This window comes from uncultured Anaerobiospirillum sp., from assembly GCF_902485895.1.
In the GTDB taxonomy this organism is placed as follows: Bacteria; Pseudomonadota; Gammaproteobacteria; order Enterobacterales; family Succinivibrionaceae; genus Anaerobiospirillum; species Anaerobiospirillum succiniciproducens.
The window spans coordinates 1-41,920 of the sequence record NZ_CABTML010000042.1 but is presented as its reverse complement, the minus strand read 5'-3'; the positions used below and the strand labels follow the sequence as shown (position 1 = coordinate 41,920).

Here is a 41,920-nt window from a genome sequence, read left to right as displayed (position 1 = left end):
CCCTTGCTACTGACTCTACAATAGACAACTGTATTTCTATGCTCAGCTTTAACGCCCATCACTGCGCGCAAGTCTGAATCATCAAAATACCTATGTCCAGAAGGCAGGCGTTTACTAGCTATTTTACCTTCAGCCTCCCAACGTCGGATCGTAGCCGGGGTACGGCGTACCAATTTAGCAAATTGTCCAATCTTATATGTGCTCATAATAAATGTATATTAACACATTCATCTATATTTTTCAAAACTGTTAATTGCTCCAAGGGTATCGACGATAACAACTAATCTCGTTCTAAAGCTAGCACGCAAGAGTAAGCATCAAAATGCTTTCATCGTGCAGCATAGTTTATAGAACCTAAAAAAGAAAGGGCAGCGCTTAGCACTGCCCTTTCTTTTTAGAAGCTGCTTAATTAGAGCGTTATTGACCAAGGAGCTGCAGCGCGATAGTAGGACGCTGATTAGCCTGAGTCAGAATAGTCTGAGATGCCTGCTGAATAATCTGATTAGAGGTTAAAGCGGCAGTCTCAGATGCAAAATCTGTATCACGAATACGGCTGCGTGCATCAGACTCATTCTCAGAAATTGAGCTCTGATTGCGAATGGTACTTTCCATTCTGTTCTGTATTGCGCCTAGGGCCGCACGCTTAGAATCAACGAGTTCAATGAACTTATCTACGTAATTTAAAGTCTTTTGAGCGATCTCTGGAGTGTCAACAGCCCACACCAACTGACCGTTACTTTCAACTAATCCAGCTTTAGTAAGCTTGTCATCAATCTTTTGATTGTCGCTCATTGCGTTGAGATTGTGGATGCCAGCTGCAGTGGCAATACCTTTCATGGTAAATGCACCGCATTGTAAAGTAATTTCGTCCTTGGCATTAGCGCCCACTTGGAAGAAATACTCATAGTTATCTGTCTGGCCAATCTTTCTCATGAGGCCATTAGTAACGTTTTTGCCGCCATCAAGAATCTGTGCGCCTGCAAAGGTGCTCTTTTGGGCAATACGAGTGATCTCGTGAGAAAGTGCACTCACTTCCTCTTGCAGCGCCTTACGATCTTTTGCGGTATTGGTACCGTTAGCAGACTGTACAGCTAGGGTACGGATACGCTGCAGCATGTTGGTGGTTTCGTCTAAGGCACCTTCAATGGTCTGAGCTAAGGCAATACCGTCGTTGGAGTTACGATTTCCCTGATTTAAGCCATTTATCTGGGCTGTTAAGCGGTCAGAGATCTGCAGGCCTGCTGCGTCATCCTTGGAGCTGTTGATACGAAGACCTGATGACAATCTCTGATAAGAGGTGTTCAGGGCTAAGGTTGAATTAGCGAGCTTACGTTGAGCATTAATAGAGCTAACGTTAGTGTTTACATATAGTGCCATAGTGAATCTCTCATACGTCAGCCATGGGCTATTCGTCACTCATGGCAAAATATTTCTTATCCAAGCACTTTGCAAATCTCGATCCAACAAACAAAGCATCCTTCAATTTTGCTAGAGTCCATAAGCAACGATTGTTGTTTGAGTTTGGCTAGTAGCAAAAGAAAAGGCAGCCAATGGCTGCCTTATAGATTTGATAATGGATAGGTACTACTGACCAAGGAGCTGCAGCGCGATGGTAGGACGCTGATTAGCTTGGGTCAGGATGGTCTGAGATGCCTGCTGAATAATCTGATTAGAGGTTAAAGCGGCAGTCTCAGAGGCAAAGTCGGTATCACGAATACGGCTGCGTGCATCAGACTCGTTCTCAGAAATTGAGCTCTGATTACGAATGGTACTTTCCATTCTGTTCTGTATTGCGCCTAGGGCCGCACGCTTAGAATCAACGAATTCGATGAACTTATCGATGGAGTACAGGGTACGTTGAGCCATACTTGGCTTGTCTACAACCCAGCGCATTTCGCCTTGGCCATTCTTTGACATGCCAGCTTTAGTTGGGTCATTACCAATATCAACGCCTTCGACATTTTTGGCTTTACTTAATTCCACTTGAGAATAGATGGCTTTCATGGTGAATGCGCCACACTCTAAGGTAATTTCGTCCTTGGAGTTTGCGCCCACCTGGAAGAAGTACTCATACTTTTTAGCGTTACCAGCACCACCAGCTTGGCCGGCTACTTCACGCATCAGGGTATTGGTGCCGCCGCCGTCTAAGATTTGAGCGCCAGCAAAGGTTGATTTGCGGGCGATTCGGCTGATTTCCTCAGAGAGGGAGTTTACTTCCTCTTGAAGAGCCTTACGATCCTTTTCGGTGTTGGTACCGTTGGCTGCCTGAACTGCGAGGGTACGGATACGCTGCAGCATTGCGGTGGTTTCGTCAAGGGCACCTTCAATGGTTTGGCAGAGCGCAATACCGTCATTGGAGTTACGATTTCCCTGATTTAAGCCATTTATTTGGGCAGTTAAGCGGTCAGAGATCTGCAGGCCAGCAGCGTCATCTTTGGAGCTGTTGATACGAAGACCTGATGATAATCTCTGATAAGAGGTGTTCAGGGCTAAGGTTGAATTAGCGAGCTTACGTTGAGCATTAATAGAGCTGACATTCGTGTTGACGTATAGGGCCATAGCGTTTTCTCTTCTAAATAGCCATGAGCTCTAATGACACAATCTCATGGGCTGCTAGAGCCTGGTTGAGCATGAAATGTGCCTATTGATCAAAGCGCATATAATAGCGGTTTATGTGGTTGGTAGTGATTAATTGACACATGAGAAGTGCAGACAAAGACCAAAATTATGCTTTGTTCTGAAAGGTGTTTTGATGGGCAGATTGTTAAGAGGGGCTAAAAATACAAAAGCCAAGCAAATGCTTGGCTTGTAGTGTGGGGCTTTCGCATGTTTAAGCATTTTAGGTCAGCATGGAGTGGTGGAAAGCCATGCCTGGGCGATCGCGACGTGGGCGCTTGATGTAGTCGGTCTCAGCGTCGGTGTCAGAGTAGGTATTGCCGTACTCGTCGTCGGTGTTTTCGTCGTGTTCGTTCTCGCCTAATGGGCCTTTCTTAAAGAAGCGGGAGAGCGCCAGATGCTTTTCTGGATCGAACATTTTGAATAGACGCTCAATAAATACAAGGCTTAAAACCTGATTTTGCTGCATCATGGCAGCCTCATCGGCTACATGCGCTGCGGCATTAGATGGGCCGGCATTAGCAGCTAGAGATGCTTGCTTGCGCTTGTTCATTTCTAGAAGTTGATACAAGCGAGAGAGCATGCCAATTGAAATCATGACAGATGGTTGCAGCGCAGCAGCTTGGGTGGTGCTAATCGTTTTAGACATGTTCATTACTTGCTGCATCAGTACGTTTTGCTGATTGAGAAGCTTAAAGTCCTGCAGATTAGTGCCAGGGGCTAAGTTACCTTGGGCGTTAAACATGGACGGAGCAGAGCCAGGTCCCTTTGCAGAGGCCGCACCTTGCAATGTGTTCTGGCCAGTTGTTTGGCCAGGTGTAGTGCTGCTACCAGAGGATGGCTTGGAGAGATTATCGCCCTGAGTGCCATTGCCATTGCCAGGCACTTGCCCGTCAGCACCAGGAAGCTGAGTTGAGCCATTGGGTGCTGGAGTTGGTTTGGTTACAGCTTGCTGCATTTGCAGAGCCTTATTAAAGGCATTGGAGTTCTCATGAGTAATAGTCTGAGCGCTTTGACCCTGTAGAGACTGAAGCAGCTGTGCAGAATTACCGGGATTGCCGATATGCATGAAAACCTCCTTTAACAGCGAGTTTCAGTGCCTATCTCAAGTGATGCTACGTTGTGCAGCGCATAGTTGATTATTCTTGAGATGTGTTGGCAAAAGATTGCTGTTAGTTAAGTGTAACTTAGCCGATTATAACGCAAGTAATATACCAAACCGCATACAATCGCCATTTGCCTAGCCGATGAGGTATTTAAGCCCTTTTGGCTTTGGATATGGTGTGGTTTAGTCGCTGTTGATGGGCATCGCTTTGCCATCGCTGACGCATCTTGCCAATATTGATGGGGCATGATGTTTTTCGTATTCGTGGGGGTATGCGGCTTTGGCTTTGAGTTTGATTTGGCTATTCTTGCTAATGTCTGATGTGCTCTTTTGATGTAAATGCTGGTGATGCGTAAATTGCACTTGTTTGGTGCGAGTTGTTGGTGCTAATGATGTGCTTTATTGGTTTTGGTGCGGTTTGATGGGATTTTATGAAACGCCTGATCTTGATGCATGAGTGCCCAACTTACGGGCGCTAGGCTGTGCAAGGGGCTTTAGCTTGACAAATTTTGTGCAAAACACTGACAATACCTATACCTTGTGTAGCCCCGAATTGGGGCGCATAGCAAAGCTTAAAAATTAAAAGTAGGTCATCATATAAGCAAGCCGTCATTGCTCTTGAGTGATTTTAAAGAGGGTGCGGCTTTTGTTTTTAATAAAGTCTTACTTTTATTTAGCTAAGAAGGCTCTTGATGCACTAAATGATTGGTATGTAAACAGTGCATTAAGAGGCTAAACAAGGTAATTAAGGTTTGGCGATTTACCTGCAGTTGCAGGTGTCTAAGGAATAAGGCAGGGCGTAGATTACTACTATTTGCTATAAGTAGGTCTATTAGCTCTGATTTGGTATAGGAGAACTCAAATGCGAGTCTTAAAATTTGGTGGAACCTCTGTCGCTAATGCGCAACGCTTTGTCTCTGTTTCAGATATTGCGATTAACACATCCATGCAAATTCAGACTGCGCTGGTGTTATCCGCCCCTGCTGGCGTGACTAACATCTTAGTCTCCATGGTTAAGAGTGCGTTGGCCGGTAGTGATTGTAAAAACGAATTCGACGCCTTAGACCAAATCATTCGCCCTTTAATTACAGACCTTACAGCTCAGTACAAGACCTTTGACGGCGAGGCCGTGCTCTCTTTTTATGATGAGACCGTCTCTGAGTTAAAGCGTCGCGTAAGTGGTATTGCGCTGCTTGGCTCTTGCCCTGATAGCGTTGCAGCTTTCATTCACTGCCGTGGTGAGGCCTTATCCATCCGCATGATGGCAGAGCTCTTACGTGCACGTCAAAAGCAGGTTCAAATTATCGATCCAGTTGATATCTTAGTTTGCGATGGCAAGTACTTAGAGTCATCTGTAGATATCGAAGCTTCTATCGAGCGCTACAAGCGTATTGCTATAAATCCTGATGCAATCGTGCTCATGTCTGGCTTCTGTGGTGCTAATCGACGCGGTGAGTTAGTCTTATTAGGCCGTAACGGATCTGACTACTCCGCTGCTTGCTTAGCAGCAGTTTCTGGCGCTCAGTGCTGTGAAATCTGGACTGACGTAGATGGCGTTTACAGCTGTGATCCTCGCGCTGTACCTGATGCCGTATTATTACGTCGTATGTCCTACAAAGAGGCAATGGAGTTATCTTACTTCGGTGCCAAGGTTCTGCATCCACGTACTATTAGTCCGATTGCTCAGTACCGTATTCCATGTCTCATTAAGAGCACCTTAAATCCTCAAGGTGAGGGTACTTTAATCTCTGAAGAGACCGATCACTCCATGCCAACTAAGGGTATTTCTGACCTAAAGAATATCTCCATGGTCAACGTATCCGGCCCAGGCATGAAAGGTATGGTAGGTATGGCAGGTCGTTTGTTTACCTGTATCTCCCGTGCCAATGTTTCTATCGTGCTCATTACCCAATCATCCTCTGAGTACTCCATTACTTTCTGTGTGCACTCTGAAGACGCTTTTGCAGCACGTACAGCTATTGAAGAAGAGTTTGCTCTCGAGCTTAATGCTCACCTCTTAGATCCAATTGAGATTCAGGACAAGCGAGCCATTATCTCTGTAGTGGGCGAGGGTATGAGAACTTCTAAGGGTGTATCCTCCAAGTTCTTCCGTGCTTTAGCTCAGGCCAATATCAACGTTAATGCCATTGCTCAAGGAAGCTCTGAGCGCTCTATTTCTGCTGTTATCGATAGCTCTAAGGTATCTGAGGCTGTCTTTAGCTGTCACACCGCATTCTTTAGCGGTCGTCAGATCATTGACCTCATTATGGTTGGTGTTGGCGGCGTTGGTGGTGCTCTGTTACACCAAATCCAAAAGCAGCGTGATGAGCTTAAAAAGCGTGCAGGTATTGAGATTCGCGTAGTTTGCGTAGCTAATAGCCATACCTTTGTTAAGGATCCAATGGGCTTAAAGCTTGAGCAGATTCCTGAGTTACTTGAGAATTGCCAAAACCCAGCCTTCTCTATTGAAGAGGCTAAGCGTTTAGTAGATGATTCTCACCTCGTAAACCCAGTATTTGTTGACTGTACCTCATCAGATGAGATTGCTCATTCATACATTGAGCTGATGAAGGCTGGTTACCACGTTGTAACTCCAAACAAGAAAGCCAACACCTCAACCTACGAGTTCTACAAGGGCATTCGTCAGATTGCTGCCGCTTGCCGCAGAAAGTTCTACTACGAGGCAACAGTGGGTGCTGGTCTGCCAGTTATTAACACCCTGCAAAACCTGCTTGCCGCTGGTGACCGCTTAATTGAATTCAACGGCATTATGTCCGGCACTCTTTCTTACATCTTCGGTTTAGTAGATGAGGGCAAGAGCTTATCCGAGGCTACCCGTGATGCTTATGAGCGTGGCTTTAGCGAGCCAAATCCTCGTGATGATCTTGAGGGTACTGATGTAGCTAGAAAGCTGTTAATCTTAGCTCGTGAGTGCGGCTACAAGCTTGAGCTTGAGGATATCGAGGTTGAGTATCCAGTGGATAAGAAGTACCTTGCTGGCAATAATGCTCAAGATGTATTAGAAAACCTCAAGGGTGCTGACGAAGAGTTTGCTAAGCGTGCTAAGGCTGCTCACGATGAGGGTAAGGTACTGCGCTTTGTGGCAACCATTAAAGATGGAGGCAAGTGCAGCTGCGGTATTAAGGCAGTCGGCCCTGAAGACCCATTATTCAAGGTAGTCGGTGGCGAAAACGCTCTGTCCTTCACCTCAGCTTACTATCAGCCAATCCCACTGGTAATTCGTGGTTATGGTGCAGGTACTGAAGTTACTGCAGCAGGTGTGCTTTCAGACATTCTGCGTCTGCAAAACTGGACTCGTGAGGCCTAATTAAAGGCATCATCACATCTAACTCTACGGCTACTGAGATTACAAATGCTAAAGCGCTGCTATCTTTATCTAGCAGTGCTTGTAAGTAGCTCTAGGAGTAGGTTTAGGATCTCAGGTAGGGCGAGGTTAACTCGTCTTAAAACTCCATTTGAGAGGCTTGAAGCTTAGGAATACATCATGGCAAAGATTTATCGTGCATATGCACCAGCATCATCAGCAAATCTGTCCGTAGGTTTTGATCTGCTAGGTATTGCAGTACGCCCAATCTCAGGCGAGAGTTTAGGTGACTTTGTTACCGCACGTGAGCTTGATGATAATGAGCGCGGCAATGCTGGTGATGGCTTATTGCTCAAGACCGAAGGTCGTTTTGTATCCAAGCTACCTGAAGATCCAAGACAGAATATCGTATATGACGCTTATCAGCTCTACACTGACCGCCTCAATGCAAAGGGTCTGAAGATTAAGCGTTTAGAGTTAACCTTAGAAAAGAACTTACCAGTGTGCTCAGGTCTTGGTTCCTCAGCTGCATCAGTTGTAGCTGCAGTAATGGCCTTAGACGCCGCACATGACAATTTCTTTGGTACCAGAGGCAGCTTAGAGCTCATGGGTATCTTAGAGGGTAAGATCTCAGGCTCTATTCACTATGACAATGTAGCGCCATGCTATTGTGGTGGAATGCAGTTTATTACCGGCGAGGGTGACGACGTTTCTGAGAGCGTTCCATACTTCGAGAATTGGTATTGGGTACTGTGCTATCCAGGCCTTAAGGTCTCAACAGCTGAGGCTCGCTCCATCCTTCCTGCCCAATATCTGCGTCAGGATGTAATTACCTTTGGTCGTCGCATCGGTGCTTTCATGCACGCAGCACACATGAGAAATGAGGCTTTAGCCGTAGCCTGCCTCAAGGACGTTATTGCTGAGCCATATCGTGCTTCTCTCATTCCAGGCTTTGCTGAGGCTCGTGTCTTTGGTAGCGCATTAGGCTCATTAGCTACTGGTATCTCAGGCTCTGGCTCAACCATCTTCTCAGTATTTACTGATGAACAAAAGGCCAAACAGATGCAAGAGTATCTGCAGCGCCAATTCATCGCTAATGAAGACGGCTTCTGTCATATTTGCAAGGTTGATCCTGTGGGTGCTTATGTAGAGACCATTGAGCGTTAAGCAACACAAACAAATTTTTCACGACAATGACTAAAGTAAGGGCCTAACAAAGATAACTTTAGTAAAAAACTACATATCTCTATCATGTATGGCCGCTGTGCCACTAGTGCTAAAGTAGCTAGAGCATTGCTACTTTACGGCATTGTTGAGTCAAAATCTAAGTGCCTTATCGTCATTGTCATTAGAATATGAGCTCCGAAGCTCAAGGATTATTAATGAGCGCGTGAGCGCAAGGAAAGATTCGTGGAACTAGTTAATTTAAAAGACAACTCTGAGCGCGTTTCATTTGCTCAGGCAGTAAAGCAGGGTATCGGTAAAGAGCAAGGCTTATTCTTTGTTGAGAAGATTGAGTCTTTTTCTGACAGTGAGATTGATGAGTTACTTTCCTTAGATTTAGTAACCCGTTCTCAAAAGGTATTACGTCACTTAATTGGTAGTGATGAGATTCCTACTTTAGAGAACATCATTGCGGATGCTTTTAATTTCAAGGCCCCATTAGTTAAGGCTGATGACAACACTTACTGCTTAGAGTTATTCCACGGCCCAACCTTAGCATTCAAGGACTTTGGTGCTCGTTTTATGGCCCGTGTCCTCTCATCTATCATTGGTTCAGATAAGTGCACCATCTTAACTGCTACCTCTGGCGATACCGGTGCTGCAGTTGCTGATGCTTTCTATCACCAAGATAAGATCAATGTGGTAGTGCTCTATCCAAAGGGCATGGTCTCTCCTCTGCAAGAAAGCCTCATTGCTACTTTAGGCGATAACATTAAGGCTGTGGAGGTAAACGCTCCTTTTGATAACTGCCAGGACATGGTTAAGACTGCTTTTGATGATCTTCAGTTTAAGCAGTCTGTAGGCCTTAACAGTGCCAACTCAATTAATGTAAGCCGTCTGCTTGCCCAGGTTTGCTACTACTTTGAGGCTGTATCACAGCTGAGCAAGGCCGACCGTGATAAGGTTGTATTCTCTGTTCCTTGCGGTAACTTCGGTAACATCACCGCTGGTTTAATTGCTAAGGCTTTAGGTCTCAAGTGCCGCTTTGTAATTGCTTGCAATGCTAACGATACCGTACCTCGCTACTTAAGCACTGGTAATTGGGAACCACATAAGACCATTGCTACTATCTCTAATGCAATGGATATCAGCCGTCCAAACAATTGGCCACGTGTTGAGGCCTTATGCAAGATTATGGGCTGGTCATTATCTGACTTTGACTTTGGCTCTGTAACTGATGAGACCACTAAGCAAAATATGAAGGCTCTTTACGAGAAGACTGGTTACATCTTAGAGCCTCATGCATCTGTAGCTCACAAGGTCTTATCTGACAACTTAAAGGATGGTGAGATTGGCATCTTCTTAGGCACTGCACATCCAGCTAAGTTCAAAGAAGAGGTTGATGCTACCTTAGGTATCGATCTGCCACTGCCTAAGCCACTTGCTGATCGCATGAACCTTGAGAAGCAAAAGAAGCTCATGGATGCTGACTTTGCTACCTTAAAGTCTTACATGCTCGATGAGCTCAAGCTTGGTGACTAATACCCAAAAAAGCTTGGTGACTAAAACAACCGAAGCTAGAGCCACCAGATCTTTTGCTTGATGGCAAATAAAGACTATGTAATCAGCTAAGAGCCGTGAGGTCTTTTAGCATACGGCCCTAAACTGCAAGCAGTTTGGGGCTTTGTTGTATTTGTTACATTGAGAAGTTCCTGTAATACGAAGCTTTATTTATCAAGCTCATACAAAGCATCGTCTAAAGAATAGCTTTTGAAATTTCCTGTGCGAATCATCTCATCGGACTCTTCAATTGCTTGAATAGTTGCCTGATTAGGAACGTTTAAACTAGGTTGAAAAGGGAGTTGACGTTCACGTAGGCACTGGCGCACAAACATGTTGACTGCAGTCGACATATCCATACCTAAAGATGCATATAGCTCATCAGCTTGCGCTTTAACTTTAGGGTCCATTCGAAAGGTTACATTAACACTCGAGCTGGTCATTTTTTAGCCTCACTTTTTTTTGATTGTACATGAACTATCATACATCGTAAGTTCATTAGACTACGTTTCTTGGTAACCTTTTTTAGACAGTTTTATAAAACATAATAAGTATAATTGCTTTGAGTGGACTTTATAATAAGTAGCTACTGATACACATAATGAGTTAAGGGCTAATTTGAGCGGCTCATGCTACAATAGGCCACTTAATGGCTAAAAGACGGCAGATGATGCTAAGTCATTTGATCTTTTAGGCTGTTCTATCGTCAATGCTGATTCTTGTTAAGGGCGCACCATGATTAAGGTTCTGTTTGTTTGTCACGGAAACATTTGTCGTTCACCAATGGCAGAGTTCTTATTTAAAAAGATGGTTGCTGACAAGGGTCGCGCTAAGGACTTTGAGATCGCCTCTGCTGCCACCTCTCGTGAGGAGATTGGCAATGGCGTATATCCACCTGCATTCAAGCTCTTACAGAAGTTAGGTATTGATGCTAGTGGCAAGACTGCTCGTCAGGTGGTCAAAAAAGATCTTGATTACTATGATTTTGTCATCGTAATGGACAATAACAATCTGCGTAATATGGATCTTATGTTCCAAGGCTATGGTGAAGAGAAGATCCACAAGTGCCTCGACTTTTCTAGCCGCATGGGCTGCGACATTGCAGATCCTTGGTACACCGGTGACTTTGAGGCCACATACAATGACCTCATGGAAGGTTTAAGCGCCTTTTACGATACCTTAGTCGAAAACGGCATGGTCAAAGCCTAATTAAGGCCAGAGACCACATAATCCCCTCAAACAATGCTGCAGCGCCACTGTGCCCATTACAGCTCATAAGCGCTAAGTACTACTCTAATTAAAGCTCATAACCGCTGAGCACGACTCTATACACGCGAATGTATGCCTTCATTTGCGCATAGATGTGAGCAACAAGCTTACATATAGCATCCATGCTAATTATGCCTAGAAGCATGGCACATACAATGTTGCCATGCCATAGATTCTTTCTTTGAAGCTGCACTATGGCATCAAAGTTCCAAAGGATCTTGAGATTTAAAGTTGAGACTGTTGTTGCCTAGCTTGTGGTTAAGAATGTTAAGCAAGTTAGCAACTAGCTCAGTTTTTCCATGTTCCTGAGCGTATTCAATACACCATTTCACCATCTGAGCAGTGCCATTGCGTTTTGACTTAAGGAGCGCAAGCAAGGCCTCTTCAAACTTAGTTAAGTCTTCAATTTCGAGATTAAGGCTCATTTCCTTTCGGCAAAGACAATTAATATGATATTCAACAAAATCATGTTTTACCCAGTGAGCAACGGTGACATTATCAAAGATCTTTTTGGCAAGATCTGGTTTGCCATATACATCGCTAAAGCCAACATACTTATTTAGAGTTAGCTCATGACCTCGAGACTGCATAAGTTTGCTTAACTTAATAGTGCGCTCAGCGCCTTTACATATGTCGGACTTAAACATCGAGCCAATATCATATCTTAAGCCTATATCCTTAGCCCGATAGAAGAAATAATCCAAGTCCACAGCATCAAAGAGTCTGTCTGCAAGATCATCTAGCTCAAACATAAAAGCATAGAACCAAAGTCTGCCAGATGTTTCTTTGTAAAACGTATTATGGTTTACCAATGCCTCAAGGCATTTGAATAACTCTCTTTTAGGCAAAGGCTGTAGGTTACGTAGTTCACCATTTTCAACAACGTAGTAATAGTTCGAGAGAGTCTGGAAGCAGTTATGAAAAATAGGCCAGTATGATCTACATCTGTAGAACCTCTTAGCGATACACTCATCATGGCCATGACTTGTAGTTGTGAACTTCTCATGTTCTAAAAGATATGTGAGCTTTTCTACTCCACCATAGCGACAGGCAACGCATATCGCATCAACGCCACCATTACACCGCAACCAAAACTTATCGTCATTTTCATCAAAGTAATGGCCATAGAGGTCAAAATCAAAGGACAGTGCTCTTTTGACATCATCTAAGGTGCCATACAAAACAGCATCTATAAGCTGTATGCAGGCATGAGTATCGCTCTTTGGTTCATCTATTAAGACAGTTTTGTCATTCCAAAGCTTATGGTAGTAGCTTATGGCACGAGATAAACCCGAGTACTCTGAATTTATGTAAGCTTGAGACTCAACAACTTTCAATAGTATCTTGGCTCGTTCTGCTTGGTCATGGTTATACCATTCAGGCTTGTATATATAGCCAAGCGCTGCTTGACATTGGATTAGGCTATCACGCGAAACTAACTCCATATCGGGAGCGACAATCACAAATGTGATAAAGCGCATGCGATAGGCGTATGCACGCTCTACATCGCAACTCTTGGCATGTGGCGCGTGAATAATGAGAAGATTTTTATAGTCAGAGTGATTTGCGCCGAGATTATGTGCTTTAGATATAAGCTCTCGAGTTAAAAACTCTTCATCAAGCTCAACTACAATAGGCGGTCCAGGCAAATCTCTTAGTTCTCGATCGCGCTGTAAGTACTCCTTATATGAACAATCCAAACGAGCAGGGAGCTCTTTGGCTTTAGGTATGTCAAGAATAAAGTTCGGTACTTTGCTTTTGTCAAAGAGCCATGTACATGAAAAGTACAAAAGCCCATCTACACTATGATAGATCACATTGGCATCAGCAACCTCATAGCTTTCAAGATATGGAAGCTCAAGACATAGAGGCGTAAACAGTATTTGCCAATCTGGTACAGTGACATATACATCGCTATCGTACTTTTCTATATAGAGATCATCGGCATCTTTAGGTTGATGAGCTACATATGCATCTTCACAACCATCTACGTACTTATGACCAAGCAAGGTGCTAGGCAGTTTAAGCTTAGTGATCTTTAGCTTAGGATCAAAAACGCCATCTCGTGCTACAAAAATCACGCCCTCAGGTATAGCAACACATCCGCCCTGGCCATGATAGGCAATCAGTTCACCGTCGGCGGTGATCTCAAAGTCTTTGCTTGAGTTCATAGACTCACTCCATATAGTTATTAAGCATATCCTATCAAGTGATGAATAGCTAAGACTTAGAGCGTAGATAGGTTAAGCGACGGGATCAAAGCTGCAGCTAAAGTGCAGCTTGGCGCTGCGGCGAGGGGGCAGCAATGCACTACGCAATGGATGCTGCAGCTAGGGTTACGCAGCTTGGCACTGCACATCGGAACTGCAGTGGGAATGCAGTATGGTGCTACACCATAAATGTTGAAGTGAGAGTGACGCAGCTTGGCGCTGCAGCGATAGAGGCGCACTAAAAGGCTTTGGGTTATCCTTTGATGCGCCTTGAAGAGGCGTCGGGTATGACGTATTTTGAAGGTGCCTGCTTGGTGATCGGGCGCTTTTGAAATTGCCAGATCGGCGGGATGGCACTTTAGATGGCTTAGTGAGTGTAAGGGTTGTTTGCCTTTTCTTCACCAATGGTGGTCTCGCCCATGTGACCGCAGCAAACTTCGGTATTGTCAGGCAGAGTGTAGAGCTTGGTCTTAATGGACTCGATCAGATCAGCGTAGTTACCTCCTTCAAAGTCGGTTCTGCCGATGGAGCCTGGGAAGAGGGTATCGCCTACGATAACAAAGCACTCTTCTTGGCAGTAGAAGCATACGCCACCAGGGGTGTGACCAGGGGTATGCAGTACTTTAAATGAGGCATCAGGGAAGAGGTTTAAGACCTGGCCATCCTCAAGATACTCATCAGGGGTAAACTCACCTGAATAGTGAACACCAAAGTAACCTGACTGATGCTTAAGGTTTGCAATTAACTCTTGCTCATTGCGATGTGGGCCATAGACCTTAACGCCAGGAAATTCTTGCAGCAGAGCCGCTACGCCACCAACGTGATCAATATGTCCGTGGGTAAGTAAGATACCAATAAGCTTGGCACCAGCGCTTTCAATAGCACCGACGATATAAGGCACATCACCACCTGGATCTACCACGATGGCATCTCTAGTCTCTTGATGCACGAGCAAACGGCAGTCCTGTCTAAAAGGTGTAACTGGAATAGTATAGAAATCTAGCATTTGCCTATCCTTAAAGTCTAAAGTTCACCTAGCAGCATAGCTGCCTAAGCTAATCACGGCGCTAATCATAGTCTCAAGCACGTAAGCATTATCCCTGTGCACGTCTGTATTAGCCTCAAGTACGTAAGTATTAGCATTGAGTACATACTCAATTGTAGGACGGTCACATAGTAACCGCTGTGCTAATTACATACTTAAGCATGGGCTGATTAGGCGCAAGCGCAACTAAAGCTATATCAACTTTCGCTATTGTACAGATTGACTAGCTTTCATACCAATATGCACTAAGCAATGCGCAAAATTGTCTCCTTACGGAGCATGGATTGGAGTGTTGCTTAAAGTATGTATCAGCAATAGACAGGATGCTGCGCATTTCTTTGTATGCAGTACTTAGCCATTTCTTTTGTCATGCATGTTCATGATAATGTTTATCAAATTTTAATGAGTAAGATGAGCAAATGAGTGGTCGGTGTTGGCGGTCTTTGTTATTAGCTCTTTACAGTGCGTGTTATGAGCCCTCAAAAGCTTGCGGATTTTTTAAGAATAGTTTGTGTAGATAAATGGCTTATATAAGAGTGTGATCTAGGTAATAGTATTAAAACAGACTAATATAGTTGTATTGTGATCATTATATAGTTCTGATATGATAATTAACAAGGCTGAAAAACTGCTTATTTAAGCTGTGCTTTCAGTAAATGGTGTTAGTTTTACTTTTAGGACGTGTAAGAAGTTCCGCGTCTTTAAGCAAAACTTTGTCAACGCAGCTCCCCGGATTTCTCAGTGTCCTCTTTCCTGACACTCACTTTCTTTTGAAAATCCGGTATCTATAGACATATGTCATAGCGGCATATCGGCACAATGATCTTCACCGATACTTTCTTACGCCGCTGCGGGCCGTGTCTGCGCCTCTGTGCACTGTGTCAGACAATCATAGTGATTGTCAGGTCGGCTTAGGCTTCATGCCGCACCCGTATAAAAGGCACTTTGTACAGCTTTTGAAAAAAGTCTGAACTCAACCTTAGCTGGCAAGCTCAACTACTAGATCCCACGATCTCGTACACGGCTATGCCTGTTTAAGTACGAGCAAAGCGCTCCTACCTCATAAAAATCAAGCATTAACAAGCGATGAGCTATCTTACGTACTCACGAGGCTACTCGTGCGCCTATAGAAAGATGTGCGCAGGCAAAGCAGAGCGCAAGGCATTGTTACAGTAGCTGTCTAGAGAAACGTTGGTCGTGATTATTTTCCCTACATTTATGCCACTGTGCGTAGATGTGCTATGCGTGCAAGTGAGTTTGGGTACTGATGGCGCATAGCATTCGTTGAGGCTTAACAGTAAGCACAATTGAGCTCTAAGTTTGTGTAGGCGATGACTTTAGTATCCAGTGATGAAACTCATCATGCTGTTCATGTCTTGCTGTTTTCTTGCGACTACGGCTGATCTAGGTATTTATTTCCCTGAGTATGTGTAGCCGCATGCACACAGCTTGTGCTTTGGGATTTGGCTTAAGCATTTGTTATTGGTCTTAGCATTTTGCCTAATGGCTTGGTTTTGATGGGATAGGTAAATATGGTTGGTTGTTGAACTGTTGCTGTTGAACAACTGTTTACTTAAACAGGTATAACACTCAAGGATTACATCCTTTTGTGTCTGTCATGAGATTGAATAAAGAATGCCTCACATTAGTGGGGGCGATTGCGATGACTTGAGATCTAGCGTAGAGCAACAGTTAATGACTGTTCATGCTCAAAGAGCATCAGTAACACTGTTGATTCTAAAGAGGCTTGCTTGCTAACCAACTTGCATCAAACAAGGAGGTTAAGTATGAGCAAGATTGTATTAAGTAAGGCTGACAAAGATTTTTCTTGTTCAGCAGACGCAACTATTAGTGTTTCCAAAGAAGAGGGCGCATCCTGCCGCATCTTTAGCTATGACGATGCTACTCGTGCAATGCGCACTATCTCACCTGTGCATAACTCGCCGGGTGCGGGCGGTTTAATTGCAGCTAACTCTGTTAAGGCCACTAGTGCCTCTAACAAGGCTCAAGATCGGACACGTGAGGCAGTTAAGGCATCTTTAGCTAAGAGCAATGAAGGAACCTTTGCAGATTTAGTAGAGCTCAATGGCGATCCATGCATGGCTGCATTAGCTGATGGTGCGATTGATCATGAGGCAGTTGTTGTTGCAGCAAAGACTAACTTAGCTAGCAATATCCTCAAGAGTAATGATGCTAAGAGCATGCACTCACACATGGTAAAGACTAAGAGTGACATAGCCATTACTGCTGAGGCTGTTGCATGCGTTAATGCTGTCACTGCAGACGCGCTGTCTAATAGCAATATTCTTGAGGCAAGTACTGAGGGTATAAAAGCTACAGATAAGCCAAAGAAGATTGAGGCGGTGGCTCAAAGAGCAGCTAAAGCTATCGGCATTAAAGGAAAAGAAAAGGGCGATGTACAGTTTGTGGCTAATACTTTGCCGCAGCGTACATTCTTGCAGCAAATCGCTCACACCTTATCCTTATTTTTACCACTGTTCATGGGTCAGCTTGCTGCTACTTCCATGGGTGTAGCCGATACCTTGATGGCAGGTGCTGCAGGTACCTTAGAGCTATCTGGCGTGGCTATTGGTAGCTCGGTATTCTGGCCTTCTGAACTGTTTGTAGTGGGTATGGCGCTAGCGATTCACCCTTTAATTTCAAACTTAGTCGGCTCTGGTGAGCTTGATAAAGTTGCCTTGCGTATGCAGGTAGCTGCAGTTTGTACCTTATGCTGTGCAGTAATTGTTGGTTTCATCATCATGTTAGTACCTCAGGTATATCTGATGTTCCCTGAAACTGATCAGCGCATGGTGGCTATTGGTCAAGGCTACTTAATTGCAACTGGTCTTGCTATGCCTGGCTTTGCTCTGTTTAACGTGTTACGTGCCTACTGGGAAGGTCTTGGTAAGACTCTGCCAACTCTCTTCTTTGGTTGTATGGCGCTTACTTTAAATGTACCGCTTAACTATATCTTCATCTTTGGTCACTTAGGCATGCCTCAGCTTGGTGGTGTTGGTTGTGGTGTAGCTACTGCTCTTACCATTTACATCACTTCATTTTGCATGCTGATCTATGTACGTAAGTCTAAGCATTTTGCTCATGTACGTATCTTTAAGAAGTGGCTCAAAGTTGAAAAGGGTATGTACAAAGCTTTCTTAAAGCTCTCCTTACCTTTAGGCGTGGCAGGTATGATTGAAACTTTATGCTTCTCCTTAGTAGCAATCTTACTCTCCCCATTCGGTCCGGTGATTGTTGCTTCTCATACCATTGCTATGAACGTCTCGGGTATGCTCGCAATTGTTCCAATTGCTCTTAGCTCTACTGCTTCAATTGAAGTTGGTGAGGCAATGGGTGCAAGCAGCTGGAAGCAGGCTAGAAGACGTGCTTTAAGTTCAGTGTTAATTGCCCTAACCTTCTACTGTGTTGGCGCTACTTTTCTGTTTACATCAGGTGACTTAGTAGCTTCATGGTACTCAGATGACTCAGAAGTTTTACTCTTAGCTCCAATTTTAATGCTTTACTGCTGCGTATTCTTCTTCCCAGAGACGCTGCAGGTTATGGCAACTGGTGTTTTAAGAGGCTTTAAGGACTCACGTTCTATCTTCATCGTAACCATCGTTGCTTATTGGTTAATCGGCATGCCAATTGGCTATGCCTTAGGCTATGGTCACGTTGATATTGGTTTAGATGGTGCTGAGGGCTTCTGGCTTGGCTTTATTATCTCCTTATCTGCCGCTGCCATTATGCTCTGTATGCGTCTTCTCTATATCTTCAAGAAAAGAATTGTCCCAAGCGCTAGCAACTTCAGCCAGGGTTTCTAATCCACGTCGCATGCATGTGAGCCACATCTGTCACATGCATGTTCTTAATTAACAATTGCCCACCAACATTGGCTGCAACCCCAAGGCTCAAGGCCGTGACGTCCTTGAGCATTTTGAATAGAGATTTCTCGTTTCAGGCTATGAGGCCTTGAGACTTTCATTTCAAACAAACCACGCGTTCAAAATGTATGTAAACCCAAAGCATGTATGTGAGTTCACACTCACATGCGTGCTTTTTTAGTTTCACTGCATGTTGTTGCTGTCTAAAGGTTAAACAATCTTGCTATGCACATAGTGCATATCATTCCTTCTAAGATGCATGTCTTAGTGGGAATGCATCTTATCTTTGCAAATTGTTATGCACAGTATCTTTAAGTTATTTATAGCTGCAGCTAAGCAAGGTGTATATCAAGCAGCTATGTTTGTTTATAAGTTGAGTTTAGTGAGTATTTGCTTGGCTGTGGCTTCGATGGCGGGCACCGCAACGCTATTGCCAAAGAGGCGATAGGCCGCATGGTTGCATACGCCAATAATGAAGTTCTCTGGATAGCCTTGCAGTCGAGCCCATTCACGTGGGGTCATGCTGCGAATATACTCGCTATTGATTTCGTACTTGTAGCGGCTGAGCTTATTCATAGAAACAAGGCGCTTATCAACAAGCAGATTACGCTCGCGTCCCATACCTCCCACCACAATAGCATTAGCTACAGCATCATCATCTAAGACCTCATAACCAAAGCCATTGCCTTTAGTTGAGTGTCGTTCTTTATGTGCAATTAAGGTATTGAGGTACTTTTGAGAAAGGTAGTACTTACTATCAACCGCTTCTTGTTCTTTGATATCCGCAATTGTCTTGCTACAGTCAGTTGGGCTTGGATAATCAAAAGACGAAATGCCTATATCAGATCTAAAGCCTACGATGTAAATACGCTCACGGTGCTGAGCAAGACCAAAGTCACGGGCATTGACTAGCTGCACATCAGGTACATAGTAGCCAAGATCTTCTCTTAGCATTTTTAAGATTGTCTTAAGCGTCTTGCCTTTATCATGATTAGTAAGGCCTTTTACATTCTCAAGGAAAAAAGCTTTAGGCTGTTTTAGTTTGATGATCTTTGCAACATCAAAAAAGAGCGTGCCACGAGTCTCCTCAAAGCCACGTCTTTTACCGGCAAGCGAAAACGCTTGGCAAGGAAAGCCAGCACAGAGGATATCAAAGTTGTCAGGAATGAAAGCTTTAACCGTATCTTGAGTGATATCCCCAAAAGGCATTTCGCCATAGTTCATCAAATAGGTTGCTCGTGCATGATAGTCCCACTCAGAGGAAAAGACACATCTACCACCAAGATTTTGCAAGGCTAGTCTAAATCCGCCAATGCCTGCAAACAGGTCAACAAAGGTAAAGGTGGGATTTGTAGTCGGGGCAAAAGGTACCGCATAGATGTCTTTAAACATCTCGTGCACATCAAGAGCGGCCTTGTTAAAGGAAGACTTTTTAAAGCGCTTATCGCGATGCGCTTCAACATAGTCTTTACAGCCTTCAATTAAGGCTAATGCTGCAGCCTCATACGGCTTTACAAAGGTAGTGCCCTCATGATGCAAATAATGAGTGATGATGGCCAATTGCTCAGCAAAGTCTGGTCTATATTGGCTCATCATATAACGACCATTATGATCATTACATTCGCTGCAGGCAGCGTCATCACAACTACTATGCCTCTCTAGTACATTGCTCGCATTAGCATCAACTAGAGTAGCAAGGGGACTTACTTTTAGCGCATGGCTCAAAGACTCGCTATAAAAGTCGAGCTTTGATTTGTTGCCTTTGCTCAGCAATTTGATGCTAAAAGGTATTAGTCCCATGCTGTGATTCACTGTCAAAAATATCGATGTGCCAAAAACCGCGTTACACCGCGATTATTGCATACGCCTTTTCCGACCAAGATAGCTATCTTAATAAGCGCTTCCCAAGGACATTATCATATGCATCGCCATCAGAGTATCAATAACTAAAGGCAAGCGAGCGACCAAGACTAAGCCCAAGGCTAATAGTTGCAAGGCAGCTTGGAGGGTAGATGCTTGCAGCAAGGTAGCTTACGATGGCGCACACTTGCGGCAAGGTAGCTTATCGGGGCACATAATGGCAGCAAGCTTTGGGGGCGGCTGATAAGCTATGCCTATATAGCTTCGTCTTATGATGTGCGTGTGGCTATTGCAATTGATTTAGCTAGTTGGTGTGGCTTGGTATGCAGCCAAAGCCTAACGCCATTCGTTAGGCTTTGGTGCATTGGATGGTACCTGGTGGAGGCTAGTTAATCAGGATCTCAAAGCCCTTGAGGTAGAAAGTCTCTGGGCATGGTAAAGAGACAACGTGGTCAATGTCTTGGCGTAATGTGGTGACTAACTGTGCCTCAACATTTGCTTCTAAAGCGGCATCAGCGATGATCTTTTGGAAGAGATCTTCGGTCATGAGGCCTGAGCAAGAGAAGGTTAAGAGTCGACCACCACTTCTGACTAATTGCATACCCAGACGGTTAATGTCCTGATAGCCACGGCAGGCTGAGACTAAGTTTGATTTGTTCTCAGCAAACTTTGGTGGGTCAAGAATCACGATATCAAACTTGGTGCCTTTCTTAACCTCTTGGCGTAAGTATTCAAAGACATCCTTGTTGATAAATTTGCAGCGGCCTGGATCAAGGTGGTTGTGCACTACGCCTTGACGAGCTGCATTGAGGGCATTGTCTGATACATCCACATTAAATACAGCCTTAGCACCGCCTTTAAGCGCATGTAGACTAAAGCCACCTGTGTAGGAGAAGCAATTGAGCACGGTAGGACCGGTTTTGCCATCTTCTGAGAGAGCCTTAAAGGTCTTGCATAGCTCGTAAGTATGGTAGCGTGATTGTCTTTGGTCTAGATAACCGCCAGTCTTATGGCCATGCTTAACGTCAATTGGGATCTCAACTAAGCCACGCTCAAGCACAAAGAGAGTATCTGGAATAGCCTCATCTAAGGAAATGCGTTCGCTAAGGTTTTCTGAGGTCATAGCAGCGCCATCAGCTGCGCTTTGTGATGCGCTATCTGCATCAGTGACGATACGCTTAACTGAGGTAATTTGCTTAGAGTCTTTAAGGCCATTGCCCGCTTTGTCTTTGAGGTTATAAGCTGGGCTTAAATCCTCAGGGTCGACAAGGCCAGCTCTAAGTGGGAGGTTTTCTTTGCTGCGAGACTTGGCATCAGAGCGCTCATAAAGATAGCAATCAGGGTTTAGCTCATGGAGTGCACGGAAGATGTGGTTATAGCAAGATTCCATGCCTGATGAAGAAATGGCAACGCTGATGACATTGTTGAAGCGATCAACAATCAAACCTGGCATGTAATCGCCTTCAGCTGACACAAGACGAATGCCATGATCGCCACGGATCTTTAAGGCACCGCGACGTGCCATAGCGCTGGCAATACGACCTTTAATAAAGTCGTAATCAATGCGATCTTCTTGTCTAAAGGAGATAGCACGCAGCATGATTTGTGAGTATGGAGAGAAGTGGGCATAGCAAAGGAACTTAAGCTCACTTGAGAGCACCTGACAGAGAGTGCCTGACTTAATCTCTTTTTTGTCTATGACAGGAGCATCAGCCCTGGCGTCAGTTAAAACCTTATCCACTGCCTTTGAAAAGATCCATGGATGATGACGCAAGAGTGACTTTTCACGTCCAGCATGTAAAACAAAAGAGATCATTGCCTTCTCCTCAGCACTAAAAACCAACGGCTAATTATAGCGGATTAGGCATGGAGCTGTACAAATCTAAGCTTCCTCTTATAGCGGATTAGGCATGGAGCTGTACAAATCTAAGCATCCTCATTTTCGCCTATCTTAATAGTTGTACACTAGCGTTCACCATCGGCTAAACACATATTTGAGTGCAAGCATGGACATTTGCTTGCTTTGTGTTTAGGCATGAACAGAGTCTTTAACGTATGCTTAGGCATGAGCAGAGTATTTAGCTTATGCTTGCGTGTGCACGACATGGCTTGTACTCATGCGGCATTTTCAGGAGCACTCTTTGGCTTAAGAGGCATTTTTATGTGCTCACCATATTTTGAATGATGTGGGCACCATGCTTTTGATGATGGTTAAAGTATTATTTGTTTTAGCAGTGCTTTTGGTGATACGTGCTTATTATTAGGAAAACAAACATGAGACGAGATAAGGCAATTAAGTATGCCATCATTGGTACGGTAGCCCTTGCGCTTAGTGCTTATGCACTGTATCGTTTCATGCGCACAGAACCGCTAAACTACATGACCTCGTCAGCTCAGGTCAGAGATATTCGTCAGCAGGTATTTGCTAGCGGCAAGATTAGTGGCAAGACTCAAGTTGAAGTGGGTGCCCAGGTCTCAGGTCAGATTAAGAAAATCTATGTAGCCACTGGTGATAAGGTCAAAGCAGGTGACTTACTTGCGGAAATTGATCCTGAGATTCAGCAAAACGATCTGCGCCGTGCTCAAGCCCAAGAAATGCAGATTAAGGCTCAGATTCGTTCTAAGAAAGCACAAATTACCCTCTACAAGGCCGAAAACACTCGCCAACAGAATCTGTTAAAGACTGAGGCTACTTCCAAGCAATCTGCACAAAAGGCAGCAGCCGATTATGAAATGGCGCTTGCTGATCTCGACTCGCTCAATGCTCAGTATGAGCAAGCTGTAGTATCTGTTGCTGATGCTACTACTAATCTTGGTTATACCAAGATCGTGGCTCCAATGGATGGAACCGTCTATGCCATTCCTGTAGAAGAGGGCCAAACCGTTAATGCCAATCAGTCGACCCCAACAATTTTAAAGATGGCCGATCTTGAGACCATGACGGTAGAGGCTGAGCTCTCTGAGGCTGATGTGGTTAAGGTAAAGCCTCCAATGCAGGCCCGCTTTACCATTCTAGGTTTGCCAGGTCGTTACTTTGATGCCCAGCTTTTATCTGTAGATCCAGCACCTGCATCTGCTGCAACTACCAACAATAATGTTGCAACTTCAACAGATACCGCCGTTTACTACAACGCTCAGCTTGATGTTGATAACAAAGAGGGCTTATTGCGTATTGATATGACAGCTGAGGTGGAGATTACGGTAGCTGAAGCCAAGCAAGCAGTAGTGGTACCGCTTGCAGCCGTGCAAAATGAAGGGTCTGATGGAAGTGCAACCATTTATCAGCTCAAAGATGGCGCTGAGGTAGTAGCCCAAAGCGTCAAATTAGGCATACGTGACGATCAGTACGTGCAGATTTTATCTAAAGATTTTGATACCTCCACTCCTATCATTATTGGCGAGGATGTGGCCTCTGCAGCCGGCAAGGCAAGTAAGGCACGTACACGTGGCCCACGCATGTACTAAGGCAAACTCAGCTAAATGAGTTTTGGATATATAAGCAAAATCAAGTTTTATGCTTTGGTTAAGCAGTGTAGTGTTTTTGCAAACTAAACAATCTTTAGAGCATGGAGATAGAGCATGGGCTTCTCAACTAAGATAGCTTCATCTGATAAAAGCGCGGAGTCATTAGATCAGCGCTTAGCATGCTCTGAAGTGCTGCTTGAGCTTAAAAATGTACGCCGTGCATATATGTCAGGAGATGCCGAGGTAGAGGTACTGCACGGCATTAATCTTAGTGTACGTAAGGGGGAAATGCTGGCCATTATTGGCCCATCAGGCTCAGGCAAATCTACCCTCATGAATATCATTGGCTGTTTGGATACACCAAGCTCAGGCAATTACTTTGTTATGGGTAAAGATACCCACAATATGTTGCATGATGAGCTCACTTCCTTACGCCGTGACTTCTTTGGCTTTATCTTCCAGCGCTACCACTTACTTGGTCATTTATGTGCACGAGAGAATGTACAAGTTCCATCGGTTTATGCAGGTGTTCCTAAGAAAAAGCGTGATGAGCGGGCGCTTAAGCTCCTTGAGGATTTAGGTCTTTCACATCGCTCTGAGTATCGTCCAGCGCAGCTCTCAGGCGGTCAGCAACAGCGTGTCTCGATTGCAAGAGCACTGATGAATGGTGGCCGTATTATTTTGGCCGATGAGCCTACAGGTGCGCTTGATTCAAAGTCAGGCCGTGATGTGATGAACACCTTGCAAGAGCTCAACTCACAAGGCCATACCGTCATCATAGTTACTCACGATCCACGCATCGCCGCTTGTGCCAAGCGAGTAATCTCCATTGAAGATGGCAATATCACATCCGATGTCATCAATGAACATCCTGCCAAGTTTGAGCTGCATATGGATGGCTCCAATGAAGACACACAAGCAAGCGAGCAAGTCTCAAGTCATGACGAGTCAAGCGCCAATGCACAAGGCGGCAAAGTAACAAGCACCCATGAACCGCAAACCCATGCTCCTGTCATGCATGAGGCAAGTATTGCTCCTAGCATGCATGCGTCAAGTCATGATCCTAGCAAGCATGCGTCCAGTCATGATCGTAGCATGCATGCGTCAAGTCATGACGAGCACGATGAGCAATACACCAGGGTAGCAACCAACACCGCTGCAGCCACAACAAGCACGAGTACTCAAGAGACTGCAGATACTCTATTTGCTTATGGATCTAAAGGTAATCCATGGCTCTTTAAGTTGCATGCCTATACAGACAGATTCAAAGAAGCCTTTGTGATGGCCTATAGAGCCATGCTATCTAATCGTATGCGTACCTTGCTGACCATGCTTGGTATTATCATTGGCATTATGGCTGTGGTGACTGTGGTGGCGCTAGCACGTGGTGCATCAGAGCAGATTATTTCCAACATTGCAGCTATGGGCACTAACACCATTACTGTCTATCCTGGACAAGGAATGGGTGATGTTAGAAGGGGACGCATACAGACGCTGACGCCGCGTGACTTAAATGCACTGCAAGGGCAGCCATTTGTCGATTCAGTATCGGCTACAGTGCAAACCAATGCCTTGCTTAGACGTGGACAAAAAGAGGCCAATGCCACGATTCAAGGTGTCTCAAGTGAGATGTTTAGGGTCTATGGTTTAGAGCTCAAAAAAGGACGCTTGTTTAACGAGATAGAGCTTAAGAGTAACGCTCAAGTTGGTGTGATTGACGATAACACTGCCAAGCTCTTCTTTGCTACTGAAGACCCACTTGGGAAGACCATCATTATTGGCAAGGTGGTAATTAGAGTTATTGGAGTGCTAGCAAAGAGTGACTCTTGGGTAATTCGTGGCACTAATCCAACAGTGTTCATACCATATACATCGGTAATGACGCGCTTAGTAAACCAAAACTATTTGTCGTCTATCGTGCTTAGAATTAACGATGGCTTTGCAGCACCAGTGGCAGAGAATGCCATCAAGTCTATCTTGGTGACACGTCATGGTAGAGAAGACTTCTTTATGCAATCATCAGATACCATTATGAAGTCAATTGAAAATGCTACCCGTACCTTCACCTTAATGATCTCGGCTATTGCTGTTATTTCTTTAGTGGTGGGCGGCATTGGTGTTATGAACATCATGCTCGTATCAGTAACTGAGCGTACTAAAGAAATTGGTATTCGTATGGCTGTGGGTGCAGGACGTGGAGACATCCTCTCGCAATTTTTAATTGAGGCGGTGATGGTATGTCTCATTGGTGGCCTCTTAGGCGTAGTCCTGTCATATATTGCAGGTCACCTCATCATGCACTTTGCGCCAAACATAGTATTGTCATACTCACTAACCTCAGTTATAGCTGCAGTAATGACTTCATCAGTAATTGGTATTGTCTTTGGCTTTATGCCAGCACGCTCTGCATCAAGACTCAATCCAATTGATGCCTTAGCCCGCGAGTAACACTAACTCAAGATCAAGCAAGAATGATCTAATCAGACTACTAATATGCCTATAGAGACGGCTCTGCATTCTGACTAGCTACTCCGCTCATAAAGAAGGATCTCAATGAGCGTAGTATGCACTGAGTATGCTCTAGACCTGAGATTGATATGACCTTGCTATGAGCTTGGTATGATTTTGTTTTGAGTTTGGTCTGAGCTAGGTCTGATTTCGGCCAAGCTGGGGCCTCGGGGCTTAAGAGGTTAAGTTAAGACTTTGAGGTACCCTCTGTAACAGAAAGTGTCACTGCTAAAAGCTACAGTTTCTCATTGAGTGTGGCTTTTTCGTGTCTGTAATGGCTATAAAAAATCACAACAAAGATCTTTTGGGCTCAATCGATTAGAATAATAGGATGCTCTCAATCTTGCACATGCTCTGACTGACGTGTTGCAGTCTTGGCAGATGAATATTTTCAAAGGTTAACTAGGCTTGGGCAAGCTAGAAGGCTTACATTAAGTAAACTTTGATGCAATAAGATGCTGATACGCTTAGGTGTTTATCATTAATTTTGGCTAACAGGAAGGAAGCAAATGCAAAAGGGTGATGTTAAAGCTCTGGAGTTGAAGGTTCAGGAAGATGATTTACTCAAGCAGTTTGTAGGACTGTTAGACTACGACACCCGTGCTGACTTTACTAGCCAAGACAAGCCATCAAGTGCTGGTCAGCTGCGTTTAGGCGCTCACTTATTAAGCCGTCTTTCTAAGCTAAAGTTAAAGCCTATTCAGACTAAAGAGGGTGTGATCATCACCCGTATTCCAGCTACCAATGGCTACGAGAATAAAGAGAAGCTCTGTTTACTTGCTCACTTAGATACCGCTCCTGATGCTTCATCAGATGGTGTAAAGCCTTCTTTAGTTACTGCTTATAAAGGCGAGGGTATTGAGCTTGATAGCGGTGCTATTATCGATCACAACATTTCACCAGAGCTTGCTAACCACTTAGGCGAAGACATTGTTGTAACCGATGGCACTACTTTATTAGGCGGTGACGATAAGGCAGGTATTGCTGTGCTCATGCACTTAGCTGAGCGTCTTGCCGATGATCGTATTGTTCACGGCCCAATCACCATTATCTTCTCAGTTGATGAGGAGATTGGCAGATCTACTAAGTACCTGGATATTGAGACTATTGACTGTGACTTTGCTGTAACCATCGACGGTTGCGAGCGTGGCGAGTTAGACATTGCTACTTTCAATGCTGAAGGTGCCAAGATCATTTTCCATGGCAAGGTAGTACATACTGCAGTTGCTTACGGCAAGATGAAGAACGCCATCAAAATGATGACTGACTTTATCGACCTTATGCCTCACGAGGAGTCTCCTGAGACTACTAAAGATGAGCAAGGCTTCTACCACGTGCATGATGCCATGGGTAATGTAGAACAAGCTGAACTCATGATGATTTTAAGAGACTTTGAAAAGGAAGGCTTAGAGCGTCGTCATGCCTTTGTTGAGCAGGCTGTAGATAAGATTAACGAGAAGTATGGCCAAGGTTCATGTGAGGCAATCTTTGTTAAGCAGTACGAGAACATGGAGACTGTACTTAAAGAGTCACCTGCCATCGTAAACTACTGCCGTGCTGCATTTGACCGTGCCAATATCAAGCTTACTGAGATGAAGGTGCGTGGCGGTACCGATGGTGCTAACTTAAGCTGCCGTGGTCTGCCATGTCCAAATATCTTCGCTGGCCCTCTTAACTGCCACGGTATTTACGAGTGCCTGCCTGTGCCTTCACTGCATGCAAGCTTTGAGGTAACCAAGGCTTTAGTTGAGTTAGTGGCTTTAGGCCAAGACGGCAAATCTCAAAAGGCTGAGTAATTAATACTAAAGGTAAGGTAAACCTAAACTTTTAGTACAGACTAGCCCACTACCATGCAAAAGCGTACGAAGCTGGGCTAGGTTAAAAACACTTTCTTTTCTTGTGATGTAATCAGGCACAAGCTATTAATTAGACTAGCTTGTAATAAGTTAGTAGGCAGCGCCTGATGCCATACCCATAAGCAAAGGTGGGAACCTCATGCATGCGCTTGAGGGATCATAAGTAGTAGCTGTTCACGGATATATAAGCATGGCAACAATCTTTTTAACCGGTTCTCAAGGACAAGTTGGAACTGAGATTGAGTTTGAGCTACTCAAGAAAGGACATAAGGTTGTCTCAGCTAATCACAGTACTTTAGATATAACCAATAAAGATTTTGTGCTCAGTGCTATTGAAGAGAGCCAAGCTGATCTGATTATCAATGCAGCATCCTTTACTAACGTAGAGAAGTCTGAAGAAGAAATTGCTCAGGCTTATAACGTTAATGCCATTGGTGCAAGAAATCTCTCTATTGCAGCTCACGCCAATGACATCCCGCTTATCCATATTTCAACTGACTACGTCTTTGATGATGATAAGAACTACCCTCATAATGAAGATGACGCAGTAAACTCTGAGTGCATTTACGGCAAGAGCAAGATTGAGGGTGAGACCTATGTACAAAACTCTTTGTGCAAGTACATCATTTTAAGAAGCTCATGGATATTCGGTAGGTTTGGCAGCAACTTTGTAAAGGCCATGCTGACCATGGCACAAGAGCAAACTGAGATTGCTGTAGTGTGCGATCAATTAGGTAATCCAACTCCAGCCCAATCTTTAGCAGACTGTATTGCCAAGATTGCAGATAGACTTCTTGATGACAAAGACTTTAATGAGTGGGGCATTTACCACTACTGTGGCTTTGACGCAGTTACCTGGGATCAGTTTGCTAGAGTTATCTTCGATCATGCAATCAAGATGAATGCTATCCCTCATGAAGTCTCGGTTGTGCCAATCAGTAGTCAAGAGTTTAAGTCCAAAGCCAAGCGTCCATTTGATAGCCGCCTTAGCTGTGAAAAGATTAAAGAGGTCTTTGCTATTGAGCCTCCATTATGGGAAGCCTATTTACCTGCAGTAATTGAAAGCTATCAGCGTGAGCGTCAAGGACTGAGTCCTATTGATAACTACGACCATAAGTTCAGCACTATTGCTCCAATCTTCCATGACCAAGAGGCCCTCGAAAAACTCTGGTCAGAACAACAAAATAGCAATGAAGTAGAGCAGGTAGCACAGACAAACGAAGCTAAGTAGCCAACAAGCACTTTAAGTATTTGAAAAAAAAAAGCAATCCAAACCACCTTGCCGAGATTGCTCCATAAATGCGGTCTGACGCCTTGGTTCAGGATAATCCTGGTACCTCAGCTCAGACCGTTTTGCATTGTTATAAGACCATTCTAAGTTCTAGCTATAGAAAAACGTCCATAATGCAACTAACGCTTTTGTTTAAGGCAAAGCAAGCAGTAGCAAACAGTGGATGTATTGGTTTTCCAAAGGAGTGAACATGCTAAATAAAGGCAAGGCAACCGCTAGCAAAGCTGCATTACTCTTAAGTAGTGTTTTGCTTAGCTCATGTTCAATTATGGAAACTGAGTATCAAGAGCAACTTAAAGCGCCTGCAAGCTACGGCAGCATCAATAATGAGGTATCAGCCATTGCTAAAGGAGAGCGGGCGCTGACAGGCGAGTCCGAGCAGTCAAATCTTGAATATGACTTTTATAAAGGTTTTGGCGATGACAAGCTCACCATGATGATTGAGACGGTGCTTGCCAATAATTACGAGCTCATTACTGCATATAATAACCTTAGAAGTGCCGAGCTTGCTCTACAGCTTACGAATACCAATTATCATCCTGATGCATCAGCATCTCTAGGAGCTTCTGCAACTAAGGACTTAAGTCAGAGCTCGAAAACTATGAAAGGATCGAATAGCAGTCTTTCACTTTCATATGAGTTAGATCTCTTTGGCAGATTGAGTGCTCAGTCTCGAGCATCTTATGAAAGGTTCAAGGCTAGTGCATATGATTACCAAGCCATGCGTTTAACCATGATTGAACGTACGGCTGAGTATTACTGGAATTATGTGTATGCCATAGAGAATCTTAAGTTGGCCAAAGAGCAGCTAGCCACCTCTCAAAAGCGCTTAGAGCTCATTAGTGAGATGCTTAGGCAGGGCGCTGCAGATGGTCTTGAGTATGATCAAGCCATGGTCAATCACAAGATCAACGAACAAGCTCTTTATAACGCTGCATATTCACTTACCTCAGCACGTAATGCGCTAAATGCCTTAGCCTCGCGTTTTACAGAGGTTGACGCAGAAAAAGACATAAAAGCTGATGCCTTGTACTCAGCAGCCAAGGTAAAAGTAGCTACCGTTATTCCATCAGCTTTATTAAAGCAGAGACCAGACTTGAGGTCATACGAGTCTAAGTTGAGAGCAGCCTATGCTGATACAGATGAGGCCACTAGCAACTTTTATCCGCAGTTTAATATCTCTGCACGACTTAACAGTGCTGACTCTACTTCATTAACTAGATTCTTTACCGATCCAGTAGGAGCCCTTGGTGCTGTGATCACCTTTCCTTTCTTGAACTTCAATCAGCTCTCTATACAAAGGGAGGGAACATTTGTCAAAAAGGATCAGGCGCGACTAGACTTTGCCAATGGCTTTATTACAGCGGTAAAAGAAGTCTCTGACAGAATTAATGAGCTTAGCAATCAAGACTTGCTCTTTAGTAGCTACAAACAGGAATTAGAACTCACCGAACGTAATTACCAGCGTATAGAAGAACGCTATCGTTTGGGTGGTGCATCCTTAAGTGAGCTCTTAGATGCTGCAGACAGTCTGCGTAGTGCCAAGAACAAGAACCTTATGGCTCACAAAGATCTGTTAATTGCTACTATCAAACTCATGACTGCAGTAGGCGGCGGTACCTTTGAGAATCAACTACAGGACACCATCAACCCACAACAAACTTTAGATTCAGCCCAAAAAGTACACGACACTACATCCCAAAGATAATCAAGCGCTATAAAAAGACATACAAAGTACCAAAATGTGTATCGCTGTTAGCTAAAAATAAAGAGTTACAAAGTACCAACATGTGTGTGTCGATGTAAGCTAAAAATAAAGAGTTACAAAGTAGCTATATGTGTGTGTAGATGTAAGCTAATAATATATAGTTACAAAGTAACAACATGTGTGTGTAGATGTAAGCTAATAATATATAGTTACAAAGTAACAACATGTGTGTGTAGATGTGAGTTAAAAATAAAGAGTTTCGACATCAAAAATCGTGCACTCTTGTGCCCAAGTTGTGACAGCAATGGAACATAAATGTGCAACCAGGGAACTTTAGACAGTCAAAAGCGTTTTTATTGACATTAAAAAGGCGTTGCTGTCATGAATGATGTCAAAAATTTGCGTTGCATCACAAATTTTTATGGAACCCCACGAAACTTGATTGTATACAAGATACAAACTCGATATATAAGCCATTTGTAGCCATGATAAAAGTAATTTGCAATGTAAGATTTGGCTAAAATTTATGTTAAACCGATAGTTGTCATACAAGCATCAATGGCCATTTATGGCAATAATGTTTGTGTATATAAGCTACGCTAATGCATCAGTAAATCGCAAATATAAGCGGTTTATACATAAGTTGGTTTTGATGCCAATGGTTTCTTTTTAAGAGCGTCGTCACTCAATTGGTCATAGTGGCAAATTTTTCTTTCAATAGTGGTATAGTGTCTCACGTGAACAGAACACGTTCACACTTTCTTTTTATAAGATAATTGGGATAGATAAAAATTATGAAGAAGTCATTTTTAGCTTTAGCTGTTGCTGCTTTAGCTGCTGCTTCAATTTCAACCGCTTCTGCTGTTACTGTTTATGACAAGGACGGCACCTCTTTAGCTGTTTACGGTCGTGTTCAGGCTGTTGTTTACTCTGACAAGACTGGCAACGCTGACTTCACTGGCACCGATGGCACTCTTGATCAGAACGCTACTGCTGTTGGTTCAGGTCGTCTTGGCTTTGACATGCGTACCCAGGTTTACGGCGACATCGCTGCTTTTGCAAAGATGGAGTGGGACGCTTCTGACGGCAACGGTCACCCACAGTTCGACGCTCGTTACATGTGGCTCGGTTTTGACTTCGCTCAGGCTGGTCAGGTTAAGTTAGGTACTTTTGAGCCTGCTATTAAGTACGCTATCGGTCAGACTGATATCTTCGACGACTGGGGCTGCACCGGTTTAGCTGGTAACGACGACAAGCGTGAGGCTATGGTTCAGTACAGCTGGTCCGGCAACGGCTTTGACGTTCTGGCTTCTGTAGAGTTACCTGGCACTGGCGTTCACGTTGACGGCGCTCACGAGTTAGGCGAGATCGCCGACGTTGACTACGGTGTTGCTTTAGCTCTCGGTTACACCTCTCCAGACGTTGTATTCGGCCCAATCGCAGTTCGTGCTGGTTACGAGAAGGTTGAGTTCGCTGATTCCTTAAATAACACAGATAATACAAGCACCCCTCCTCAGGCTCCTAACGCAACCTTAATCTATGACTCATATGATCAGTATGCAGTTGGCTTATCATGGGGTTCTTTAAACTTAGGCCCTTATGTTGGTGCTGTATACCACGAGCGTGAGTTTGACGTAAATAGCCTTCAGGCTGGCACCGATGGCTACAAGGTATCCGTAACTGGTTACGAGTTTGTAGTTGGCTACTCATTTGCTAACGGCATTTCTGCACGTACTGGCTTCTTAGCTCAGGAATACAAGCAGGATGCTGCTAAGGTTAAGGCTAAGACCGTTCCTGTATATGTAAACTGGCAGCTCAACCCACAGGTTAACGTATGGGCTGAGGCAAGTTTCGATGCTGGCACCGATGACTCTAAGGATGCAAGTGGCAAGGACTTCGCTTCTTTAGCTGGCGGCAACTACGCTGAGAACGTATTCTCTGCTGGTGTTCGTTACCAGTTCTAATAACAGGTCGGTTTAAGCCGATTTGTTAAAACGGTCTGTGTTACAGATTGTACTTAAGGTTTATCAACGAAAACCTATGGAGCAGCAGACTATACCCCTGCTGCTCATTAAGAAACGATTAATACAGGGTGAGCTACTTAGCATTGCTCAATGCTTGCCGCGACTAGATCGCATTCTCTATCCCAACAAGCAGGGTGACGACTCGTGCCAGGGATGGAATTGAGCGTAAATGCTATGTCATTGCCATCCATGGCGCAATAGCACTGCTAGGCAGTGCAAACCCTGTATTTTAGTGGTCTAGATGATGTCCTTAAAAAATAAAACAGACTTCGGTCTGTTTTATTTTGCCTATATAGTTAGCCATGGCTAACTATATGCAAGCACTAATACCCCTCAAAAAGCAGATACCTCTGCACTTTACTCATCCCACTCTTAACTCAATCCAAGTCTTATCTGTCTGTACACAATCCTCTGCAGTTCTCTCATGCCAATAAGATATGAAGTAACAAGTCACAGCAGTATTTAATTGCTCTAATACTAATAGCTATATCAGCAAGCTTGGCAAGTTCTGCCGTGTTAGTTATTACTTCGATAGGCAAGCGTGTTTTAACACGATGGCTGTGTTAGATATGTTTTATGTTTGTCGTGGCAGACGATCTGATTTTAAACCATGAAATTCTCTTCAATTGTCATGGAATGATGCAACATATAGGCAGTATATAGCTATTTAATAGCCGTATGCTTAGCTACTTGTAAAAATGTGTCAATAAGAATTGATGTATTGCATATGTTGTCACAAGATTTGCATGTTAAACTATATAAGCTGAGAACTTCGATTTGTGCTTCAAACTCCATTGTCATTTTATTGATGGGTATAACTGATCTTTTTGATTAGTGGTTTGATCATTTCCTTACTAGACTGTTGGTATGTATTACTCCGACAGCATTTACTCCAAATACAGCTCTACCTCTATCCCAAATAGAAGATATCTTCAATTTGTAGACTTGTTTGGTAGATTGCGCTTGATCCGATAAGCAACATCGAATCACAAGGCTAATCACGCTGCCTGATATTAAAGAGATGTTATTCTCCTAAAATACAAGCCTGGCAAGGCAAATCGAAGTTCTGTGCGCTTTCCTCCTTATAGAGTGCATCAATGCTTACCTCCTCTAGATCCCCTTTCAAGATTTTGACACCGCGTAAATGCAGCAAATCTCTCCTTAACGCCAAGTTTTACCAACATCGACCATTTATACGTTCTAAGACTGTCTCTAATATAAAGATTGCAACTAACATTGCCACCAAAGCCTCTGCAGTCACAGAAAGTCATTCATCAAGCTCAAGTAGAAGCACAAGCTCTAGCCATAACCATAAGCTCAAAAGCGCACCTTCTAAGCGCTTAAGGTCAACAATTGGCAAGGTCTTTTTAGTCTTGGCAGGAGTTATCTTCGTGGCAAGCCTAGCCATGAATGCTGCGCTTAGTTATTTTCAGCTGTACTTTAATGTGTCCGAGTCATTGCCTTACGGTCTGTATAAAATTACCTATATCCATAAGCCAGGACTCAACCCATTTGCCTTTAGTGATAACCGCGATGCTATGCAGGATGGTAGTGCAGTGGCGGCTACAGATAGTAGTGACACGGCTGCTTTATCTGATACAACTGGCAGGTTTGATGGTGCGGTTGCAGAGCGCGATGCTAAGAGAGGTAGTGACTATAGCCTAGAGCGTGGCATGCTCGTATTAGCGTGCCTACCAGATGAGGTAGCTAAGCTTGCCTATGAGCGCAATTACATCGCCAGTGGCAAGTGCAAGGGCGGCTATGCACCTGTGGGAAAGTATATTCAGGCGATTTCTGGTGATGAGGTTAGATTTACCTCAGAAGGCATTTTCGTCAATGGTATCTTGCTTGAGAACAGCAAGCCATATGCAATCGATGGAGAGGGCCGTGCAATGCCTGTGATGCTGCAGGACATGGTGTTGCCTAAATATGAGCTTCTACTCCTAAACAACTATGCAGGCAGCTTTGATAGCCGCTATTACGGCCCAATCCCAAGCAGATACGTAGTAGGAACTCTAAAGCCAATTTGGACGTTCTGAGTATTAACACGCCTTTCATAGAGTCAAAACATGTAAAGGCGTGTTAGATATGTGTAATGGCTTTGTTGCTACCTTCAATCATTCTAGTTTATATGCAATAGCATTAGTAGATGATAGAACTGTCCAATCTTTGAATTGATAGCTAATCCTTGTATTAAGATCTATAGCTACCTTCTTGCTTGGCCATGCTGCATCAAAAGTTCTTTCAGCTAGACTATATTTTAGTTCTGGTGCAGGCCAACCTGGAACCATGAAATGCTGCAGGCATACGCGTAGTGTTTGAGGGGCTTTAGCTAGTTTTCGCTCCCATTCACGTTTAGAAAAAGTAAGACCTTGTTTGGCCCTTAAGCTTTCTATTTTTTCTTGATCTTTAGGATCTATGTAGATACGCTCATGGCTAGGCTGTTCTTTATGGCATAAAGAGCACAAAGCTATTAAGTTGCTCGGCCTTGTGTCATTTTTGTTGCCGTTGATATGATGGGTATGTAATAGGTTCTTGTGCTCACTTAGATTTACACCGCAACCTTGACAGCACCAACCAGATTTAGTTCTGACATTTTCAGAAATACTGGCCCAATCTTTTGGATATACAGCCATATCCTTAGCTACATTTGATCTACTAGGAAGATTCTTAAACTTTGTAGAGTAAGTCTCAAAGAACTCATTGAGATCAAAGGATTCATAGATTGAAGTTTTGCGTGCACCAGCGTATTTGTATCCCTGGTAATCAAGTTTATTTAGGCAAAGCTTACATACGCATAGTCTTTTAGTGATTTCGACTTGCCGGCTAGGATCATTATTTAAAAAACCAGCAATCTTAAACTCACCGGAAGTGTTTGTAGTAGCTATATAGCGCTCAAACCTTTTCCTCGACCTCATCTCATCAAGCTTGTCGCAGTCAGCGACGTGAAACTTATTGCCCGTAGATGTGCCGTTGATTACGCCCTCGATATACCTACCGTGATCAGGGATGTATAACAGGACGTGTTGACCCTTGTAAGTTAGCAAGCCATCAATTGTTTCGATATCTTTGAGTTCAATGTTCTTGCCAGCTTTTAGCTCAGCAGCTATGCGCTCATACTCAGTATCTTCCCAAGTCGACTCAATAGTTAAGTTAAAGTCAGTAGTTTTCTCTGTAATGCGCCTTACAGCTTTCCATAAGGCGTCAAACTTATTGTTAAGTTTCATTGCTTTCACTCAACATGCGCTGTAGCTGCTTATCGGCATTAGTCAGAACTCTGAAGGTAACTCTTCGTGAAGCATCAGCATTTTCATTGCCTTCAGTGTCTGTAACAATATGGCTTGAGGAAAATCCTATTGCCGCTATGTGCTTTTTCATCCAAGTCTTTTGTTCTGATAGTTCAGGCATGGTTTGAACATGGAATAGTACAGATCTGGTTCTCTCTTGCGACAGGATCATATTGTTTGCATAAGCCTCATCTTCAGAGGCTTTAGAGCTCCAGTAGGAGCTAGCGTGACCCTCAATACGGATCTCTTGAATGCTGTCGCGATACTCCTCTAGTCTTCTCATATATCTTGGGAAGAAGTCATTGAGAATCTCCTCAAATTCAGGCTTTAACTTAGCTGAGCCAAATTCAAAGAGAATAGATATATCAGTGAACTCAACCGAAAGTGTTTCGCGATTAATCTTGGCACTCCACTTAGGCAGGTCATCTCGAAACTCATCCATCAATGAGTAATAGATGGCATATTGTGTATTTTCATATGCCACAGCAATGTTACGCATCTGATTGCGTTGCTCATATGCGTGTCTCATGAGGGCAATACTTACAAAGAGAAACACCATCATGAGTCCTGACATTAGATCTGATGAGCTAACCCAATGTTCAACATCGTCTTTTTCAGTGGTGCTATTGCTTAGCCCCTTTCTCAAGAATAACTTACTCAAAATCTGGAGCCCTCTTTGGTTGCATGTTCATAGCGATCTGCAATTGTGTTAGCAATGGTTGCCAATGCAGAGCCTAATGAGTTCAGCGCACTGTTGAGTTCACGAGTCATTGCATCATCAAAATGTGTTATCTCTTTCTTTATCTCATCATGAACGTGAAGTGCAATTTGGTCAACAGCATCGTTAACTTTAGACATATTAGTTTTTATAGTTGACTCTGCAGTGGTTAAAGCATCGGAGGCCATCTTCTCGGCAGTTTTGCTAAATGTATTGTATGTAGACTCAATAGTTGAAGAAGCTGACTGTCCTGTCTCCACCAGACGCTGCTGTAATTGCTTAATTGCGGCTATTGTGTTGTCGATAGCAGCCTTGGTCTCGGTGTTGAAGTTATTCATGTTTACGCCGAGATTCTTAGAGTTGTTCAGAATTTCCTCAGATGTTGAAGCTAAGGCATCTGATGTTGCCTTGGCATGACTACTAAAGTCATTAGCTGCTGATTTCATACCGTTTGCAGCCTCATCAACCGTTGTAACGATCTTATCTGATGCTGTCTGTACAGATGTTTTCAAGTTGTCTGATAAAGAGCCAACTGATGTAACTAGGCCAGCGGTAACAGTTGTGACAGATGACTTTAGATCATCGGACAGTGAACTTACAGAAGTCTTGAGACCCTCAGAAGCAGAGCCGACAGAGGCCTTGAGATCATCGGACAGTGAGTTTACAGAAGTCTTGAGACTCTCAGAAACAGTGCCGACAGATGCCTTGAGATCATCGGATAGTGAGCTTACAGAAGTCTTGAATCCATCGGAAGCCTTGCCGACATTAGAAACAAGATCTTGGGATAATTGATCTACTGAGCTCTTGAGGCTTTCTGACGTAGATTTGGTCTGCTCGCTAAAGTTCTTTACTGCAGAGTCAATGTCTTCAGAGACGGTGTTGATAGATGACTTGAGCTCTTCAGTCATGGTAGTAACGCACTTTTGAATCTCAGGAACTGCTTGAACAGCCTTTTCGCGAGTCTGTGCCATAGTCTCCATGTGATGATCCATATCATCAATTTGGACTTGTTGAGCGGTAAGAAGCTTATCAAGGTTATCCATGGTCTTAGGTATGGCTTGGGTAGTGTCAGCAATGGTTACCATGGCATCTTTGCTTTGTTCTAGAAGCTCTACTGCAGCCTTATATCTGTTCTCAAGCTCAATGAGATGCTCACGATACTCTTTTTGCCACTCTACCAGCTTACCAACTGCTTCGTTCAGCTGTTTAAAGTTCTCACCAAACTGTTCAGTAAGCTTATTATTGAAGTCGGTTATTACGTTCTTTAAGGCCTCAATAATTTGATCAGATGCAGCATGTGACATCTTCTCGATAAATAGCTCGAGCTGCTCGCTGAGCTCTTTTCTAAAATCTTTAAACTCTAAGAGGCTAGATTTGGACTGGTCAGACAGGTCAGAGCGTAAGAGTCGAGTTTGTGAAAGCAAAGAGTTATCACCATCACTACCAATTGCAAGAATCAGCTTTTCAAACTTGTCAGACTGATCTTTCATGGTCTTTAAGATCTCAGGAGCGAGATCCTCATCCTCTGGGATCTCCTCAACCTTGTCTTTACGCACTTTAAATGAAGTTAAGAGCTTAAATAGGATAGTGCCGCCCATACCTACAATACTGGTATTAAAGGCAGTCTTTAGGCCATTGAGTAATGATGGGATACTATCGTCGATATTCTCAGGATCAAAGTCTTTGAGACCATAAACAATGCCGATAAAGGTACCAAGGATACCCAGAGCCGTCATGAAAGCTGGGATGTACTCTTTGAAGCGTTGCTGTATGTTAAGAGCATGGCATACCATGCCGACGAAGAAAGCGATGAAGATAAGGATAGTGATTGTCTGAGAGACATGATCCTCAAACAAACCGCCAAAGAAAGAATAGATACTGCTCATGTTTGATTGATAGCCACTATGGGTGAAAAGTGAGCAAATAATATCAAGAAAGAGCAGATATGTCATAAATTTATGGGATATATTTCATATGTATCTTGATGGTTTAACTGGATTCATGTCAAAACCGCCAAAATCAAGTAAAAATCAGATATTTTGGTTTGTATAGATACAAAGATTTAACATAATTATATGCTTAAGCGTATGTTTTAAGAAACTGTTTCTTGCTTAAGCATAGTTATACTTATGTAGGGCTATTAGTTTTGCCAATTGAAAATATGCTGGTTATAGACGGTGTGAAAGGTTTGTTGATAATTGGGCAGGATGTGGTGGCAGGAGAGTTTTGAAATGAAAAAGCCCGTATCGTAGGATACGGGCCTTTTAGATAGGGACGATGCCCTTAATGAAAAGTTAGACTTAAGTTTGCGTCTAGCTAGACATTAGTCAACGAGGCTTAAAGCGTCGTCGTCAGCAACGATGATTACGTCGTGGTGTAACTGGAGCACAGAAGCTGGGCACTCTGGGGTGATTGGGCCCTGGATGGTGTTCTTAATAGCCTCAGCCTTGTCCTTGCCAGAAGCGATGAGTAATACGGTCTTAGCCATCATGATGGAACCGATACCCATGGTGTAAGCCTGACGTGGTACATCATCAGCAGAAGCAAAGAAGCGCTTGTTAGCTTCGATAGTGCTCTCGGTTAGGTCTACGCAGTGGGTGTTGCGCTCGAAAGATGGAGCTGGCTCGTTGAAGCCGATGTGACCATTGCGGCCGATACCTAAGAGCTGAATGTCTACACCGCCCATGGACTCGATAACGCCGTCATAACGCTTGCACTCGGCAACTGCGTCTGGGTTCTTACCATTTGGCAGGTTGATGTTCTCTGGCTTGATGTTGATGTGGTCAAAGAGGTTGTGGTGCATGAAGTAAACGTAGGACTGATCGCTCTCCTTGCCAAGACCACGGTACTCGTCGAGGTTTACGGTCTTAACCTGAGAGAAGTCCAGATCGCCCTTCTTGTACCACTCGATCAGCTGCTTGTAGGTGCCAATAGGGCTGGAGCCAGTAGCTAAACCTAAAACGCAATCAGGCTTGAGGATAACCTGAGAAGAAATGATGTTTGCGGCTTTACGGCTTAACTCTTCATAGTTGCTGGCACGATAAATACGCATTTTAATCTCCTAGTCGAAAATCATAAAAAGTTTAGCAGGCAATCTACAGCGCACTAAAGACTACATAAGCGTAGTACCTTGATAGTTGTGAAGCCTAATGAAATCTGCCGTCTAGCTTGGTTATTTTAAATTCACCATGCATCTTAGTGGCGGCTAAAGTAACAAAGCTTAATAGCACTGTGTGTGTATATGAATCTAAAAGATCACAGAGCTTAGTTACTTAATTTCAGCTGCAACTGCTGTTTAGTTAGTAAACATGGCGCAAAGTCCTTTTGGCAGTCTACAGCTAAGTATACACCCTCACATTGATATGAGGCTGATATATAACTTGTTTGTTAACCTTGCTTGGCATACGTATGCGCTAGATTAATGATTGTTATAAAAGCTCATTTCTCGTGAGCTTGTTCTAGTCATCAGCGTAGAGGATGTTACGCATAAAGTGCGCACCTTTGCCATCGGCATTACCATGCTCATCAGCCTCTTGAGCGTTATGGGCATGATTGTGATCCTCTAGCTCGTTGGCTAGTGTTGCAACTGATAGTAAACGCGGATTGCAAAAAGCGCTGATCGCTCTGCCAGTCTTTTGTTTTGCATCAATTGCATCTTGTCCTAGCTTTTTACAAAGCTCGGTATAAATAAGATCAATAATGAAAATAACTGCAGCCTTAGAGTAAATAGAGCCAGAGTCTAAGAACGTCTCTCTGATCTCATAGAAGAGACTCTCATCAGACATCTTGGCTAGCGCACTGTCTTTGTCAGCTGTTATACCGAAGATCTTGCAGCCTTCTTGTTTAGCAAGCTCGCAGGCCTTGATGATCTCAGGAGTTGTTCCTGAGTTAGAGAAAGCAACGAGCAAATCACGGCGTTTGAGCATTGAACACATCATGAGCATTTCATGAGTTTCAATAAAAGCACGTGAATCTATTCCAATGCGATTGAACTTAAAGGCACTGTCTGCAGCAACAAAGCCACTATTACCTTTGCCAATAAAGTACACGCGGTTTGCCTTAAAGAAGAAAGAGGTAATACGTGCAAGACTCTTATGATCGATACCTTTAGCAGTCCGTCTGATGGTATCAGTCATAAGCTGCGTAAGCTTGCTTACTGTGTCCTCTGAACTTTCATCTAAGGCAATGTTTACAGAGATCAGATGTCCGATGTTCTCACCAGATCCGACCTCTTTAGCTAGCGCAATCTTAAAAGCCTGCAGTGATTCATAACCAAACTTTCTAACAAATCTGGTGATAGTTGCATGTGAGACGCCACAGCTTTTAGCCATCTCTGAGATAGGCGCATTACAAACTTCTAAACCTTTGGCCTGGATGTAGTTCATCACAGCAAGGTCTGATTTGGTCATATTAGGCTTAGCTTGTTCGAGAGCTTCTAGTATGTGCATACTGCGTTTCCATATGAGTGAAGCGAGTACACTCAACTAGCCGTTCTAAGCGAATAGAACGTTATCAAAGTGCCCGCATGAAGACCTGAAACAAATTGGTTACTGCCAAAAGAGGAGTAACATTAAACTTTGTGTATTGTGAAGTTTGCATTGAAACCTTTCTCGAGGAGTTACCCTCAGCGTTTGACAAAAAGTTGTAACAAATCAGATAAATTTGGCGATGTTACAAATTTTCATCAATCAAAGATGATTATAGATCTATTATATGGAAAAAATTTTCATAATGCATGAAAGTTTTAAAAATTTGCTCTACATCAAACTTCAATACAAAACTAAATCCAACAAAAGATGTGATTTATAAGCCGTTTAGAGTAATCCTGGCGCGATCAAATTAATAAATCTACCTCTCTCTGTATGTCGTACATGCCGCTATATAGGATGCATGACATTAGTGGTGACAGGGATGTTGGCGCAAACAGGGAATAGGCGGATGGATTATGGTGAAGCCTGCAAACACGGAATAGGCGGATGGATTATGGTGAAGCCTGCAAACACGGAATAGGCGGTTAGATTATGG

26 protein-coding genes are annotated in these 41,920 nt (G+C 43.7%); 12 read left to right on the top strand and 14 right to left on the bottom strand.

Annotated features, from left to right (window positions below):
• From RDO37_RS03570 to RDO37_RS03555, 4 genes are all read right to left on the bottom strand, one after another.
• Positions 1 to 206, bottom strand: a 206-nt coding sequence (locus RDO37_RS03570; RefSeq protein ID WP_308498138.1) for a MerR family DNA-binding transcriptional regulator, incomplete at its 3' end; no start/stop codon positions are given.
• Between the two features lie 211 nt (positions 207 to 417).
• Complete coding sequence (locus RDO37_RS03565; protein WP_308498137.1) at positions 418 to 1,377, bottom strand: flagellin; 960 nt, start codon at positions 1,375 to 1,377, stop codon at positions 418 to 420.
• A 207-nt stretch (positions 1,378 to 1,584) separates the two neighbouring features.
• On the bottom strand, positions 1,585 to 2,559 hold the full coding sequence (locus RDO37_RS03560) for a flagellin (RefSeq protein WP_308498136.1): 975 nt from the start codon (positions 2,557 to 2,559) through the stop codon (positions 1,585 to 1,587).
• A 280-nt stretch (positions 2,560 to 2,839) separates the two neighbouring features.
• On the bottom strand, positions 2,840 to 3,685 hold the full coding sequence (locus RDO37_RS03555; protein WP_308498135.1) for a hypothetical protein: 846 nt from the start codon (positions 3,683 to 3,685) through the stop codon (positions 2,840 to 2,842).
• Positions 3,686 to 4,583: 898 nt separating this feature from the next.
• Between RDO37_RS03555 and thrA the strand changes: the two genes are divergently transcribed.
• The 3 genes from thrA (at position 4,584) to thrC (ending at position 9,752) form a co-directional block, all read left to right on the top strand.
• Positions 4,584 to 7,049, top strand: a complete 2,466-nt coding sequence (gene thrA, locus RDO37_RS03550; RefSeq protein WP_308498134.1) for a bifunctional aspartate kinase/homoserine dehydrogenase I — start codon at positions 4,584 to 4,586, stop codon at positions 7,047 to 7,049.
• 177 nt (positions 7,050 to 7,226) lie between these two features.
• Complete coding sequence (gene thrB / locus RDO37_RS03545; protein ID WP_273320160.1) at positions 7,227 to 8,213, top strand: homoserine kinase; 987 nt, start codon at positions 7,227 to 7,229, stop codon at positions 8,211 to 8,213.
• Between the two features lie 243 nt (positions 8,214 to 8,456).
• Entirely contained in the window at positions 8,457 to 9,752 is a 1,296-nt protein-coding gene (gene thrC / locus RDO37_RS03540; RefSeq protein WP_308498133.1) for a threonine synthase, read from the top strand.
• Between the two features lie 185 nt (positions 9,753 to 9,937).
• Here thrC and RDO37_RS03535 read toward each other — a convergent pair whose 3' ends face one another.
• The gene (locus RDO37_RS03535; protein ID WP_308498132.1) at positions 9,938 to 10,213 is read right to left on the bottom strand and encodes a type II toxin-antitoxin system RelB/DinJ family antitoxin; all 276 of its coding nucleotides are present in this window, start codon (positions 10,211 to 10,213) and stop codon (positions 9,938 to 9,940) included.
• Positions 10,214 to 10,505: 292 nt separating this feature from the next.
• Here RDO37_RS03535 and RDO37_RS03530 point away from each other — a divergent pair, with 292 nt between their 5' ends.
• On the top strand, positions 10,506 to 10,979 hold the full coding sequence (locus RDO37_RS03530; protein ID WP_027939255.1) for a low molecular weight protein-tyrosine-phosphatase: 474 nt from the start codon (positions 10,506 to 10,508) through the stop codon (positions 10,977 to 10,979).
• 260 nt (positions 10,980 to 11,239) lie between these two features.
• On the opposite strand, the gene RDO37_RS03525 is transcribed toward RDO37_RS03530, so the two are convergent.
• Positions 11,240 to 13,210: a hypothetical protein gene (locus tag RDO37_RS03525; protein WP_308498131.1), complete on the bottom strand. Its 1,971-nt coding sequence runs from the start codon at positions 13,208 to 13,210 to the stop codon at positions 11,240 to 11,242.
• Between the two features lie 406 nt (positions 13,211 to 13,616).
• Complete coding sequence (locus RDO37_RS03520) at positions 13,617 to 14,255, bottom strand: MBL fold metallo-hydrolase (protein WP_281709643.1); 639 nt, start codon at positions 14,253 to 14,255, stop codon at positions 13,617 to 13,619.
• 1,826 nt (positions 14,256 to 16,081) lie between these two features.
• Here RDO37_RS03520 and RDO37_RS03515 point away from each other — a divergent pair.
• Positions 16,082 to 18,118 carry an MATE family efflux transporter gene (locus tag RDO37_RS03515; protein ID WP_308498130.1) on the top strand — a complete coding sequence of 679 codons (2,037 nt, stop codon included), beginning with the start codon at positions 16,082 to 16,084 and terminating at the stop codon, positions 18,116 to 18,118.
• 426 nt (positions 18,119 to 18,544) lie between these two features.
• Here the strand turns inward: RDO37_RS03515 and RDO37_RS03510 are convergent, their stop codons facing one another.
• On the bottom strand, positions 18,545 to 19,771 hold the full coding sequence (locus RDO37_RS03510; protein WP_308498129.1) for a DNA cytosine methyltransferase: 1,227 nt from the start codon (positions 19,769 to 19,771) through the stop codon (positions 18,545 to 18,547).
• A gap of 652 nt (positions 19,772 to 20,423) precedes the next feature.
• Positions 20,424 to 21,854, bottom strand: a complete 1,431-nt coding sequence (locus tag RDO37_RS03505; protein WP_308498128.1) for a class I SAM-dependent methyltransferase — start codon at positions 21,852 to 21,854, stop codon at positions 20,424 to 20,426.
• A 458-nt stretch (positions 21,855 to 22,312) separates the two neighbouring features.
• Between RDO37_RS03505 and RDO37_RS03500 the strand changes: the two genes are divergently transcribed.
• The 7 genes from RDO37_RS03500 to traF all read left to right on the top strand — a co-directional run bounded on the left by RDO37_RS03500 (position 22,313) and on the right by traF (position 34,929).
• Positions 22,313 to 23,503, top strand: coding sequence for an efflux RND transporter periplasmic adaptor subunit (locus RDO37_RS03500; RefSeq protein ID WP_308498127.1), 1,191 nt, complete (start codon positions 22,313 to 22,315; stop codon positions 23,501 to 23,503).
• A gap of 114 nt (positions 23,504 to 23,617) precedes the next feature.
• Positions 23,618 to 25,951, top strand: coding sequence for a MacB family efflux pump subunit (locus tag RDO37_RS03495; RefSeq protein WP_374045300.1), 2,334 nt, complete (start codon positions 23,618 to 23,620; stop codon positions 25,949 to 25,951).
• Between the two features lie 569 nt (positions 25,952 to 26,520).
• A complete protein-coding gene (gene pepT / locus RDO37_RS03490; protein WP_308498126.1) occupies positions 26,521 to 27,807 on the top strand; it encodes a peptidase T in 1,287 nt (428 codons plus the stop codon).
• A 250-nt stretch (positions 27,808 to 28,057) separates the two neighbouring features.
• Positions 28,058 to 29,098, top strand: a complete 1,041-nt coding sequence (gene rfbD, locus RDO37_RS03485; RefSeq protein ID WP_281710381.1) for a dTDP-4-dehydrorhamnose reductase — start codon at positions 28,058 to 28,060, stop codon at positions 29,096 to 29,098.
• Between the two features lie 250 nt (positions 29,099 to 29,348).
• Positions 29,349 to 30,866, top strand: coding sequence for a TolC family protein (locus RDO37_RS03480; protein ID WP_308498125.1), 1,518 nt, complete (start codon positions 29,349 to 29,351; stop codon positions 30,864 to 30,866).
• 794 nt (positions 30,867 to 31,660) lie between these two features.
• Entirely contained in the window at positions 31,661 to 32,830 is a 1,170-nt protein-coding gene (locus RDO37_RS03475; RefSeq protein WP_308498124.1) for a porin, read from the top strand.
• A gap of 1,451 nt (positions 32,831 to 34,281) precedes the next feature.
• Positions 34,282 to 34,929 carry a conjugative transfer signal peptidase TraF gene (traF, locus tag RDO37_RS03470; protein WP_308498123.1) on the top strand — a complete coding sequence of 216 codons (648 nt, stop codon included), beginning with the start codon at positions 34,282 to 34,284 and terminating at the stop codon, positions 34,927 to 34,929.
• Positions 34,930 to 35,007: 78 nt separating this feature from the next.
• On the opposite strand, the gene RDO37_RS03465 is transcribed toward traF, so the two are convergent.
• The 5 genes from RDO37_RS03465 to RDO37_RS03445 all read right to left on the bottom strand — a co-directional run bounded on the left by RDO37_RS03465 (position 35,008) and on the right by RDO37_RS03445 (position 41,343).
• Positions 35,008 to 36,117: a hypothetical protein gene (locus tag RDO37_RS03465; protein ID WP_308498122.1), complete on the bottom strand. Its 1,110-nt coding sequence runs from the start codon at positions 36,115 to 36,117 to the stop codon at positions 35,008 to 35,010.
• On the bottom strand, positions 36,107 to 36,838 hold the full coding sequence (locus tag RDO37_RS03460) for an OmpA family protein (protein ID WP_308498121.1): 732 nt from the start codon (positions 36,836 to 36,838) through the stop codon (positions 36,107 to 36,109). Before RDO37_RS03460 ends, RDO37_RS03465 begins: the two co-directional genes overlap by 11 nt.
• On the bottom strand, positions 36,835 to 38,781 hold the full coding sequence (locus RDO37_RS03455; protein ID WP_308498120.1) for a hypothetical protein: 1,947 nt from the start codon (positions 38,779 to 38,781) through the stop codon (positions 36,835 to 36,837). The genes RDO37_RS03460 and RDO37_RS03455 overlap by 4 nt, the downstream gene beginning before the upstream one ends.
• Before the next feature lie 437 nt (positions 38,782 to 39,218).
• Positions 39,219 to 39,947: a glucosamine-6-phosphate deaminase gene (nagB, locus tag RDO37_RS03450; RefSeq protein WP_308498119.1), complete on the bottom strand. Its 729-nt coding sequence runs from the start codon at positions 39,945 to 39,947 to the stop codon at positions 39,219 to 39,221.
• A gap of 406 nt (positions 39,948 to 40,353) precedes the next feature.
• Positions 40,354 to 41,343 carry a MurR/RpiR family transcriptional regulator gene (locus RDO37_RS03445; RefSeq protein ID WP_308498118.1) on the bottom strand — a complete coding sequence of 330 codons (990 nt, stop codon included), beginning with the start codon at positions 41,341 to 41,343 and terminating at the stop codon, positions 40,354 to 40,356.
• Positions 41,344 to 41,920 lie beyond the last annotated feature (577 nt).

What these genes read in the sequence shown, in the direction of transcription:
- RDO37_RS03565 (WP_308498137.1), bottom strand. Translation starts at nt 1,377, where the DNA reads ATGGCACTATATGTAAACACTAACGTTAGCTCTATTAATGCTCAACGT.
- RDO37_RS03510 (WP_308498129.1), bottom strand. Translation starts at nt 19,771, where the DNA reads ATGAGCCAATATAGACCAGACTTTGCTGAGCAATTGGCCATCATCACT.
- RDO37_RS03535 (WP_308498132.1), bottom strand. Translation starts at nt 10,213, where the DNA reads ATGACCAGCTCGAGTGTTAATGTAACCTTTCGAATGGACCCTAAAGTT.
- RDO37_RS03495 (WP_374045300.1), top strand. Translation starts at nt 23,618, where the DNA reads ATGGGCTTCTCAACTAAGATAGCTTCATCTGATAAAAGCGCGGAGTCA.
- RDO37_RS03480 (WP_308498125.1), top strand. Translation starts at nt 29,349, where the DNA reads ATGCTAAATAAAGGCAAGGCAACCGCTAGCAAAGCTGCATTACTCTTA.
- RDO37_RS03465 (WP_308498122.1), bottom strand. Translation starts at nt 36,117, where the DNA reads ATGAAACTTAACAATAAGTTTGACGCCTTATGGAAAGCTGTAAGGCGC.
- pepT (WP_308498126.1), top strand. Translation starts at nt 26,521, where the DNA reads ATGCAAAAGGGTGATGTTAAAGCTCTGGAGTTGAAGGTTCAGGAAGAT.
- RDO37_RS03500 (WP_308498127.1), top strand. Translation starts at nt 22,313, where the DNA reads ATGAGACGAGATAAGGCAATTAAGTATGCCATCATTGGTACGGTAGCC.
- thrB (WP_273320160.1), top strand. Translation starts at nt 7,227, where the DNA reads ATGGCAAAGATTTATCGTGCATATGCACCAGCATCATCAGCAAATCTG.
- RDO37_RS03475 (WP_308498124.1), top strand. Translation starts at nt 31,661, where the DNA reads ATGAAGAAGTCATTTTTAGCTTTAGCTGTTGCTGCTTTAGCTGCTGCT.
- rfbD (WP_281710381.1), top strand. Translation starts at nt 28,058, where the DNA reads ATGGCAACAATCTTTTTAACCGGTTCTCAAGGACAAGTTGGAACTGAG.
- RDO37_RS03515 (WP_308498130.1), top strand. Translation starts at nt 16,082, where the DNA reads ATGAGCAAGATTGTATTAAGTAAGGCTGACAAAGATTTTTCTTGTTCA.
- RDO37_RS03555 (WP_308498135.1), bottom strand. Translation starts at nt 3,685, where the DNA reads ATGCATATCGGCAATCCCGGTAATTCTGCACAGCTGCTTCAGTCTCTA.
- RDO37_RS03455 (WP_308498120.1), bottom strand. Translation starts at nt 38,781, where the DNA reads ATGAGCAGTATCTATTCTTTCTTTGGCGGTTTGTTTGAGGATCATGTC.
- RDO37_RS03505 (WP_308498128.1), bottom strand. Translation starts at nt 21,854, where the DNA reads ATGATCTCTTTTGTTTTACATGCTGGACGTGAAAAGTCACTCTTGCGT.
- RDO37_RS03530 (WP_027939255.1), top strand. Translation starts at nt 10,506, where the DNA reads ATGATTAAGGTTCTGTTTGTTTGTCACGGAAACATTTGTCGTTCACCA.
- thrA (WP_308498134.1), top strand. Translation starts at nt 4,584, where the DNA reads ATGCGAGTCTTAAAATTTGGTGGAACCTCTGTCGCTAATGCGCAACGC.
- RDO37_RS03525 (WP_308498131.1), bottom strand. Translation starts at nt 13,210, where the DNA reads ATGAACTCAAGCAAAGACTTTGAGATCACCGCCGACGGTGAACTGATT.
- nagB (WP_308498119.1), bottom strand. Translation starts at nt 39,947, where the DNA reads ATGCGTATTTATCGTGCCAGCAACTATGAAGAGTTAAGCCGTAAAGCC.
- RDO37_RS03445 (WP_308498118.1), bottom strand. Translation starts at nt 41,343, where the DNA reads ATGCACATACTAGAAGCTCTCGAACAAGCTAAGCCTAATATGACCAAA.
- RDO37_RS03560 (WP_308498136.1), bottom strand. Translation starts at nt 2,559, where the DNA reads ATGGCCCTATACGTCAACACGAATGTCAGCTCTATTAATGCTCAACGT.
- RDO37_RS03520 (WP_281709643.1), bottom strand. Translation starts at nt 14,255, where the DNA reads ATGCTAGATTTCTATACTATTCCAGTTACACCTTTTAGACAGGACTGC.